This window comes from Parabacteroides sp. PM6-13 (assembly GCF_029892605.1).
In the GTDB taxonomy this organism is placed as follows: domain Bacteria; phylum Bacteroidota; class Bacteroidia; order Bacteroidales; family Tannerellaceae; genus QVMG01.
Genome location: NZ_JARXWF010000019.1, coordinates 1 through 55,177, shown reverse-complemented (window position 1 = coordinate 55,177; position 55,177 = coordinate 1). Strand labels below are relative to the sequence as shown.

The 55,177-nt window shown below is 43.8% G+C and carries 42 protein-coding genes and 1 tRNA gene; 20 read left to right on the top strand and 23 right to left on the bottom strand.

Translation table 11 applies throughout. The features are described from left to right. Window positions 1–237: 237 nt before the first annotated feature. The 8 genes from M2134_RS14740 to M2134_RS14705 form a co-directional block, all read right to left on the bottom strand. Window positions 238–705, bottom strand: a complete 468-nt coding sequence (locus M2134_RS14740) for a biopolymer transporter ExbD (protein WP_280751902.1) — start codon at window positions 703–705, stop codon at window positions 238–240. Further along, the gene (locus M2134_RS14735) at window positions 705–1,292 is read right to left on the bottom strand and encodes a biopolymer transporter ExbD (protein WP_280751901.1); all 588 of its coding nucleotides are present in this window, start codon (window positions 1,290–1,292) and stop codon (window positions 705–707) included. The genes M2134_RS14740 and M2134_RS14735 overlap by 1 nt, the downstream gene beginning before the upstream one ends. 24 nt (window positions 1,293–1,316) lie before the next feature. Next, window positions 1,317–1,790 carry a hypothetical protein gene (locus M2134_RS14730; RefSeq protein WP_280751900.1) on the bottom strand — a complete coding sequence of 158 codons (474 nt, stop codon included), beginning with the start codon at window positions 1,788–1,790 and terminating at the stop codon, window positions 1,317–1,319. 8 nt (window positions 1,791–1,798) lie between these two features. Further along, a complete protein-coding gene (locus tag M2134_RS14725) occupies window positions 1,799–2,527 on the bottom strand; it encodes a MotA/TolQ/ExbB proton channel family protein (protein WP_280751899.1) in 729 nt (242 codons plus the stop codon). A 111-nt stretch (window positions 2,528–2,638) separates the two neighbouring features. After that, window positions 2,639–2,726, bottom strand: a tRNA-Ser gene (locus M2134_RS14720). Window positions 2,727–2,880: 154 nt separating this feature from the next. Beyond that, entirely contained in the window at window positions 2,881–3,663 is a 783-nt protein-coding gene (locus tag M2134_RS14715) for a TatD family hydrolase (RefSeq protein ID WP_280751898.1), read from the bottom strand. Then, a complete protein-coding gene (locus M2134_RS14710; protein ID WP_280751897.1) occupies window positions 3,660–4,634 on the bottom strand; it encodes a polyprenyl synthetase family protein in 975 nt (324 codons plus the stop codon). The genes M2134_RS14715 and M2134_RS14710 overlap by 4 nt, the downstream gene beginning before the upstream one ends. A gap of 76 nt (window positions 4,635–4,710) precedes the next feature. Further along, entirely contained in the window at window positions 4,711–5,403 is a 693-nt protein-coding gene (locus M2134_RS14705; RefSeq protein WP_280751896.1) for an energy transducer TonB, read from the bottom strand. Between the two features lie 278 nt (window positions 5,404–5,681). Here M2134_RS14705 and porQ point away from each other — a divergent pair, with 278 nt between their 5' ends. Further along, window positions 5,682–6,680: a type IX secretion system protein PorQ gene (gene porQ, locus M2134_RS14700; protein WP_280751895.1), complete on the top strand. Its 999-nt coding sequence runs from the start codon at window positions 5,682–5,684 to the stop codon at window positions 6,678–6,680. Window positions 6,681–7,026: 346 nt separating this feature from the next. Here the strand turns inward: porQ and M2134_RS14695 are convergent, their stop codons facing one another. Further along, on the bottom strand, window positions 7,027–7,308 hold the full coding sequence (locus M2134_RS14695; protein WP_280751894.1) for a hypothetical protein: 282 nt from the start codon (window positions 7,306–7,308) through the stop codon (window positions 7,027–7,029). Window positions 7,309–7,638: 330 nt separating this feature from the next. Between M2134_RS14695 and M2134_RS14690 the strand changes: the two genes are divergently transcribed. The 10 genes from M2134_RS14690 (at window position 7,639) to M2134_RS14645 (ending at window position 26,563) form a co-directional block, all read left to right on the top strand. Further along, window positions 7,639–9,042, top strand: a complete 1,404-nt coding sequence (locus M2134_RS14690) for an amidophosphoribosyltransferase (protein ID WP_280751893.1) — start codon at window positions 7,639–7,641, stop codon at window positions 9,040–9,042. 84 nt (window positions 9,043–9,126) lie between these two features. Beyond that, the gene (gene pepT / locus M2134_RS14685) at window positions 9,127–10,344 is read left to right on the top strand and encodes a peptidase T (protein WP_280758213.1); all 1,218 of its coding nucleotides are present in this window, start codon (window positions 9,127–9,129) and stop codon (window positions 10,342–10,344) included. A gap of 18 nt (window positions 10,345–10,362) precedes the next feature. Then, complete coding sequence (gene gcvT, locus M2134_RS14680; protein ID WP_280751891.1) at window positions 10,363–11,457, top strand: glycine cleavage system aminomethyltransferase GcvT; 1,095 nt, start codon at window positions 10,363–10,365, stop codon at window positions 11,455–11,457. Between the two features lie 1,042 nt (window positions 11,458–12,499). Then, entirely contained in the window at window positions 12,500–14,965 is a 2,466-nt protein-coding gene (locus M2134_RS14675; protein WP_280751890.1) for a hypothetical protein, read from the top strand. A 1-nt stretch (window position 14,966) separates the two neighbouring features. Further along, the gene (locus tag M2134_RS14670) at window positions 14,967–17,321 is read left to right on the top strand and encodes a phosphoadenosine phosphosulfate reductase family protein (protein ID WP_280751889.1); all 2,355 of its coding nucleotides are present in this window, start codon (window positions 14,967–14,969) and stop codon (window positions 17,319–17,321) included. 12 nt (window positions 17,322–17,333) lie between these two features. Then, on the top strand, window positions 17,334–21,521 hold the full coding sequence (locus M2134_RS14665; protein ID WP_280751888.1) for a hypothetical protein: 4,188 nt from the start codon (window positions 17,334–17,336) through the stop codon (window positions 21,519–21,521). A gap of 5 nt (window positions 21,522–21,526) precedes the next feature. Next, window positions 21,527–23,809, top strand: a complete 2,283-nt coding sequence (gene pglZ, locus M2134_RS14660) for a BREX-4 system phosphatase PglZ (protein WP_280751887.1) — start codon at window positions 21,527–21,529, stop codon at window positions 23,807–23,809. Window positions 23,810–23,821: 12 nt separating this feature from the next. Then, window positions 23,822–25,261 carry a BREX system Lon protease-like protein BrxL gene (gene brxL, locus M2134_RS14655; protein WP_280751886.1) on the top strand — a complete coding sequence of 480 codons (1,440 nt, stop codon included), beginning with the start codon at window positions 23,822–23,824 and terminating at the stop codon, window positions 25,259–25,261. Beyond that, on the top strand, window positions 25,251–25,451 hold the full coding sequence (locus M2134_RS14650) for a hypothetical protein (RefSeq protein WP_280751885.1): 201 nt from the start codon (window positions 25,251–25,253) through the stop codon (window positions 25,449–25,451). The genes brxL and M2134_RS14650 overlap by 11 nt, the downstream gene beginning before the upstream one ends. 5 nt (window positions 25,452–25,456) lie before the next feature. Next, complete coding sequence (locus tag M2134_RS14645) at window positions 25,457–26,563, top strand: cysteine desulfurase family protein (protein ID WP_280751884.1); 1,107 nt, start codon at window positions 25,457–25,459, stop codon at window positions 26,561–26,563. 395 nt (window positions 26,564–26,958) lie between these two features. Here M2134_RS14645 and M2134_RS14640 read toward each other — a convergent pair whose 3' ends face one another. After that, window positions 26,959–29,445 (bottom strand): TonB-dependent receptor, encoded by a 2,487-nt coding sequence (locus M2134_RS14640; RefSeq protein ID WP_280751883.1) that lies wholly within the window; start codon window positions 29,443–29,445, stop codon window positions 26,959–26,961. Between the two features lie 293 nt (window positions 29,446–29,738). Here M2134_RS14640 and M2134_RS14635 point away from each other — a divergent pair, with 293 nt between their 5' ends. The 8 genes from M2134_RS14635 (at window position 29,739) to M2134_RS14600 (ending at window position 38,154) form a co-directional block, all read left to right on the top strand. Beyond that, the gene (locus tag M2134_RS14635) at window positions 29,739–31,124 is read left to right on the top strand and encodes a 1-acyl-sn-glycerol-3-phosphate acyltransferase (RefSeq protein ID WP_280751882.1); all 1,386 of its coding nucleotides are present in this window, start codon (window positions 29,739–29,741) and stop codon (window positions 31,122–31,124) included. A 9-nt stretch (window positions 31,125–31,133) separates the two neighbouring features. Continuing rightward, the gene (locus tag M2134_RS14630) at window positions 31,134–32,357 is read left to right on the top strand and encodes a beta-ketoacyl-[acyl-carrier-protein] synthase family protein (protein ID WP_280751881.1); all 1,224 of its coding nucleotides are present in this window, start codon (window positions 31,134–31,136) and stop codon (window positions 32,355–32,357) included. Window positions 32,358–32,379: 22 nt separating this feature from the next. Beyond that, window positions 32,380–32,622 (top strand): phosphopantetheine-binding protein, encoded by a 243-nt coding sequence (locus M2134_RS14625; protein ID WP_280751880.1) that lies wholly within the window; start codon window positions 32,380–32,382, stop codon window positions 32,620–32,622. Window positions 32,623–32,704: 82 nt separating this feature from the next. Beyond that, window positions 32,705–35,203, top strand: a complete 2,499-nt coding sequence (locus M2134_RS14620) for an MMPL family transporter (protein ID WP_280751879.1) — start codon at window positions 32,705–32,707, stop codon at window positions 35,201–35,203. Further along, window positions 35,173–36,663: an NAD(P)/FAD-dependent oxidoreductase gene (locus tag M2134_RS14615; RefSeq protein WP_280751878.1), complete on the top strand. Its 1,491-nt coding sequence runs from the start codon at window positions 35,173–35,175 to the stop codon at window positions 36,661–36,663. The genes M2134_RS14620 and M2134_RS14615 overlap by 31 nt, the downstream gene beginning before the upstream one ends. A 14-nt stretch (window positions 36,664–36,677) precedes the next feature. Beyond that, window positions 36,678–37,280 carry an outer membrane lipoprotein carrier protein LolA gene (locus M2134_RS14610; RefSeq protein ID WP_280751877.1) on the top strand — a complete coding sequence of 201 codons (603 nt, stop codon included), beginning with the start codon at window positions 36,678–36,680 and terminating at the stop codon, window positions 37,278–37,280. Between the two features lie 49 nt (window positions 37,281–37,329). Beyond that, window positions 37,330–37,773 carry a pseudouridylate synthase gene (locus M2134_RS14605; protein ID WP_280758212.1) on the top strand — a complete coding sequence of 148 codons (444 nt, stop codon included), beginning with the start codon at window positions 37,330–37,332 and terminating at the stop codon, window positions 37,771–37,773. Between the two features lie 6 nt (window positions 37,774–37,779). Then, window positions 37,780–38,154: a hypothetical protein gene (locus tag M2134_RS14600; protein ID WP_280751875.1), complete on the top strand. Its 375-nt coding sequence runs from the start codon at window positions 37,780–37,782 to the stop codon at window positions 38,152–38,154. Here the strand turns inward: M2134_RS14600 and M2134_RS14595 are convergent. The 12 genes from M2134_RS14595 to M2134_RS14540 form a co-directional block, all read right to left on the bottom strand. After that, the gene (locus tag M2134_RS14595) at window positions 38,131–38,664 is read right to left on the bottom strand and encodes a hypothetical protein (protein ID WP_280751874.1); all 534 of its coding nucleotides are present in this window, start codon (window positions 38,662–38,664) and stop codon (window positions 38,131–38,133) included. The two genes, M2134_RS14600 and M2134_RS14595, sit on opposite strands and share 24 nt — an antisense overlap. Window positions 38,665–38,668: 4 nt before the next feature. Then, window positions 38,669–41,563, bottom strand: a complete 2,895-nt coding sequence (locus M2134_RS14590) for a glycosyl hydrolase (RefSeq protein WP_280751873.1) — start codon at window positions 41,561–41,563, stop codon at window positions 38,669–38,671. A 273-nt stretch (window positions 41,564–41,836) separates the two neighbouring features. Next, complete coding sequence (locus M2134_RS14585; RefSeq protein ID WP_280751872.1) at window positions 41,837–43,468, bottom strand: AraC family transcriptional regulator; 1,632 nt, start codon at window positions 43,466–43,468, stop codon at window positions 41,837–41,839. A 159-nt stretch (window positions 43,469–43,627) separates the two neighbouring features. Further along, entirely contained in the window at window positions 43,628–45,505 is a 1,878-nt protein-coding gene (locus M2134_RS14580; protein ID WP_280751871.1) for an O-antigen ligase family protein, read from the bottom strand. Window positions 45,506–45,570: 65 nt separating this feature from the next. Continuing rightward, window positions 45,571–46,458 carry a signal peptidase I gene (gene lepB, locus M2134_RS14575; protein WP_280751870.1) on the bottom strand — a complete coding sequence of 296 codons (888 nt, stop codon included), beginning with the start codon at window positions 46,456–46,458 and terminating at the stop codon, window positions 45,571–45,573. A gap of 8 nt (window positions 46,459–46,466) precedes the next feature. Further along, on the bottom strand, window positions 46,467–48,341 hold the full coding sequence (locus M2134_RS14570) for a hypothetical protein (protein WP_280751869.1): 1,875 nt from the start codon (window positions 48,339–48,341) through the stop codon (window positions 46,467–46,469). An 84-nt stretch (window positions 48,342–48,425) separates the two neighbouring features. Continuing rightward, entirely contained in the window at window positions 48,426–49,505 is a 1,080-nt protein-coding gene (locus M2134_RS14565) for a 6-bladed beta-propeller (RefSeq protein ID WP_280751868.1), read from the bottom strand. Between the two features lie 70 nt (window positions 49,506–49,575). Further along, window positions 49,576–49,926, bottom strand: coding sequence for a hypothetical protein (locus M2134_RS14560; protein WP_280751867.1), 351 nt, complete (start codon window positions 49,924–49,926; stop codon window positions 49,576–49,578). Window positions 49,927–50,070: 144 nt separating this feature from the next. After that, a complete protein-coding gene (locus M2134_RS14555) occupies window positions 50,071–51,099 on the bottom strand; it encodes a BF3164 family lipoprotein (protein WP_280751866.1) in 1,029 nt (342 codons plus the stop codon). Window positions 51,100–51,179: 80 nt separating this feature from the next. Continuing rightward, window positions 51,180–51,449, bottom strand: coding sequence for an NVEALA domain-containing protein (locus tag M2134_RS14550; protein ID WP_280751865.1), 270 nt, complete (start codon window positions 51,447–51,449; stop codon window positions 51,180–51,182). A 598-nt stretch (window positions 51,450–52,047) separates the two neighbouring features. Beyond that, window positions 52,048–52,917 carry a DUF1573 domain-containing protein gene (locus tag M2134_RS14545; protein WP_280751864.1) on the bottom strand — a complete coding sequence of 290 codons (870 nt, stop codon included), beginning with the start codon at window positions 52,915–52,917 and terminating at the stop codon, window positions 52,048–52,050. A gap of 13 nt (window positions 52,918–52,930) precedes the next feature. After that, complete coding sequence (locus M2134_RS14540; protein ID WP_280751863.1) at window positions 52,931–53,152, bottom strand: NVEALA domain-containing protein; 222 nt, start codon at window positions 53,150–53,152, stop codon at window positions 52,931–52,933. A gap of 250 nt (window positions 53,153–53,402) precedes the next feature. On the opposite strand from M2134_RS14540, the gene M2134_RS14535 reads away from it, so the two are divergent. After that, on the top strand, window positions 53,403–54,416 hold the full coding sequence (locus M2134_RS14535) for a hypothetical protein (RefSeq protein WP_280751862.1): 1,014 nt from the start codon (window positions 53,403–53,405) through the stop codon (window positions 54,414–54,416). A gap of 59 nt (window positions 54,417–54,475) precedes the next feature. Here M2134_RS14535 and M2134_RS14530 read toward each other — a convergent pair. After that, window positions 54,476–55,177: BF3164 family lipoprotein (locus tag M2134_RS14530; protein WP_280758211.1), on the bottom strand; the 702-nt coding region annotated here is incomplete at its 5' end.

Genomic DNA, 55,177 nt, shown 5'->3' with positions numbered 1-55,177 from the left:
TAAAACTACACCAATATGGATTAAACTCCATAACTGAAGTGTCAAGGAAGGATTTTGTACAACCCAGAGTAAGCGCTGGGTCTCAAGAGACCGCGCTTACTCTACTTATTATCCAAGTATAAGTCCTTCCGGACTTTAGCACCTTCCAATCTTTCAAATTTTGTAAGGATTTGAATAAACAAAAGAAGGGCGAAACCAAACGGTTTCGCCCTTCTTCCTTATGTGTTATGTTTCCGATTAGGATCCGGCAGTACGAGCAGAATAGCTAATCTTCAATGCATACGCTTCACGAAGCGCCTGCTTCACGTCGGTGATAATACCCATCTTGGTTTCTTTATCCGCCTTGATAGATACCGTCATAAACGGTGCGTCTTCTTCTTTCATACTTGATTTCTCCTGCGCAATGTAGTCTTGAATCTCAGAGATTTCAGCGAAGTTGTCATTCAGCTGCAAACGAGTAGCAGTACCCATTTGTGCGCGGTGCTCAGTCGTCGGTTCTCCTACATACAGGAAGGTTACCAAAGACTTTTTCTCTAACTTCTGCAACTCAGTTGCCTGAGGTGCGCGGAAGACTACTTTCAATGTTACTTCACGCATAGAGGTTACCATCATGATAAAGAACAAGAAGGCGAATACCAAGTCAGGCAATGATGATGTATTCAATTCAGGCATCTCACGTCCGCCCGATTTATTAAATTTTCCCATTACTTCGTCCCTCCATAATTTTTAGGTTCTGCTTCAGATATCTTTTGCGGATAGATCTTACGCACAGCATCCTGTTGTTCTTCATCTAAATCAACATATACTTTCCCGAATTTCTTCTTGGATACATCGTCACGCAGTTCGTTGTAGGCTCTTGCCAATTCGTTCTGCACATTGATGTATGCCTGATATTCCGTACCACGGTCATTCTGCAAGGAGATCACGTGGTTTTTCGTTATCATCATGGTTCCGAAGAAAGGAATATCCTCTTCCAACTTTTCGGGTTTATGTTCGTCATTATATGGATTCTCAATGAACTCCTTTACCATATCTTTCAGCTGGGAGATATCAATATGCTCGTTGTTAGCCAAAATCTGGTTGCTGCTGTTGATCATCACAACCATTAGATTTCTTTTCTTGATATCCATATCTTCTTTCTCTTGGTCCTTCTGAGGTGGCTGCGGCAAGCGCCGTGCTAACCCTTGGTCCGTATCCATTGAGGTGGTAATAAGGAAGAAGATAAGCAACATGAAAGCAATGTCAGCAGAAGAAGAACCATTGATTCCTGGTGTCTTTCTTTTTTTTCCCATGTTCTCTTATTCTAAAGTCGTTTATTATTTGCCAAAAATTTTCTTCAAGCTTCCCCACACAATCGCAAGGATCAATAGGGCAACTAAAGCGTAGATAGAATAGATCCACATGTCTGTAACCTTCAGCCACATCGGAATATTGTATTTAGCTGTGTCTGCACTTACCAGAGGTAACGGAGTTCCGTCACCGATCATATAACATACGATCATCAAACCGGCAAATAATACCAAAGCACCCAATCCCAGCATAGCGCCTTTGGGATTTGTTTTGAACATGCTGATAAACTGCCAGAGGGCAAAAATAAGTGTACTAACGGCTGTAATGGCAAAGATGACATAGATCCAATTCAACAGCAAGCCTGTATAAATAGGTTCTTTCATCTCAGCAGCCGGGTCTACTATCCCTCCCAGGAAGAAGGCTAGCAGTACGGCTACACTGATCACTACTGAAACGATCAGTGTCCAACTGGATATTTTTCTAATTTTAGTAACTGCCATAATCGTAATTATTTTTTGAATTTAAGGTTGTATTTAATAACCATATCAAGCAATGTGATAGAAGCGTCTTCCATTTTGTTCAGGATGCCTTCTACTTTGCTTAACAAATAGTTATAGAATACCTGCAGGATCAAAGCAACCACAAGACCACCTACTGTTGTGATCAAAGCCACTTTCATACCACCGGCAACAACCGTCGGGCTGATATCACCTACTTGTTCGATTTTGTCGAACGCCATGATCATCCCTACTACTGTTCCCAAGAACCCTAATGACGGAGCCATAGCGATAAACAGGGTAACCCAAGAGAGGTTCTTTTCGAGCAGACCGCTCTGAACACCTCCGTAAGAAACAACTGATTTTTCAACTACATCAATACCTTGGTCGATTCTCATCAAGCCTTGATATGCGATAGAAGCGATCGGACCTCTTGTGTCGCGAGCGATTGATTTAGCGCCTTCTACGTCACCTTTGTCCAGTGCTTCTTCTAATTCTTGTAATAATTTGTCTGCGTTTGTGTCAGCCAGATTCAGATAGATAATTCTTTCCAAACAGAAGGCCAAACCTAAGATCAACGTGATAGCTACCAAACTCATAAAGTCGGCACCACCCTCGATAAATTTAGTTTTTAACGCTTGGTGCATACCACCTTCAACAACGGCTTCCTGCGCGAATGCGACTGTAGAGGTTCCAAGGGCGCACAAACCCAAGAATGCTTTTGCAAATAACTTTTTCATTGTGTGTTCAATTTTTAAGATTAATAATTCTCTTTTTATATTTTAAGTTTCTTATTGATTGATCCTTATCATGGTATATAAATAGCGTCATGGTATATTTCTCTCTTTTCGCGGAGAGAGCGGGATTCGAACCCGCGATACACTTTAGGCGTATACACGCTTTCCAGGCGTGCCTCTTCAACCACTCGAGCATCTCTCCAATGTCTCATATCCTTCTAAAACGAGCGCAAAATACGAAAAAAATCGCATTTGCAAATGTTTCAGCGCACAAATCTAAAGTTTTTGCGCGACATAAACATCGATTCCAAGCAATAAAATCGGATATTCTCGTAAAAAGTTACATCTATACATCCTTAATTAATATTTCTAAACAAATTTAATGCGTTTTTTTGAGTCTTTTTAATGACTTCTTCCAGTGTTATCCCATATACCGAGGCGATCTTATCAGCCGTTTTCCAAAGATAGAGCGGCTCGTTTCGTTTCCCCCGATAGGGCACCGGCGCAAGATAGGGAGCGTCTGTTTCGAGCAGAATATGGTCGATTGATGTCTGTATAATCACTTCGCTCAAGCGTGAATTTTTGAAGGTGATCACGCCGTTGATTCCGATCAGGAAGCCCGGCATTTTTTTTATCTCTTCCAACTCCTCCTCGTTTCCGCTGAAACTATGGAATACACCCGTTAGCTTGTTGGCTCCTACCTTATGGATGCTGTCGAACACCTCCGGAAAGGCATCCCGCGTATGAATCGCTACAGGCAGTCCTTTGTCGATGCTCCATCGCAATTGTTCTTCAAACACGATCTTTTGCTCCTTCAGCCAGCTCTTGTCCCAATACAGGTCGATGCCTATTTCGCCCACGCCGCAATAGGATCGCTTTGCCCATGCTGACTCTGTTTTCGCCAGGTTTTTGGCATAGTCGCCATCCACACTCGTTGGGTGTAGTCCCATCATCGGAAAGGCGAAGTCCGGATGTTGATCCGCCAGATCCAGCATCCGGTCGATCGTCTCCGTATCGACATTGGGTAATAATAGCGCCTCTATACCCGATTCCTTCGCCCGAATAATCGCCTCTTCGCGATCCGAATCGAACTCTTCCAGGTATAAATGGCAATGCGTATCGATCAATCCTTGGGTCATGATTGGCGGTAAAGTAATTGGTTGCACACCTCTATCAATACCTCCCGCCGCTCAGGTGCCACCTGCAGCGCGTCCAGATGGGCGATAGCCGCTTGGTAATACGTCTGCATTTTTGCCGTTACCAGTTGTTTTAAGTTTAACTCATTATATATATAGGTAAACAGCGCGATCTTTTCCTGCGCGTCATACTCCGTTCGAGCGATCCATTCCGTAAGCGTTTTCCGTTGATCCTCATTGGCGCGCTTCAAGGCGTTGATCAAGATAAAGGTCTTTTTGTTGCAGAGAATATCCCCGCCTATATTCTTGCCGAATGTTTTGGGGTCGCCATATACATCTAATAAATCGTCTTGTAATTGGAAAGCCAGGCCGATGTTCACGCCAAAGGCATAGAGGTGATCCGCGTCTTCTTTAGACGCGCCACCCAGTATAGCGCCTGTTTTCAAGCTGCAGGCCAACAATACGGCTGTTTTCAGGCGAATCATCTCCAGGTATTCCTCCTCTGTCACATCCATGCGCGATTCAAATTCCATATCATACTGCTGTCCGCCGCATATCTCCGCCGCTGTTTGTGTGAAAAGATCCAATACCTCTTTCAGGTGGGATGCCTCTGTTTCGGCTATCAGGCGGTAGGCTACAATCAGCATCGCGTCACCCGAGAGAATGGCGGCGTTCGCGTTCCATTTTTTGTGGACCGTCGGTTTGTTGCGTCGCACATCTGCTTCGTCCATCAGGTCGTCGTGCAATAGCGTGAAGTTATGAAATACCTCTATGCCTAACGCCGGATTGATGACCGTGTCCAGGTTGTCGCTGTACATGTTGCAGGCGATGAGTGCCAAGGCGGGCCGGATGCGTTTGCCGCCCAGTGAGAGGATATACTCGATGGGGTCATACAGGCTTTTGGGTGGATAGTCGAGGGATAATCGGCTGATTTCCGATTCGATTCGTTCGAGAATTTGCTGAAAGGATAACATGGTTTCTTGTTTTTTGTAAAATAAAAAAAGGCTGCGTACACAGCCTTTTTTTTCTATTCATTTGTATCGACCGTTCTTACTGTAAACGGAACTGGATTGGCATGGTGTATTTTACACGAACCGGTTTTCCGCGTTGCTCACCTGGTGACCATTTAGGCATGGTGCCGATCACGCGCAAGGCTTCTTTGTCCAAAGAAGGGTCCTGTCCACGAACGATCTCCGCGTCTACTACCGAACCGTCACGATTTACCACGAAGGAGATAACTACGCGACCCTGGATACCATTTTCCTGTGCGATTACCGGATACTTGATGGAGCTATTCACAAACTTCAAAAGTGCAGCATCACCACCAGGGAAAGAAGGCATCTTTTCTACTACGGTAAAGATCTGATTGTCTGATTCCTCTTCTTCTTCTACTACTGTCGGAGCAACATAGGTCTCAACCTGGGCAGCCGACTGGTCGTCTTCTGTAGATAAGATCTCTTGTTGTTCCAGTTCCACGTCGTCTTCTACCACGTTCAACAATTCAGGAGCAGCCTGTACTGGTGGGGGTGGGGGAGGGGGAGGTAGTTCCTCCGGACGTGTGATCTCTATTTCTTCTTCTGCAACGATGTCAGCGACACCTTCACTTGCAGTTGCTATCTGGATATCGCGGGTTCCCCATTCGAAACCTACGAACAGGCAAGCAAGCGCAACAACCAGCCCCATAAGGATGCTTAGTGTTTTACCGCCCTCCAGATCCGCTTTCGGTGATTTTTTTACTTCCATACTTTTACTTATGATTAATAATGTGTTTTTCTTCTTATGGATCTAATCCATTTACAAAAATAGTAATAAAATAGGATACTCCGAACTTTTCGAATAAAATCCAACTCTTTTTAGCATTTTTTTAAGCTATAAAGAAAAAAGAGGGTCTATATATACCTTTTTGCGGATTTTTCCGTTTCAGATAAGAAAGCCTCTTTGCTCTTCCTATTTTTGCGGCGGTAAAGAAAAGGCTTTTTTTTGAAAAACTATATCTTTGAATTCATTTTCTTGAAGAAAACATGAAAAAAATTATATATCTCCTGGGTATTATCCTTTTTTCGGTGGGGCTGCAGGCTCAAAACGGTAACGAGGTATTCGGCTTCCTGCGTTTCCCCGCGTCGGCTCGTATCAACGCGTTAGGCGGCCAATCGGTTTCCCTGGTCGAGCGCGATCCTTCGTTGGCTTTTCACAATCCGGGCTTACTGGGGGGCGAAATGGACGGGATGGTCAACCTGAATTATATGAATTATATTTCGGATATCAACCTCGGTAGCGCGCTCTATGCGAAGGCGCATAAAGAACGGGGTGCCTGGGCTATTGGCGCGTCGTTTCTGCACTACGGCGATATCCGTGAATACTCCGCGGAGAATATAGCCGGTGGCAGTGTGTCGGGTAGCGATATTAATTTGCAGGGCATCTATGCCTACGACCTCTCGGAGCGCTGGCGGGGTGGTCTTTCGTTGAAGCTGCTTTATTCTACCTTTGCCGAATATACGTCGCTCGGCTTGGCTGTCGATGCCGGTCTTACCTATTATAATTCTGAGAAAGAATTCTCGTTCGGCTTTGCCCTGAAGAATATCGGAGCCCAAGTGAAAGCCTATGAAGAGGAGCGGCAACCTATTCCCTGGGATATCCAGCTGGGTATCTCCAAAAAACTCCCTCATGCCCCTTTCCGTTTCTCCATAACCGGGCAATACCTGAACCGCTGGAAGTTTAAGTCTATCGATCAAACAACAGACGATGACGCGGATGATGGTTTTGGAAAGACTTTCTTTAAGCACCTGGTGTTCGGTGTCGATTTTATTCCCTCTGAAAATTTTTGGGTAGGTGTGGGGTATAACCCCAAGCGAGGCATGGATATGAAGTTGCAAAGTGGTAATACCTTAGGCGGTTTCTCGGCCGGTGCCGGCGTGAAGATCAGTCATTTCGATCTCGGTGTCTCGGTCGCTCAATACCATCCCTCCGCCATGGCACTGATGATAAGCCTTTCAACTACTCTTTCTGATTTCCGACCATAGGGGAGCTGAGACGCATAGTCTTATCGGATGTAATGTCCTTCGACATGGTTGTTTGTGATATATCGAACAAGATATTGATTCTCCTTGTTTTGAAAAAAAACATACCAAGTAGTGTTCTGATTTGGGCAGTATAGAATATAGCGTAAATCTTTCCCGTATTTAGAAAAATATGAAGGCGATATTCTTGATGGGCTCAAATGGATATTTTTGGAAATATACTGAACCATTGTGCTTACATACCGAATAGCGTTTTCTTGAAAACCAAAATAGTCAGAATCATACAGATAACGGCTCAATCCATCTAAATAATCTATAACAGCCGGATGGAAAGTAACTATAGGTTTTTCTACCATTTCCTAATTCTTTTCTCCATCTCTGTCATAAACGCTTCCGGTGTTAACGCCTCTGCTAAGGCTTCTTCAAAAGTCTGCGTTGCACACTTCTCAATATAGTGCTCATCTAATATTCTTTTCTTGTTTAGCCACTGTTGATAACCGGATTTTGATATCCCTCCGGAAATTCCGCCTGGCTCCTCGACTAAAAAATCCTCTGTTTGGTAGACGGGCACAGGCTCATTGAGGTTGTCCTGATTGTCGGCTTCGTTGTTTGTATTGTACGTTTGTTCCATAGTTATATGATTGATATCTTCACATACAAATATAGTGATTTTTTTTTCATAAGCGAAATATCATTTTGTCAAAATCGCCCGACTATTTTTCCAAAAACGTAGGGGTATTTAAAATTAGTCCTGCGAGTAACACTTTTTAACGTATCATATTGTAAAGCGAAATCGCCTTTTTGCTTACATTTTGTATTTTGACGTTTTTTGAATAGTGCCCACCATCGGTTCAATTTCTTGTTGGAATATATCTCGCAATCTATCGAAAGATTCCTCGTATCTGAAAATATTCTCTTACCTTTGCCCTCCTAATAATAATAGCTTAACAATAAAGACACAATGGGTGGTTTTTTTGGGACTATATCAAAATCGGCTTGTGCTACCGATCTTTTTTATGGCACGGATTACAATTCACATTTAGGTACCCGGCGAGGGGGGATGGCAACGCTTCATGAAGGCATCTTCAGACGCTCTATTCATAATCTTGAAAACTCCTACTTCCGTACTCGTTTCGAGGCAGACCTGGATAAATTCAAAGGAAACTCAGGGATAGGGATCATTAGTGATACGGATCCGCAACCGATATTCGTCAATTCCCATTTGGGGAAGTTCGCTATCGTGACGGTAGCCAAAGTGAATAACCTGGATGAACTGGAAAAAGAGTTGCTTGAGAAAGGCGCCCATTTCACTGAGCTTAGCTCCGGCTTGACCAATCAGACAGAGCTGATCGCTCTTCTGATCTCTCAGGGAAAAACGTTTACGGAAGGGATCGAGATCGTACAAGAAAAGATAAAAGGTTCCTGTTCGATGTTGATACTGACTGAAAACGGTCTGATTGCCGCTCGCGACAAATATGGGCGCACCCCGGTATTGATCGGTCGAAAAGAGGGAGCCTATGCCGCGTCGAGCGAGCCTTGCAGCTTCCCGAATCTGAACTTCGAACTGGAGTACAACGTAGGGCCGGGCGAAGCGGTGTTATTGACTGCTGACTCCATGACACAATTGAGAGCGCCCAATAAGAAGATGCAGGTTTGCTCTTTCCTTTGGGTCTATTATGGCTATCCGGTGTCTGACTATGAAGGGATCAACGTCGATGCGGCTCGCTATGCCAGTGGCTTGGCAATGGCTAAAAAGGACGATGTCGAGGCCGACTATGTAGCGGCTATTCCCGACTCCGGCATTGGCATGGGGCTCGGATATGCCGAAGGTAAAGGAATCCCTTACCGCCGCGCCATCATCAAATACACGCCGACCTGGCCACGTAGCTTTACGCCTGCCAACCAGTCGGTACGTGATCTGGTGGCAAAGATGAAACTGATACCCAACCGGGAACTCCTACGCAACAAGCGGGTTATCTTCTGTGACGACTCCATCGTGCGTGGTACCCAGTTGCGCGACAATGTGAATATCCTGTACGGATACGGCGCCAAAGAGGTGCATATGCGCCTGGGTTGTCCGCCGATCCTTCATTCTTGTCCGTTCCTCGGTTTCACGGCATCCAAATCGTCGATGGAGCTGATCGCACGTCGTATCATTCAGGAACTCGAAGGAGATGCCTCCAAAGATCTGGATAAGTATGCCACGACAGGGTCGGAGCAATACAATACCATGATCGATTGCATACGTCGGAAACTCAATATCACGACATTGAAGTTTAATACAATTGAAGACTTAATCGCCTCCATCGGACTGCCCAGAGAGTGTGTTTGCACGCATTGCTACGATGGAAGTAGCTATTTCTAATAATGGATAATTGATAATGGATGATTGATAATGAAGGATGTCGTATCAATTATCAATTATCAATTATCAATTTATCTTACATCTATGACTACTGTTAAACGCTTTCTAAACTACGTCTCTTACGATACAGAATCTAATGAAGAGACAGGAACAACACCCAGTACACCCGGACAAATGGTGTTTGCTGAAGCTTTGGCTAAAGAGCTTGAAGCCCTGGGGCTGGAAGAGGTAACACTCGATGAGAATGGTTACCTGATGGCCACCCTGCCGGCCAATACCGATAAAGAAATCCCGACAATAGGTTTTATCGCGCATATGGATACCAGCCCCGATATGTCGGGTGCGCAGGTGCAGCCCCGCATAGTCGCTTATCAGGGTGGTGATATTGTGCTCTCGGAAGCCGACGGTGTGGTGCTTTCTCCGAAGATGTTCCCGGAGATGTCGGACTATATCGGGCAGGATATCATCGTGACAAACGGACAAACCCTGTTGGGTGCTGACGATAAAGCGGGCATTGCTGCCATTGTTTCTGCTATGGAGTATCTGCTTGCCCATCCGGAAGTGACGCATGGCAAGATACGCATTGCCTTCACGCCTGATGAAGAGATCGGCCAGGGTGCTGATCATTTCGATGTGGAGAAGTTCGGTTGTGCCTGGGCCTATACGATCGATGGCGGACAGATCGGGGAACTGGAGTATGAAAACTTCAACGCCGCCGCTGCTAAAATAACCTTTAAAGGATTGAATGTGCATCCCGGAACGGCTAAAGATAAGATGATCAATGCCTCCCTGTTGGCAACTGAATTTGCCTCCTGGCTGCCGGTGACCGAACGACCGGAAACGACCAGCGGATACGAAGGTTTCTATCACCTGACGGCTATGTCAGGAACGGTGGAGGAGGCCAGCCTCTCTTATATTATCCGTGACCACAATCGGGAACTCTTTGAAAAGAAAAAAGAGAACATACAGCAATTGGTCAGTCGGATGAATGAGAAACACCCCGGAAGCACTTCCCTGGAAATGCGCGATCAATACTATAATATGAAAGAGATTGTCGCTCCGCAGCAACATATCATCGACCTGGCTTTCGAAGCGATGACAGCCGTGGGCGTGAAACCGATTGTGAAGCCGATCCGCGGAGGAACCGATGGAGCGCGTCTTTCTTTTATGGGACTTCCCTGCCCGAATATCTTTGCCGGTGGGCATAACTTCCACGGGCGCTACGAATACCTGCCGGTTCCTTCACTGGATAAGAGCAGACAAACAATTCAAAAAATAATCGAGCTACTGGCTCAACAATAATAAACAAAAAACATCAGTATGAAAACGACTCCATTTACCGATGTGCATATCGCATTAGGTGCTAAGATGCACGAGTTTGCCGGTTTCAATATGCCTATTGAATATACCGGTATCATTGACGAACACATGACGGTGGTAGAAGGCGCCGGCGTGTTCGATGTATCCCACATGGGCGAGTTCTGGGTAAAAGGCCCGAATGCCCTGGCTTTTTTGCAGAAAATCACCTCCAACGACGTAGCAGCCCTGGAACCGGGAAGGATACAGTATGCCTGTTTCCCGAACGAAACGGGTGGTATTGTCGACGACCTCTTGGTGTATTGCTACGATCCGGAGAAGTATCTGTTGGTAGTCAATGCTGGCAACCTGCAGAAAGACTGGGACTGGTGTGTTAGCCACAACACGGTAGGAGCCGAACTGGAAAACTCTTCCGACAACATCGGCCAATTGGCTATCCAGGGACCGAAGGCAACAGAAATCCTGCAACGCCTTACACCGGTTGATCTGTCGGCTATTCCTTACTACTCATTCGTGACAGGCGAATTTGCCGGATGTCCGAACGTGATCATTTCCAACACCGGATATACCGGAGCAGGTGGTTTTGAGCTCTATTTCTATCCGAGCGACGCGATGACAATCTGGAATGCCATCTTCGAAGCCGGCAAACCGGAAGGCATCAAACCGGTTGGTTTGGGTGCCCGCGACACTTTGCGCCTGGAAGCTGGTTTCTGCCTCTATGGCAACGATCTCAGCGAAACCACTTCACCTATTGAAGCAGGCTTAGGCTGGATCACTAAATTTGTAGAAGGCAAAGACTTTATCAACCGCGCCGAACTGGAACGTCAGAAGAAAGAGGGTGTTACCCGCAAGCTTTGCCCGTTCGAGATGATCGACAAAGGTATACCCCGTCACGGATATGAAATTGTTGATGCAGAAGGCAACGTGATCGGCGAAGTAACCTCTGGAACCATGTCCCCTTTCCTGAAAAAGGGAATCGGTATGGGTTATGTTAAACCGGAATATACCAAAGTAGGTACGGAATTCTTTATCCAGGTGCGCAACCGCAACCTGAAAGCGCAGGTCATCAAAGCACCTTTCCGCGCTAAACAGGTATAATTCTTTATCAACGATAAAACAAAAGAGATTGTCTCGATAACTGGGATAATCTCTTTTTGTTTTATTGTAAGTGGCTCCCGGAGGTCTGTGTAATGTTTCAACTCAAAGCCTTGTTCAAGCAGAGGCTTTAGTACAGGTTTCTCTTCGGCAAGGAACTTCTCCTTACGCGAGTAATCCTTCTGCTGTTGACGTGTCTGGTTATGTTTGAGAATTTTCTTGGCTATGGCTTTCAGTTCTTCTCTAAGAACTTTCGCTTTGCCTTTGCGTCTATTATGCTTCCGAAGGGTGGCATCACATTGTCAAGAGCATTGTTTTTCATCCGGTAGATAAACCAAATGCCTTTACTACTTTGCTTGGCAATCCACTTATGTTCAATCCTGCATCCCGGTACATACTTTACTTATGGGGTCGCAACGACTATAGGCACCGAAAAACATCGTCACAAACTGAGGTCACAGATATGAATCGCTTGTAATAACGATCCGATCCATGCTTATGCACCAAGGAATCAAATTTATTTTTAGGCAGTAAAACTCTCGTTTGTTTGGAAATCGGCTAACCGACTAATTTTTTACTGTCTTTACACATATCGTTTATTTTTTTTGGTACAACAATTCTACGACATTAGGAGCGAATCCGAAAGGAGGTAGCCCCTTTATTCAAAAGTTTAGCCGGTTAGTAGTGGGTGAAAATAATAATATATTAAACAACAATGACATACATGGAATATTTATGGTTTCGTCTATTTCGGATTGTCAAAATTCAAAAGTCTCATTAATTTTTTATAACTTTGCGCGTAAAGCAAAAAAAAGTGTTCATGTATAGCAAATCGAATAAACCGTTTGAAAGTTGTTCTTGCTGAAAAAGGAAGTGGGTAAGTGGCTAGCTGAAGTGCTTGGAAAAGGCAATGTTTCCGTGTCAAAATAGTGTACTAACGGATGCAACCAGATGTTATACATTCCTTCATATAGCTAAACCTTGGGGTTGACATAGTTTAATGCGACTGAATTAGAATAATAAAAAAACAGCTTTAACAAATACGATGGAAATACCATTTAAAAGAGTCGTTTGGAATGAACATGAGGCTGCACTTCTTGTCGATACATTCGAAAAAGTGCGGAATGGTGTCGCCTCTCGCGACAAAGCTATTATTTATCTATCTAAGAGGTTGCGTAACAGGATGGTATTAGATGGTATTGCTATAAATGAGAAATATCGTAATGTTGCAGGAATGGACTTGCAGCTATTGACGCTTGAAAGAAGTGTTGACAGCAATGGTGACTTAGTAGAGGACAACAAGTTGTCTCAGACTTTCCGTATAATCTATTTACTTAGCAAGAACTCAAGAGATGTTTATAACGCAATCTTATCTGAAGCTAATTTGCTGTATCCAAATGTCTGTAGTGAGAGTGAAAGCACGAATGCTGAGCATCCTTATGAATGGCTTGCGGCAGAGCTAACAGGTTCTTTTGTAAGTGAAGCAAAGGATGCAAAGTACAAAGCACACTCATCGTTCGACTGGAACAAGTGCGAAGCTGCTTTGCTTGTAGATGGTTACTATCAAATATCGAAACGAATTATTGTGCGTGAAGATGTCGTTTCTATGTTTATTGAACGATGCAGCAACTGTTCACCAGTTGCCAATCGATGCGTTTTACCCTCAATAGAGGATGTTACTAACGCGTATTGTGATATAGAACTTCTGACAGAAAGAAAACGGAGTGTGATTAATGATGAATTGCAAAAAGCTTTCAATGTGTATCACAATGACAACGCTAGATTCAACGAAGTCCTAAATAAAGCAAAGCAGCTTTATCCGCTAGAAAGAAGTTCCTGTTTTAGGACAAGTGCTGTATCAGCCACATCATCGGAGCAGACCAATTTTGTTCCCAAGCGATATGACGAACAAACAATAAAAGAAATCGAAAAAGGATTCGTAGGGAAATCGGCTATTGCAGAAACGGTAACAGAAAATTCACTATCGAAGTTCACTCCAGACACTCTTTCAAAAAACAGCAGTAACTATGTGTTAGTGCAACAACCAACTATTGAGAAAGAGCCTCTGATACCAACTACCGCTGTTTGTAAAACCACGTGCAAGAATATAGATGAGGAATTGTTGGAAATACTCGCTAAGAATTTCTCTAAAGGATATAGGCTTAACTCTTCAATTGCACGCAAACGTTTTGCCAAAGATTATGCAAAAGAGTATGGCAAGGACATAGAGATATCTGACGAGCAGATGGACTTGAAAATATCCGGATTTGGCATTGTGTATAATGGTATGGTGTATGTACCTAGTAGTATGATAGATGAAGCCACCAAACAATCTCTGTTTAATTATATTGAAAATCAGTTTGCTAATGGTATTGCATGTATTTATTACAATGTGCTTTTCGAGCATTTTAGACAGCAGTTTTTAGAGCAGACAATGATTGATGGTGAGATGCTGCGCTACTATCTTGAATACTATAATGTTGAAAACACGTATCACTTTAACGAACCGTATTTCTCAAAAGAAACATCTGCAAATATTGACATCAATGAGGAGGTAGTAGATTTTGTGAAGGAACAGGGGGGCTGTGTGACTGAAGAAGAGATAGCTGTAGCATTTGCACATTTACCAAGAGAAAAAGTAATTGAGGCATTTTCTGGCAATTATAAGACACTTGTGCGGTCAAGTCTGAGAACCCGATTCCACATTGATAACTTCCAGCTTGAAGATATCGACAAAATAGCAATTGTTGACTTTCTCTCGAAAGAGATTGCCTCCATGCAGTATGTTGCATTCTCTGAACTCTTTGACAAGATGAGAATAGTTGCCCCACGCATAATAGAGAACAATATACAATTTACACAGACAGGTATTCGTACTGCCCTCTCTAGTCTATTGGCAGATAAATTCCACTTCATTGGTGGGTTTATCAGTAATCATGATAATCCTGTTAGTGCTCAGGATGTTTTCATCAGTATGGGCAGAGGGCGAGAGTCGTTTAATATAGAGGATGTGGAAGTGATGGCAAACGATTTCAATGTGCCTATTAACTTCGAAGCTTTGGCTGAAAATAATGTCCGCATATCAGAGACGATATTTGTTAGCAAAGACCACATTGCCTTCGATACCGAATTGGTTGATACGGCTATAGCTACATTTTGCATAGATGAGTTTGTTGGTATCACGGAAGTAAATACTTTCGCTGCATTTCCAGAATGTGGTTATCGTTGGACGCCCTATCTATTGGAAAGTTATATATATTCCTATAGTAGAATGTTCACCCTGAAACACAAGGCTTTCAATAAAACCTCCGTTACAGGTGCCATTGTTCGCAATACATCACATTTCAAAGATTATTTAGATATAATGGCAGCGGCATTAGCCAATGCAGGTATCACGCTCAATAAGCAATCATCATTGGAGTTCCTTGCTCAAAATGGATACATTGAGAGAAGAAGATTGAACACAATTGATGATGTAATTAGAAGAGCAGAAACGTTGAAAAATAATTAATATGTACTCATATACTTATGATAAAGAAACTGGTGGTATCTTGCTGAACAGCTTTCCACAAGCATTCAGCAAGGAGCCACGTCCTGTGTACTCAAAAGAGTTGGACATATATGGCTTTGACTCTTACTGGAATTATGAACAAAATGATGATAAGCCTTATATGTGGGCTGAAGCAAATAATTTCTATTATCGTGGTAAACTTGTAGCACAAGTTAAAGGTGGAACCTTTTTTACTAAGCCAGAGATTATCATCATTGATGAACCAGAGGCAAACAGTCTACCTCTCAAGGCTGTTGATTTAGACTTAATGGTACTAAAGAACAAAGCTTTGATGGAAAGCCTTACGGCAACAACCATTAAAGATGTATTCAACACCTTTTCTAAATATGAAAATAAAGTAGACATTTTCCATGTGTCTTTTAGCGGAGGTAAAGACAGTGTGGTAACTCTTGATATCGTACAAAGAGCTCTGCCGCACAATAAATTTGTTGTTATTTTTGGAGACACTGGTATGGAGCTTCCTGAAACTCATCAAATTGTCGAATATACAATGGATTACTGCAAAAAGAATGGTATAGAGTTCTATGTCGCAAAATCACACTTAACACCGTCGGAATCTTGGCGTATGTTCGGACCACCTACATCCACTGTTCGATGGTGCTGTAGTGTTCATAAAACAACGCCTCAGTTACTGTTACTGAAAGACATCTTGGACAAAGATAATTTTACAGAAATGGCATTTGTCGGTGTAAGAGCTGATGAAAGTGTTAGGCGTCGCAGTTATGACTATATCTCTTACGGAACAAAACATTGTGGCCAATTTAGCTGTAATCCAATTCTATATTGGAACTCTGCCGAAGTTTACTTATATATATATGCAAACAAAGATAGGTTACGTCTAAACGAAGTGTACAAAAGAGGCAACACAAGAGCAGGATGCTTGGTTTGTCCTATGTCGACAAATAGAAATGACTATCTTAATTACAGATGTAATCCTAACCAAACAAAGATATTGACAGACATGATTTTTGATTTAAACTGCAGCGAAAAAGACAACACTCCTGAAAAAATCAGTTATGTCGAAAATAATGGTTGGAAGGCAAGAAAAAATGGACGCGACCTTAAAATCGCTTTGAAGGATTATGATGAGTCTGTTATAGGTAAAGAACTATCTATAACTTTCAAGAATCACGACAACTCTTGGAGGCAGTGGCTTAAAACACTAGGACAAGTTCTGCCAACGGATAATCAGAACGAGGTGCGAATCATGATTAAAGACGAAGTGAAGGGCCTGAAAATTATTGAATTAGAAAATCAATATATAACAATAATAGCCTCAAATGACCCAACTACAATAAATGTACTGTTCTTGAAGAATCTTAGAAAAATTTTAAGAAAAAGTCATTACTGTGTAGCATGTAAAGTGTGTCAGGCAAACTGTAAATTCGGTAATTTATCATTTGATGATAATGGAAAAATAGCAATTTCTGACAACTGTATTAAATGTGGTCAGTGCTTAGATATTAATACAGGTTGTTTGGTGTATAAGTCATTATGGCTATCTAAAGGACTAGGTAATATGGATAAGAAAAGAACATTGGACTGCTATGCTGCGCATGGTCCCAAAATTGAGTGGTTCCAGGAATTTGTAAAGTTGGGAGACGATTTTAGTAAGAACAATAGCTTGGGTAGTGCCCAAAAGCCAATGTTTAATCGTTTCTTGAAAGATGCTGGCATCATAGATGAGAAATGTAACAGAACAAATCTTGGTGAAAAACTAGTTAATAGCGAACTGCAAGATTTGTCTATTTGGGCATTAATGCTTGTCAATTTGAGCTATACCCCTCAGGTCGGATGGTTTGTAAAATCGTTTAATTTTGACTCTTTGATTTCTAGAAATGAGATAGTTGCGTTGTTGTCCAACATGCCAGAAATTAAAGATAGTGCCCTAAAAGCTATTCCACCGACATTAAAGAGAATATCTTCATTACCATTGGGTAAGTTGGGATTTGGTACAAATGATAAAGCAACTAAAGAACTTGGAGGCTTGTCGTTTTATCGTACTGCATGGCAAGATGTTGATGCAAAAGTAATCTTATATTCTTTGTATAAGTTTGCGGAAGCATGTGGTGACTACTATCAGTTCACACTCACACGTTTAATGGACACCACAGTAGAGAGCGATGGGGTGAGCCCCGTACAGATATTTGGCTTAGACAAGGATGTTATGACTGGTATATTGAAAGGGCTTGCAACTAATTATCCCGATTATATCTCTGTATCCTTTACTCTTGACCTTGATAATATAAATTTGCGACAAGAAAAGACTTCGGCAGACGTACTTGATTTGTTCTAACATAACAACACCATGGATACTAAGTATAAAGACTATTTTGACATCGATCCGGATTATTTTCCCGCGGTCAACCCGGATGTGATAAAAAGCAATCCCGAACTTTGGAAGAAGTTTTATCCTCATGAGACCTTTATCAAACTAATAAATGATATCGTTAGTGTGCTCAATTGTCAACAAAAACAGAATATTTGGGTTGAGGGTGCATATGGTACGGGTAAATCACATGCTGTGCTCACACTGAAACGTCTCCTTGACTCTACAGAACAAGAAACAAAAGAATATTTTGAAACCTTTAAACTTGACCAGGATTTAATGAAAAAATTCCTGTATGTGAAGCGTGAAGGTAAAATTCTTACTATCCACCGCTATGCATCGTCTAGCATTAAGGGAGACAACGACCTTTTTATTGCAATTCAAGAGAGCATTGAACAGGCTCTTTACGATGCAGGTATAGACAATGCCGCACATGGCGCAATGAAGGATGCTGTTGTCAAATATCTAAGCGATGATATCAATAAGCAGTATTTCAATGAACTTATAAAAGGCCCCTATAGCAGTCTGTTTGGAGGCAATGATGCGGACAAAATAGTAAAAGACATTCAGGTATTTACAGAGGATGCCCTCCGCGAACTCATGCGCAAAATTTTTAAAGTTGCCAATGAACGACAGATAAAAGCTTTTACATTGGATGACAGTGGGTTATGTGAATGGATTCGTGAGGTCATTGAGCAGAACAATCTTAACGCAATCGTATTCATCTGGGACGAATTTACAGAATACTTCCAGAACAACATGACTTCGCTTACTGGTTTCCAGACAATATTGGAACTGAGTGCGACTGCGCGTTTTTACTTTATACCTGTGACCCATAAGAGTGAGGCTCTCTTCAACGCTGCAGACAGGATGAAAAACAAAATTCTTGATCGTTTTGTGCGTCCTCGCTGTGTCATAGAGCTCCCTGAAAATATGGCTTTTCAGTTGATGGGAGCCGCAATGCAAAAGAGTCCAGACCCTGTGGTTAATAAAGAATGGACAGAAGAAATTCTGCCCGACCTTTGTAATCGCACGGTAAGCTCTCGTAAGATTGTTGGTGAACAAACAAAGCTCAATGATGAGCAGATGAAGGGGATTTTGCCAATTCACCCTTATGCCGCAAGCCTTCTAAAGCATATATCAACTTCTTTTGACTCCAATCAGCGTTCAATGTTCGACTTTATCAAGAACGATCGCGGAGATAATACAAAAGCTTTTCAGTGGTTTATCAAGAATTGCAGCCCTCTTGATGATAATCCGTTATTGACCATTGATATGCTTTGGAATTTCTTCTATGATATGGGTAAAGAGTCATTAGCACTTAGCATACGCCAAATTCTCGACAACTACCCACGCCTTAGTCGTGCCAAATTGCTTGAAGATGAAAAACGAATCTTAAAGGCAGTGCTCTTGTTTCAAGCCATCTCTTTTGAGGTTCGTGACAGCGTGGATTTATTCCTCGCTAATGAGAAAAACCTAAATAGTGCCTTTGAGGGCTCTGATCTTGAAGCTAAAGCATCTCATATTGCTGAAAAATTGGTTGAGGATAGAATTCTCTTTAAAAAGATTATTGGCAAAAGCGAAGTGTACTCTGTGCTTGTCGGGGAAGTAGCTGATGGGCAAATAGATAAATACAAAAAGAAATATGAGACTAAAACAACAACATCGCTTATTACGGAAGGATGTTTGGATGAGGCAATAGAATTGCCTGCAGCTTTAAGACTGCGTTATAAATTGACATACGCGAGTTTAACAGACTTTGAACAAAGTGCGAAGAGATGGATCAATGAAGCACAAAAGGATCAAAAACATCTATATGCAGTCGTGACTTTTGCAAAAGATGCTTCAGAACGTATGATACTGTCTCAAAAGATCAAAACAAAGCTGGCTGAGAATCCAGATACGTCAGTAGTGTTTATTGATTGTAGTAAAACTGTACTTGGCGAAGAAAAGTTTGACGAATGGGTAGAGTATAAAGCTAAAGCCGATTTTCATTCAGGTAAGGATAAAGACCAATCCACTCAGAACACCAATTATGCTAACGATGTGCTTAAGACATGGCGTAATAACATAAAAGGTGGAGAGTTTGTTTATTATTCAAAAGAACGACTTAATGGGGAAACTTTGGCAACAGAGGAAGCCTTAATGGACGAGTTACGCGCTTACAATAGGAAAGTTTTCAGCAACGCTCTTGAGTGTTATAATGTTATTGCAAACATGTGGACACTTAATGCGGCTCGGCAGGGAGCAGAATGTGGATTGAAAGAAGAAATTGTCGGTACCTTTCGTTCAGCTAACCAGAATACCAAGTTAGAGGTCGCTCTTGCCGGAGCCTGGGGCATAAGCGATTACTGGATTTCCAGCCCCTCACTCAATATCTCTATCATAAAAGCCAAGCTAGAGGATTTGATGAAGACCGAGTTGCAGAAAGACGGAAGAGTCTCTATAAAGACTATCTTCGATACGCTTTCTATAGCTCCTTATGGATTCATGCCTTGTAATCTATCAGCCTTTATCCTTGGATTTCTATTGAAAGAATACTGTGGCGGTAAGTATACGTGGAGTGATGGAACTACAAGTGATGAACTCACGTTGGATAAAATGAAGGAGATGATCCATGAGATACTCCAGCAAGAAAAGACCCCGAACCCACGCTATCGTGACAAGTACATTGTTACCATGCCACAAGAAGTGAAGGCGTTTATCGATGCTACATCAAAAGCTTTTGGTATATCCAAATCACAATGCACCTCTGTAGAAGCAGCGAGAGAACGAGTTCGTGCAAAGATGCGTGATCTCTCTTTTCCAATATGGTTACTCAACTATATTATTGAGGGAGAATCTCTATATACCGACACCGAAGTGGTTAAACGTCTTATAGAGCTCTATGGTTTCCTAGCCAACAATGTTAAGGATGAAACAGGCATGTCGGAGAATGATATAGCTATAGAAATCGGTAAAATTTGCATGAAGCATGAGACTGCTATTGCTGACCTTGAAAAACTATTTACATCCGATAAGTGTCTGGAGGGTGTAAAGGCTTTTCTTGATGTTTATGCAAATGGTGAGTTAATCAGATTGGCACAGTCTGTCAATGATGGCAATCAGTATGTAAATGTGCTTAGAAGCAAGTTCTCTGTTGATGCTGCAAATTGGGTATGGCGTAAAGAAACAGCTCAAGATGTGATAGATAGTGTTATTCTTGAGTATCGTATAATTGAAGAGAGCAATAGGTGGGTTGACACAAGCAAATCTTACAAGGAAGCACTTCGCGGATGGAGTAGCAAAGCTAACAATATGCGCTTAGCCTACAGTGCTATCAAAAACGATATTGACGACCTTGATGTGTTCTTAGACAATATAAATGAGATTTGCGAGACTGGCCAACTTCAGGAGCAGCATAAGGAAGCGTTCTTGAAGAACATGAGTGACTATGGAGAAAAATTCGTTGATTTTTACAATAATCGTCAAAAAGAAGTCTTCAAGAAAGTCTGCGACTTTGAGTTGACAGGTCTTAGCGATGCTGATAAAGATAAAGTTTTTGGCGCTATGCCTATGGGCTGTTTTACCAAGGATAAAGTCGGTTATATCTCAATGGTGACAAAGATGGTAGAGGAGCAAAAGAAGGGGCTGAGTTCTATGAAACTCAAGAACCTTTGGTTGGAAAAGACCAATACATCTAATCCTTACCAATGGTCTGAACAATACAACATGCCTATCCTTGCAATGTTAAATGAGGACGAATATAGCATATGTCGTAAAGTGTTCTATACCATTAATTCCAAGAATGCTGATGCAAAGGATATATCTGATGCTATTACATATCTTGAGAATGCAAAATTCTTTGATTCATTGAATAATTCAGAACAACGCGACAAAATGTTTGTTAAAAATATCATTCAAGATAATGCAGTTATGTTGGCAGACATTAATGAAGTAAAGAACTATTTGCGTAGTCATGTGACCGACTCACCATATGAATGGCTCAGCTCACCTGCTGTAAAATCAACATTGAACAAAATGGCAGAGGCGAAGTATTGCAAAGAAGGATATGTAATAGCTTTCCGAAAGATTGACCAGATGAGTGCAGAAGACGTGAAACAATATCTTAAAGACCTCATTAAAAACAACAAAAACGTGGGTGTAGAAATCATCAAAAACAATTAAGTCCTATGACACTAGATGAAGTATACGCTAGAATAGACAAGTATTTGAGTAATGCCAGTCACCTGCCAATTTTGGTTGATGTGACAGACAGTCCTCAGCTTTCTAAATTGATAATGCACTATAATGTAGGGAATACCTTTCTGCAAGCAAATAAATTTGCCATACTTGATGGATTCCCTTTGATGGAGCAACTGAAAAATAGAATTCAGAACGAGCAAGGAGTTGTTTTTTTGACAGAAATATCAACCTACCTAAAACTTCAGGGAGAAGATGAACTCAAATCTCAGTTGAAAGCACTTTTAGACATTCAACTTAAAGGAAAATTGGTAATCGTCACAAACGCATGTCAAAAATATCTGATGAGATTTGACCGCAGACTGTTTGATTCTAACAGAATTATCTTTGTAGGAGACTCTGACGATGCAGTACCCGTAAAGGTTTTCTTTATATCTAAACGTATCCCACTCAATTACGATCAGATAGAGATTCCTTGTGTTCAGTCGTTAGAACAACTACCAATTATGTTGGAAAGACATCAAAATGAAGATGTGTTCGTTTTTACAGAGTTAACAAAGAAGGATATACCAAATACCTTGTTAGATATTCGTGTAGTAACTTCATCACATGATGCACTAGTCAATTTCTATCCAGAAATTAAGAGTTTGAACAAGACATACGGAACGGAAGTACAATGGACAGAACTTTTGCGTATTCTCCAAAACGGAGAATATCAATGGACAGATATTGTGAATGCTCCACATATCTTAGATTCCATTATTTCAAATGAGACATTGAATAATGTTGCAACCAATAATTTCAAAAGATGGATTGATTTTCTCATTAAGAAATTATACGGAGCGAAAGAGAATGCATATCTCTCAGCTGTTATTGCAAAGGCAGAGAATTTGGACGATTTTAAGAATTTGATATATGATTTCTTATTAGAGATTGACATAAATGACACGCTGTTTAGAACTTACTATAGAGAACGAAAGGCTTTACTGAGTCACTATGAAGAGGACGCTAATGCTTTGATCTCCTATTGCAAGAAGGTGACACTCAAAGGAACTATGGCCATATACTACTTGACCGACAACTCTAAATTAGAAAAAGAAACAATTATAAAGTGTATCGAAAGTTTTGCGAAAGAGCATAGTCGAGAAGAGTTAAATGCTGCACTGCGTCAAATCTATCCGGCTCTTTACGAATATCTCTCACATTATAATTATGGTCAATTTAGTGAATATTTTGATTTATACAAATATTCGAAAGTGGCGAATATGCTGTGCGACCGTTTCGTCGAACTTGCAGAAAAAGAAGTTGAGGAACGACGTTTCTTAGATATGCCTCATAGAGCTAAATTGATTGATAAGATGGATAAGAAGAACTCTCATTTGTATTTTGTGGATGCAATGGGAGTGGAATTTCTTGCTTACATTCAGGAGCAATGCTATAGACATAACTTGGATTTTTCAGCAAAGATAGGCTATTGCAATCTGCCATCCATCACTTCGCAAAACAAGGAGTTTGTGGCCGACTTCAAAACTTATACAAGTATTAAGAGTCTTGATGAATTAAAACATGATGGTCAATTTGACTACAACTACGAAAAGGTAAAACAACCAATTCACTTGGCAGAAGAACTTGCCATCATCGACCAAATAATTGCTAGAGTTGATAGTGATTTACAACAGGGAGACCTTGAGAAAGCAGTATTAATTGCAGATCATGGCGCTAGTCGTATGGCTGTGATAGCCGAATCCGAGAATCAATGGGAAATGTCTGAGAAGGGACAACATTCAGGACGTTGTTGTCCTACTTCCGATATTGACATAAAACCAGATTGTGCAACAGAAGAAAACGGGTTCTATTGTCTTCTTAACTATGATAGGTTCAAAGGTAGTCGTAAAGCTAATGTTGAAGTTCATGGTGGAGCTTCATTAGAAGAAGTACTTGTGCCAATTATAGAAATAACGAAGAGAACACAAAAAATAGAATGCAATCTAGACAACAGCTCAAAGGTTGTAACGTCTAGTTTTAAAAAGATAGCTAAAATCAGAATCTACATAAGTAAGACACTATCTGATGTCTCGATATTGGTAGATGATAAATACTATTATGCCGCACAATTAGTCAATGGACAGCAGTATCTTTATGAGGTAGAGCTACCTGATGTAAAGAAAGCTGGTATTCATACTTTTGACGTCCTTATAGGTGATTCTATAATAGCTAAAGAATTGTCTTTTGAGATGAAAAAAGAAGGTGCTAACGAACGAAAGTTTTTTTAATGAAATCAAATTATGCAAGATAAATTAAGAGAATACTTTGAAGACATGGTTGTATATAAGGATTTGAAAGAAAGTAATTTCTTTAAATCCTTAAGTCTTCCTGCTTTTCTTCGCGATTGGCTTCTCAAAATGTTTGAAGATGAAGATGGACATTTTGATGTGACGGAAATGACTGACTTTATTCATCAGTATATTCCCAATAGAGCACAATGGACTGGAATCAAGAATCGAATTGTAAAGGAGGATGAGACAGTAAAGCTTCTTACTCGTATATCAATAGATATTGACATCAAAACACAGATCGTTACATTCTCTCTACCCGACTTTGGTCTGACCAATAAAGAAACTCTTATTGAAGATAGAGTGTGGGATGATTGTAAGGACGAATTGATAAAAGCCAAAGAAAATTGGGGAATTATTGAGTTGGGTTATCGTTATCCGGAAGGCAAAACTCCTGGTAAAATAAAGCTGGTATCTTTCGCCAATTTCTGTCCATATGAAATAGATCTTGATTTCTACAAAGATGTCCGCAAGAATTTTTCTGTACAAGAGTGGATTGATGTTATTCTTGGTGCAATTGATTATAATGCTGCTGGGTATGAGACCGAGACTCAAAAAAATGCTATGCTAACAAGATTGTTGCCATTCGTTGAAAAACGAGTAAACCTTATCGAACTTGCACCAAAAGGAACAGGAAAGTCCTATGTCTTTGGTGGCATAAGTCGTTACGGATATCTATGTGGTGGAAAGATGACTCGTGCAAAATTATTCTATGATTTAGCACGCAGAGAAGATGGCTTGGTATTTTACCACGACTACGTCGCTTTTGATGAAATTTCTAAAGTGGAATTTGATAACCCAAATGAAATGGTACAAACTCTTCTTGGATATATGGAACAGGGTACAGTGAAAATTGGAGACAAAAATGATGTGGCAGAAGCTGGAGTTGTAATGTTAGGTAACATTGACCAGGAAGATATGGATGAATGGAAGAACATGTTTGCTGGACTTCCATCATTTCTGAAAAATAACAGTGCTCTTATTGACCGTATTCATGGTTTTGTTAAAGGATGGGACATTCCCCGAATGAATGAGGGATTAAAGATATGTGGTTGGGCATTAAATAGTGAATATTTTACTTCTATTATGCATATGCTTCGTGATGATGTTTCTTATCGTGCAATTGTTGACCGTTTGATAGACTATCCTGCGGATTCTGATACGAGAAATACAGAGGCTGTAAAGCGAATAGCTACAGCATACTTAAAACTATTGTTCCCTCATGTCAGAAACATTGAAGATGTAAAACCGCGTGAATTTAATCAATACTGTTTGCGTCCTGCTGTCAGAATGCGTGAGATTGTTTTAAGACAAATGGGTATGCTTGATATTGAATATAAAGGAAAAGAAATGCCCAAATTTTCCATAAATCCGATTGGAAATGAGAGCTAAGGGATGTATAGCATGCGGTGTAAAACCGTTAGATAAAGACGCCATTGCTATTAATAAAAAACTACTTGGTGAAGATGTTGAAAATTATTATTGTATGGACTGTTTAGCAGATTACTTAGCTTGCACTGTACAAGATATTCTCGACAAAATAGAAGAGTTTAAAGAAGAAGGTTGTAAATTTTTTAGTTGAAAATAATGAAGAGACTCATTTATGCAGATAATGCGGCTACGACCAAGATGAGTCAAGCGGCGTGTGAGGCAATGATGCGATTTCAATTGACTGATTTTGCCAATGCATCACAGCCTTATTCTTTTGCTCGTAGTGCCAAGAAGGCATTAAAAGAGGCGCGAGAAACTATCGCAAGATGTATCAGTGCTTCTCCAGATGAAATTTTTTTTACCTCATGCGGAACAGAGAGTAATAATTGGATTATTAAAGGATGTAAGTGTAACAAAATATATACGTCATTAATAGAGCATCATGCTATATTAAACACTTGTGTGGAAGTTGCATCGGCAGGGAAAGAGGTAATCTATCTACCTGTCAATAATACAGGTATGGTTGAACTTCAAACTCTAGATAGTGTACTTGTCGAAAATTCATTGGTTTCTATCATGATGGCAAATAACGAGATTGGAACAATACAGCCAATAAAGCAGCTTGCACGAATTGCACACAATCATCATTCCTTATTCCACACAGATGCCGTTCAAGCTGTCGGACATGTTCCTGTTAATGTACGAGATTTAGATGTGGACTTTCTGTCAGCTTCTGCTCACAAATTTAATGGTCCAAAGGGTATTGGCTTCTTGTATATAAGAGATGGAATAAAAATAGATCCTCTAATATCTGGAGGTACACAAGAAAATTCTTTACGAGCAGGTACAGAAAACATTGCATCAATAGTGGCGATGGCAATAGCGTTAGAAGAGAATACTTCTCAGTTGGAAGAAAATATGAAATATGTTCAAGGATTAGAAGATGCTCTAATGCATCAATTATTATCATTGAACATTAAGTTTCATAAGAATGGTGCTGAGGTAAAAGCTCCAGGAAATATAAGTTTATCGTTTAATGGATATAGTGGAGAATCTTTGTTACATCGTTTAGACTTACTTGGTATATGTGTATCAACAGGTTCTGCATGTGATAGTAAGCACACTCATATTTCTCACGTGCTAAAAGCTATAGGTTTGGATGAGTCTTTGGCAAAAGGTACTATACGCATATCCTTAGGTAAGGGCAATACCCAGGAAGATGTAAATAGAATTGCAGAAGTACTAGCTCGCATTGTCAAATAGGAAAATTCTGTATTTGGTAGAAATTTTTGTAAAATAGAAATGAGAATGCAGGTGTGATTAACGATAAATCACCAAAGAGATTCTATCTCATATAGATGCTTTGAAATTTATTTTGTCAATGAAGCTTTTGGGCTGCGTAAATTCTAACGATATTGATAGGTGGGACAGTCGTGATCAAAGATGTAATAAGAGCCAGGTTAGTAAGGAATTTTATCAAAAACGAGAGCTCGTATTCTTAACTAACGCCAACATGCTTTGAAAACAAATTAAATCGCCGTATCTCGAATGGAACGTACGGTGGAGTAAGAGGTAGAAAATGAAAGTCGGAAGAAAACTACTTCATTTTCTTCCGACTTTTTATTTTATTATAAGTGGTTTTGATAGCGTTTCCCCCTCTATTGTGCCGATCCTTCTCCCGATCCGCCGGCACTTCCGCCACCTTTTTGGTCGTCGTTGCTGATACCGCGGCGTACCTTCTTGATCTGTTCCTTCAAAGATCCAAAACGGTAAGAGGCACTGATGCTGAATGAACGGGCAATCCGGTAGTTGGTATTGCGGGATTCAAAGGTGCTGTCGATCGATGTGTTTTTCATATCAATGGTTTTCCAGAAGGGATTCTGCGCGCTAACCGACACCGTCAACTTCTTTTTCAGGAAGTCTTTGCTGGCGCTGAAAGCAACATAATAATAACCGCTTCCTTCACCTTGCAAGCTTACCCAGGGTGAGCTGTAGTATCCGTTTACATTGATCCGGAAATCCTTGGGCAGTGTAACCTGTCCGCCTCCTGATACATTGCCTGAAAAGCCGTTATTGCTTAGTCGCTTATTCTGGTCATTACCGATTCCTACACTTTCCATATCGACATAATTAAGCCCGGCATTTACATAAATGCGTAACAGAGCGATCGGATTCCAACTGGCATAGACATATCCTCCGGTGCGACTCTGGTGGCCGATATTGTCGTAGGTCGTAATCAATCGTTTGCTGTTTTCCGGATCTACGATGGTATAGCTCTCGATCGAATTGTTGACAAAGGAGTGACTAAAGCTGGCATTCATATTAAATTTTTGCGCAAAATAGCTGTAGTTCAGGTTGATACTATGACTTTTTTCTGAATCCAGGTTGGGATTACCATAGCTGATATGTTCCGGGTTACTATCGTTGACATAGGGGTTGAGATACCAGATGCCCGGGCGGTAGATGCGCATATTGTATCCCAGGCGCAACTGTTGTGTCATACCCAGTTGATAGGACAGGGTCGCATTAGGCACGATATCGAAGTAATGGGTGTCGAAATTCCTTGTCGGATCCTTCTTATATGCGACATCTAACGCCGTACCTTCGGCACGTATTCCCGCCTTGATACCCACCTTTTTGATGCGCATGGTGTATCCCAGGTATCCCGAATAGATATGTTGTGTATGGCGGAAGTCACTATTGGCAGCTTCGGTAGAGACTTTATTGATAATGCGATCTGTCTCACTACGGCTCTGGCGGTTGATGTATTTAACGCCCCCTTCGAAGGTATGTCCCTTAAATAATGGGGTGGTATAATCGATCTGTCCGGTATGCTCCGTGGTGGAGGCATCGTTCAGGATAGACATGGGATACATATTGGTCATATCGTAATTGTTTACGTTGCGCAATTCCGTATAGCTTTCGCTGTCGTAAGGCGAATCGCTGAATCGGTAAGAGAGGGTAAACAGTTCGTCCTTCTTGCGGGTAGAACGCTGATAGTCGACACTGAGGTCTGTCGATCCTTGTTTGAATCGTGTTTCGGAATAGCGTTCGTAGTCGTATACGGGATTGCCTGATTTATTGAACAGGTTATATTGCGATTCCGAAATATTCTTCATATTGACATCGAAGATATTCGCGCTTACACTGACCAGGTTCAGGGAGTCGATCTCATAGCTGGCCTCCAGATAACCATACATAAAAGGGCCTTTGTTTTTATTCCGTCCTTTTCCCAATAGTTGGTATTTGTCATCATTCACCAGGTTGAGCTGTTCCGATTCGTTTTCGCTCCAAGGTGAGTTTTGTTGTGAATAATTGAAGTTCGCCGTGATCCCCAGGTTGCCTACTTTGGCCGATGCATAGCCACCGCCCCCAAAGCTGCCCTGGTCGCTTGCGTTGACACGTACCGTTCCGGTGATACCTTGCAAGCGGCTGTTCTTATAGGTGATGATATTGATAATCCCACCAACCCCTTCCGCGTCGTATTTCGCTCCCGGATCGGTAATCACCTCAATATCTTTCACCGAACTTGCTGGTATGCTTTTCAGTACCTCTGAAGGATTATTGCTAAGCAGGTTAGAAGGCTTTCCATCCATATAGATCTTGAAGTTACTACTTCCTTTCAACTGAATCTTATCGTCTCCGTCAATGGTGATCATGGGTACCTTGCGTAACATATCCAATGTATTATTTACCTTCGACTCCGGGTCCTCCTCCATACTGTAGGTGATCTTGTCGATGTCGACCTTCACCAGCGGCTTTTGGGCCGTTACGGTTACCTGCTCCAATTGCTGGGTATTTTCCGTCATGTAGACGATGCCCAGGTTTTTTGTCTTGTCGGTGGGCATGAGCGTAAATTTTTTCTCTGCCGGTAGTTTTCCAACAAATTGAATAGTTACCACATAATCGCCCGGCGCATTCAGGATCGCTTCGAACTTCCCGTCATCATCGGTTGCCAACATTTTCACTGCTTGTTGAGGAGCAGCAGCAAGGGCAAATTTCATGGTCGCATAGGGTACACTTTCGTTGGAAAGCGAGTCCATCACCTGTCCTTTCACCGTAAAGGACGAAACACTTGCGGGCTGGGCTAACAAAGAGGTGGCGCAGCATAAGGCAAGTAACAAAGTCATCAATTTCTTTTTCATCTGAATAAATAGTGTGTCGTGTAACTTGTACGAAATAATCGTAGGCGCAAAAGTAGTTGAAAAACATAACCCCTACATATTTCGTATAATAAATAAGCCTAAAAAATGTTCCTATCTATTTTTATTAACAATAAAGAAAACGCCCATTAAAATCATAAACGAGGCATTATGAGGGAAACAGAAAAATACTACTTTTGCATTTCTGAATGAATGAGAAATAAAGGTCTGTTGAACGGTGGATTTGTGGGTGTGTGAATCCGGGCAACAGGAAGTGGAAGAATACGATACGAATTATGACAGAGACAAATAAGCAAACGAAGAAAAACAGAGGAAGCGATCGTCCGGGGGTGGGTTATAAGTCCTTTAAGGCCTATGTACGTTTTATTTTTTCGGGGTTGTACAACCGGAGAACCTATGTGGTCGACCGCGCGAATTTACCGGAGGAAGGGCCGCTGATGATTGTGTCAAACCATCAGAACAGCCTGAACGATGCCTTGGCATTGGTGATGGCTGTTGGTGAGAGAGGCGGCAAAAAGGTACGCGCCATTACCCGGGCCGATGCCTTCAAACCGCCGGTGGCGAAACTGTTTCGCTGGATCGGGTTGATGCCTGCCTTTCGTTTGCAATACGACGGTGCGGAGACGCTTTCCAACAATACCCATTCGTTTAGCGAGGCCTCCGAAGAGATCCTCAACGATGGCACGGTAATTATCTACCCCGAAGCCGGGCACCAGGATAAACATTGGCTGGGAACGTTCACCTACGGCTATTTGAAAATCCTTTTCGATGCTGCCGAAGCCAGTCATTTTGAGAAAGAGATCTATTTGTTGCCCTCCTGCAACCATTACGAAGATTACCTGGGCGTGCAGACCGATATGATGATCCGTTTTGGTAAACCGATTGCCTTATCTCCCTTTTATGAATTGTATCAGACAAAACCCCGCACGGCTCAACGGCAGATAAACGCCCTGGTGCGCGAGCAGATTTCCGATATGATGCTGGATATAACCGATCTGGGCAATTACGAGGCGATCGACTTTCTACGCAATACCTACGGCATAGATTATGCGCGTCGTAAAGGGTTGGATCCCGATAAATTGCCGGAGAAGCTTGCTGCCGATAAGTTGTTATTCAAAGAACTAAACGAGAAGAAAGCAGCGGGTGAGAAAGCGGTGGAGGATGTATATCGCGATGCCACTCGCCTGGATAAAGAGATACGCAGACTGAAGATTGCCGATTCGTTTTTCGACAACAAACCCATGCTTGGGAAAATCCTATTGAAGATTGTCCTGCTGGTGGCTTTGCTTCAACCATTTCTTTTGGCCGCAATGCTTAATTTGTTCGTCGTTTTTACACCGGAACTTATTAATAAAAAAATAAAAGATTTTATGTTTCACGGAACTATACGGGTGATATTTAATGTGTTAGTTGGGGTTCCGGTTACTTGTTTGGTGCTTTTGATCAGTGTCTGGACTATCTCCAGATCATTTTTACTGGCTTTGATATCTATTGCGATCTTACCGATTCTGTTTATCTTTGCCCACTATTATACGAAAGCATTAGTAAAGTGCATGAAAGAGATCCGATTCAGGATTCTGTCGGCAAAAGGGGAGTTGAGCGAACTCGTTACTGTCCGACAACGTATGTATGAAACAATTCACAAACTGTTGCAACAATAAAATAAGGTAATGAAGAGAAGAGTTGTACTGACCGGGATGGGTATTTATTCTTGTTTAGGAAAAGACCTGGAAGAGGTGCGCCAATCCCTGTATGATGGCCGTTCAGGCATTATATTTGATCCGTCACGAAAAGAATTAGGGTTCCGTTCGGCCTTGACGGCTTATCTGGAAGTGCCCAATCTGAAAGGTGTATTAAGCCGTAATCAACGTGTTTATATGCCGGAAGAGGCGAATTATGCCTATGTGGCTACCAAAGAGGCCTTAGATCATGCCGGGATCGATGAAGATTTTCTCAACCGGAACGAGGTCGGACTATTATACGGCAATGACAGCACAGCGGAAGCGGTGATGAAGAGTGTCGACACGATGCGCGAGAAGAAAGACACCACGATGATCGGTTCGGGAGCCATTTTCCAGTCGATGAACTCGACGGTGACGATGAACCTCTCCTGTATCTTCAAACTGAAAGGCATCAACCTCACGATATCAGGTGCTTGTGCCAGCGGATCGCATGCGATCGGCCTGGGCGCCTTGTTGATCCAATGGGGATTGCAGGACTGTGTAGTCTGCGGAGGCGCGCAGGAGGTCAATCCGTATTCCATCGGCAGCTTCGACGGTATCAGTGCCTTTTCGGTACGCGAAAGCGATCCGACAAAAGCATCGCGCCCATTCGACAGAGACCGCGACGGCTTGGTTCCCGGAGGAGGAGCAGCCACGGTGATCATCGAAAGCTACGAATCGGCGGTGAAACGCGGAGCGCCTATCCTGGCAGAGATTTGCGGATATGGCTTCTCTTCGAACGGCGATCATATATCGGTGCCTAATGTCGACGGACCGGCACGCTCCCTGATGATGGCGTTGCGCGAGTCGGGCATGGATATCCGCGATATCGGTTATATCAATGCGCATGCAACCTCAACGCCGGTTGGCGATAAAAACGAGGCAAAGGCGATCGATAGTGTGTTTGGCGACTACAAACCGGAGGTGACTTCTACCAAATCGCAGACCGGACACGAGATGTGGATGGCGGGAGCCAGCGAGGTGATCTATTCCATGCTGATGATGCAAAACGGCTTTATCGCACCGAATTTGAATTTCGAAAACCCCGACGAGGACTCAGCCAAGCTGAATATTCCCGACAAACGGGTAGAGAAAAACTTCGATGTGTTCCTTTCCAATTCGTTTGGATTCGGAGGAACCAACTCGACACTGATTGTAAAGAATCTGAAGTAATACATATAAATGAATGGTTAAAATGGAAAAACAAGAGATTATTAATAAGGCAAATGAGGCGATGGCCGAGGAGTTCGAGATCGAATTGGGTGATATCACGCCCGATGCCATTATCAAAGATACATTGGATATCGACAGTTTAGGACTGGTTGATCTGGTGGCCCTGATCGAAAGCCTGTTTGGTGTGAAGATCCAAAATACGGAGATCGCATCCATTCAGACGTTCCAGGATCTGTATGATTATATCGAATCAAAAATGAATTAATTTTTATCGAATATAAAAACAGAGAGAGACACAGAGACAAAGCGTCTTCTGTGTCTCTGTGTTTTAACTAATTGTGAGCGATATGGAAAAGATAACGATTCAGATCTACCGCTATTTCCGGAATCATCGAGGGGTATTCTACGCGATTATGCTCTCTACGCTGTTGGTCTTCGGCTATTTCAGCTCGAAGATAGCGTTTGAAGAGGATATATCCAGTCTGCTTCCCGCCATACAGGAGAATGGAGCGGAGAAACTGGCCTTTTCGGAATTGAAGGTAAAAGATAAGATCTACCTGCAGTTTGCGGCGGCCAACGACACCGTCACGCCCGAACAACTGGCGGCGGCCTGCGATGAGTTTACCGCCCTCCTGTTGGAGAAAGACAGCGCGCAGCTGTTGATCGGCAGCATCTTTTCCGAGATAGAGCGCTCGGTGTTGCAAAATGCCATCGGTTATCTGTATGCCAACGCGCCGATCTTCCTGACCGAAGAGCAGTATCCGCTACTGGATTCCTTGATGCAACCGGAGGCGTTAGACAGGCAGATGACTGAGAACTACTCCTTACTGACCTCCATGGCGGGACGTGCCTACCGCAGTATGATTACCCAGGACCCGATCGGATTGCGCAATATCTTTATCTCTGGCGTCGCCGGAGGCGGGCTTGGTGGCAACTATACCCTCTACAACAGTCACCTGTTCTCGCCCGATACCACGGTTGCTTTGGCATTTTTGGCACCGAAGTTCAAGTCGTTGGACTCCAAGTCGGCTACCCGGTTGGTCGATCTGTTAGACAAAGAGGTGGCGGCTTATAAAACATTGAATCCCGAGATAGAGATCCTATTCCACGGAGCACCCGTACAGAGTGTCTCCAACTCGCGACGCATCAAGCAGGATCTTCTCCTGACAGTAAGCATCTCACTGGCTATTATATTTGTGCTTCTATTGGTTTGTTTTAAGAACAAACGCACGTTGTTCTACCTGGTTGCTCCGGTTGTCTATGGTATTTTGTTCTCTTTGGCCGTGATATACCTCACGAAAGGGAGTATGTCGCTTATGGTACTCGGTATTGGAGCCATCGTGATGGGCGTAGCCTTCAGCTATTGCTTGCACATGATCTGCCACCATAAGTATGTAGACGATCCGGAAAAGATACTTGAAGACCAGACCGTGCCGCTGTTTATTGCCGCTTTGACTACCATCGGCGCCTTTGCGGGGCTGTTATTGACCGAGTCGGAGATGCTGCATGACTTTGGCTGGTTTGCTTCATTGGGCATCTTTGGCACCTTGGTGTTTGCACTGATCTTCCTACCTCAGTTCCTGAGTACCAAGAATAACAAACGTTCAGAAAAGGCTTTTGCCACTTTGCAGAAGATCAATTCCTATCCGCTCGACAAGCCTTGGCTGGTGGGTGCCTTAGTCATTATAAGTATCGTCTGCTATTTTGCTTCGGGAAAGGTGGAGTTCGATTCGAATCTCCGCAACCTGGGGTACGATAATCAGCAGATAGCCCGTTCCAAACAGTTACTGGCTTCCAAGACTACGCAGAGTTACGACTCGTTTTATTTTGCCACCGTGGCGGATGACCTGGAGTCGACCCTGTCGCTGACGCAGCAACTCGCTGCCGGATTGGACGAGATAGAGGCGGCAGGTGATATCAACGGTTATACCTCTTCGCTTGCCTTCTTTGTGCCCGAAGCGGAACAACGCGAGCGAATCGCCCGCTGGAAGGCCTATTGGACGGAGGAGAAAAAGGCAGAAACACGCCAGCGTATCGTGGAAACCGGCAAGAAATACCGTTTCTCGGAAAACACCTTTGCCCCCTTCTACCAAATGTTAGAGAAGGAATACCAACCGGCATCCCTCTATGAGGCCAACGTATTGCCGGAAGCCATTATGTGTAACCTGATCGAACACTCGGAAGGACGCTATGTGATGTTTACACCGGTGCGTATGCATAAGGATGATCTCTGGAAGGTGGGCGAGCAACTGACCGACAAAGGTGTTTCTTTTATCGTGCTCGATCCGATGTATTATGCCAGCGATATGGTGAAAATGGTGCATAATGACTTCAACACCATCCTGGCGATCTCTTCCCTTTTCATTCTGATTGTCCTGTTGATCTCCTACCGAAGTGTTGTATTGACCCTCCTGGCTTTCCTGCCGATGGGGCTGAGTTGGTATATCGTGTTGGGATGTATGGCCATATTCGGTTTGAAATTCAATCTGATCAATATCATTATATCCTCCTTTATCTTCGGAATCGGGGTGGATTATAGTATCTATATGATGGACGGCCTATTGGAAAAGACCCGGGGAAGCAAGCGCGACCTGTTGGCTTATCATAAGACAGCGATCTTTTTCTCCGCTGTGATCCTGATTATTGTGATCTGTTCCTTGCTCTTTGCCGTACACCCGGCGATCCAATCGATCGGCATTGTCACGCTGATTGGCATGAGTGCTACGATCCTGATCACCTACTCGATGCAGCCGTTCTTCTACCATCTGTTGATTACTAAGCGGATTGCCAAAGGCAAAAAGCCTATCTTAGAGAAATGGATCCGAATCAATTCGACCGAAAAATGAAGCAGGATGTTGTCATAATCGGATGCGGCCTGGCCGGGCTTCAATGTGGATATATCCTGTCGAAGCGAGGATATAGGGTTTGTTTGTTGGAACAACACAGCCAGATTGGTGGCTGTCTGCAGACTTTTCGTCGGCAGGATGCCCTATTTGATACCGGTTTTCATTTCGTAGGCGGACTGGACGAGGGGCAACCCCTGCACCGCTTGTTCCGTTTTTTCGATCTCTTAGACCTGCCCTGGCAGCAGTTAGATGAGGAGGGATTTGCCGAAGTGCATCTGAATGGGACAACTTACCGCTTGCCTTCGGGGTATGAGCGCTACGTTGACTACCTCTCCACGGCGTTTCCCCACCAGAAAGATCAACTGAAAAGGTACGTCGATCTGCTCCAACAGGTAGAGTCAACCCTTTTTCAAAGCCTGACAGGCGATGGCAATAGTGTGGAATACTTCAACCGCTCTGCCTGGGATTTCCTGGAAGAGACAATCGACGATCCTCTTTTACGCAATCTGCTCTCGGCCACCTCTCTGACGATGGAGCTCGACAAAGAGCATCTGCCACTTTATGTGTTTGCCCAGATCAACAACTCGTTTATCCGTAGCTCCTGGCGATTGCAAGGGGGCGGTTCATTGATTGCCGACCGGCTGGCGGAGACTATTCGTCAAAACGGCGGAACCATCCTGACAAATGCCCGGGTAACCGCCCTGACAGAGACCGACGGAAGGATCACAAGTGTGACCTATAACGACACGGAACGGCTGGAGGCCGACTGGTTTATCTCCACCCTTCACCCGGATCAGACGCTTTCTATCATTCTGGAGACGCGATTGATACGCAAGATCTACCGCAAACGTATTGCCTCTTTAGCCAATACGTTCGGGATGTTTACCGTGCATCTGCGCCTGAAAAAAGGAATACTTCCTTATCAGAACAGGAACCTTTTTCTCTATTCCGGCCAGGAGGTATGGGATTATTCACCGGAGCATACGGCGCCCCCTGTGATGGTTAGCTATTATGCACCGGAAGAGGGAGCTTTTGCCGAACAGATCGATCTATTGACTCCGGTCCGTTGGGAGGAGGTAGCCCGTTGGGAAGAGACGACAATCGGCCGAAGAGGCGAAGACTACAAAGCCTTTAAGAAACAGAAATCGGAAGCCTGTATAATAGTTGCCAACGCCCATATACCGGGTTTGTGTGCGGCGATCGAGAAGGTGTACACCAGTTCGCCATTGACCTACCGCGATTATACCGGCATCCCCCAGGGATCGGCTTTCGGAATACAGAAAGACTGCAACAATGTGATGGGCACATTGATCCCCGTTCAAACGCAGATTCCCAATTTGTTATTGTCCGGACAAAACTTAAATTTGCATGGTGTATTGGGCGTTTCCATGACCTCACTCTTCACCTGCGCGCGGATTGTCGGCATGGAAGCATTAAAGAATGAATTAATAACCGAGTAAAATAGAGATAGATTATGAAGAAAATATTGATAAGCCTTACGTTGATGTTTGCCACGGCTACGGCCTTTGCGCAAAACGGCACAGCCATCTTGGATAAGATTAAAGAAGCGAACAAATCGCTGACCACTATCACAAGCGATTTCAAGCAGACCATGCATCTGACCTTTATGGACGAAGATGTATTGTCGAACGGCAAGTTCTACTACCGGAAACCGGATCGTTTGTTGCTCAAATACAGTCAGCCTGAGGGCGAAATGATGCTGATCAAAGGTGATGAGATCACGATGGTCATGATGGATCAACACACAAAGGTATCGGCTAAGTCCGATCCGGCTATCGAACTAATCCACACCATCTTCTCCTCCTGCCTGGAAGGTGATGCCCGGAAGATCAAGGATGCAACGGTTGATGCCGTCGAGAAAGCCGATTATTACGAGGTGATCATCACCATTAAAGGCGATAGAGCCCAAAATATGAAGGGGGTAAAGGTGCATTATGATAAAAAAGAGATGGCGCTCTCCCTGCTTCGTACGGAAGATCCGGACGGAGGATATACGGTGTATGAGTTGGTAGGCAAGAAGCTGAATCAGCCGATTGCAGAAGAGGTGTTTCAATAAATTATGAATTATGGCGAAGCGGAAATCGCTTAGCCGAAGGCGCAGAGCAATGAAGAATGAAGAATTAAATATAGATGCACGTGAGCTGTTGCCACAAAAGGGGCGGTTCGTGATGGTCGATCGCCTGATCCGGTGCGACGAAGAGGTCACCCTTTCGACCCTATCTATCCGGGAAGATAATATTTTCATCGACAACGGCCGCTTTCTCGAAGCCGGCATCCTCGAACACATGGCACAAACGGCTGCTGCCCGCAATGGCTATATAGATAAATATGTTCAAAAGGGCGAAGTGAAACTCGGCTTTATCGGCGAGATCAAAAACGTATCGATCGAGCGCTGTCCGGCGGTAGGCGAGACACTGACCACCTCGGTAACCATCGTCAGCGAGATCTTTTCTACGCTCCTGATCCATATCGACGTGACATCGGCCGGCGAACCGATTGCCTCCGGAGATATGAAGATCGCCATGACCACCATCGTCTCACAAGAATAAACAACCATGCAACTACTTCATACCTTTTTCCAGATCACAGAAAAGACTTCCCTCGCGGAAGAAACAAGATACCGTATCCATCTGAATGCTGAGCATCCGATCTACGCGGATCATTTTCCCGGAAACCCCATCACGCCGGGTGTCTGCATGATTCAAATAATCAAAGAGCTGGCGAGCGAAACCCTCGGTGGCAATCTGTTTATCCGCAAGATTGTGCGCGTTCGCTACCACCAGGTGATCGACCCGGTAGCTACACCCGATGTGGAGCTCTCCATACAGATACTGCCACAGGAAGAGAATGAATACAAAGTAACAGCTCTCTTCTCCGCCAACGAACAAAAGTGCGCGCAGTTTAATTTACTTATTCAGCCCCTTCCCTGATTTCATCGCCTTCAGGACATTTCTGCGCACCGTGCGCATAGAGGGCAGCAGTATATCCGGTTCCATGATGTCGAGCATCGAACGAAGCTCACCGAGCAGTTCGGGTATCTGACGGCATAGTTCGTAGGCGAGCTTCATGCAAAGCGATTGCACGCCTGGAAGCTCATCCTTGGAGATCATACGCTCCAGGCAAAAATCCAAGAAATCGATGCGGGGCGGATGGGCAAGAGGCTGCTTGAATAACAGAAGCAGGAAGAGCCTTCGTTTGCCCGGATGCGTACAGACAAGCACTTCATCGATCAGTTCATTTTGTCGGGGAAACAGCCATGCGTTATCTTCCGGACTAACATGCGAAAAGACCCAGGCGGCCTGATAGGCTACTGTGTCATTTGCATCATACAGAAGCTGGTATAATTCTTCTTTTTTCTGCTCGCTGTCATGCGTCAGATGAACGATATCGACGATATCGTTCATCCCTATCCGCTGTGAAAGCCTGGAACGGAAGTCCATGATCTTATGGCTTTGTTTGTGGTGTTATGGTTACAGGACCGAGGAGCCCGGAGCTTTTCGGTGCCCAGTTTTTGGCGGTGAATTTGCCGTCCGCTCCTGTGTTCTCTCTTAGGCGGGCGTTGAAATTCGTGTTATAGAATATACGCCATTCGATGCCCTTTTTGTCCATATCGGCAATCCGGTTCGCCATTAGGTTGGATACCTTTACGCTTAATTTATCATCTCCCTTCAATAGCTCTGCCGGGATCTCGATTTGGAACGGCGCTCTGATAAGGGTGGCGATATGGTTGTCGTTGAGGTAGATGGCAACACTTTCGTCTACATCCCCCAGGTCCAACAGCCAGGCGTCGCATGTAGCCTCCAATGCCGGAAGGGTAGTGGAGTAGGTGGCCGTACCCGAGAAGGCAGCGTATTCCGCTCCGTATTCAGTCCATGAGCCCAGGGTTTCCACTGTTTTCTTGGCAGGAAGTGTCGGGCCTCCTTTTACGAATTCAACTGTCCAGTTGCCGGTCAGCGCAATCGCTTCGCCTGCCGGTTGATAGAAAAGATAGAGGTCACCGGCGAGTTTATTCCGATAGGTCTCCACGACAAACGATTCGCCGGGCTGTAGTCGGAGATAAAATTCCGTTTTTCCATCCTTCTGTCGGGTTTGGGCATACCCGTCTGTTCCCCGCATCAGGTTATAGAGCGCTGCTGAGGCATAGTCGGCGTTGAGCGCGATCCATCCTTCGTATTCATTTTCGGTCGGATTGATGACATAATAATAGAAATTGCCATCCTCTTTCAAGCGTCGGATGCACATAAGACCTGAGGCATACATGCTTTCGGGAGCCACACCAGCGCTTTTGACCAGATCGGCAATATGATCCGAAGCCATGATCTTTCCCTTCCCGAAAGAGGCGGAAGAGATATTATGCTTGTTTTGGAAAGCGATAGTCGCTATGCCTTCCTGCAGTTTCTTCTGCTTCTCTTCCAGGTTGGCAAGCCCCGGTACCTCCGAAGGAAGGCCTTTATAGAAGAGGATGGTCGCACCATTTTTGGCGAGTTCCGTCAGCTTCTCGAATGTTTCGAGCGGGATGTAATGCGTTTCGGGTATCAGGATGGTTTTGTAGGTATTACCTCCGGTATGGATTCCGGCCCGGTCGGCTGTCGTGTTCTGAAGCTGCTTGTCGGTGATGGCATCCCAGGAATAGCCGTTTTCTGTTAGGAAGTCGCCACATGCTTTGAGCGACACCTCATTGAAGAAACGTCCGGAATGGAAGTGCTGAAGCGTTGACCGTCCTCTTTCCGACCAAAGATCGGCGATGGAGAAGTACAACAGGATATCGTTCGACGGTTTGCCGGCTTGCAGGAAGCTCTGTGCCCGGGCAACATATTCGTTCAACGTGCCGAAATCATCCCATATGCTGTTGTTGGGCGTCAGGTCTACGGCTGCATAGAAGAGCCAGCCCGGCCATGGTGCCTCTTGGGGTGTATAGGGTGTTCCGTGGTAGAAGATATGGTTGACTCCCGCCAGGAAGAATTTGTCGATCGCCCATTTCATATCGCCCAGGGTCGACTGGAAATGCTCATTCAGCCAGGTGACCGATTCGCAGGATATAAGGTTTTTCCCGGTGACATGCGCCGCGGAAGGAGCCGACTTCAGGTCGACGATGTTGCCACCCTCGATCTCCGGCACATCGCTTGCGGCGTACAGATCGAGTACGTTGGCCGGTGAACCATGCGCCTGGTTGCGGATGCCTTTCCCTTGTCGGGCAGCCCATTTTTGCCACTCTTTGGTATATCGTTCGAGCAATAACTCACTGATGGTTGCGCGGTAGTCATACATCACCCGGTTGTTTGTCTCTTCATTGTCTTTCCCTAATAGGGCAGGGATGAATTGACGCAGGTCGTAGCCGTTCAGTTGTTCGAACTCCTCCAGGAATTTAGGTGTCCAGTTGGATTCGCCTACCGCGTCATCGACTTCGTATGAGTCATTGAAAAAATAGCGGAGGTAGCTGAGGTCATGTCCCTGGAAAGCCTTTTCGAATGGCTCCATGTATTTATGAAGCGCTTCCGCCGAGAAATGGTCGATCACATGTCCTTCTCCTCCGGGAGCAGCCCGTTCTACCATTTTACCGTGATAGCCCTGGAACAGGGCGCATACCACCCAGTCGCCAGCCGGAGCCTCCCATGTGAGCACGCCCTCTTTCACCTGATCAGTGAGGTCGATGGTTTCGGTATAGCCGTTGTCGCCCTTCTTATTGGCAGTCACCAGGATGAGGGGCAATTCTTCGGGATAGCGCACCTGGTCGAAAGCATATTCCTGCAGGTTTTCATTGGCGGTTACCGGCTTTTTGATCTCGTCAATCGATGGCCGCACTCGTCCCTGTACGCGGAGGATTGGCTCCTGTTGGTATTGTATCGCCTGCTTCCACTGGCTGCCTCCCTTCACTTCGTATGTTTGGGAAGCCATGTATTTCGATTCGATCTCCCGGTCGACCCACGGACCACCAAAAGGCCAGCCCGGCGCGTTGGCCAGGTCGACACCCAGATCCAGTCTTTTCGCCTCTTGCAGGGTGTAGGTGAATTTCTCCATCCACTCCGGAGATAGATAAGGAATATCTTGCGCTTCGGCACCACGTACGCCGTATATCGGAGTGATCTCGACACCACCCAAGCCGGCTTTCTGATAGGTGTCGAGCATATAGGTCAACCCCTTTTCGCTGACCGCGCTACCCTGCCACCACCAGCGGGTCCAAGGTTTCGTCTCTTGGGTGATCTCCGGCCATCGGATCTCTCCCGTCTCTTTAGCCTGATTGGCGGGTGCCGCCGTGCATTGCAGCATAAACAAAGCCATACCTAAGATGCAAAATGCGGAAAGCGTAAGGCCTATTGCCTTTTTCAAAAGTCTTTTCATGTTGTTCTATGTTGTATTATTAGGGTTCTACAAAAATAGTTTTTTTATCAACCGCTTTGCCCTGACTATACGTATTTACAGGAGAATGAACGATTTTACACGTAAAAACCTTTTTTGGGGAGGGCTGATTTTGTCTTTATTATTGGCGAGGGCTTGGCTTTTAAGGCAGGGGCAAGGTCTTTAAGGTCCTTAAAGTCTTTAAAGTCCTAAATGACCTTAGAGTCTTTAAAGTCCTTAGAGACCTTAAAGTCATTAAAGTCCTTAAAGAGAAAATTAGTTCCTCTGCATTCTCTCTTCCATGGCGAGTTTTCGGTACTCCGTGGGAGAGAGTTTGTATTGTTCGCGGAAGTTGCGGTAGAAGGTAGCTTTTGAACCGAATCCCGAATCGGTAGCGATATCGTCGATCGTCAGGCTCTCTTCGTTTGTCAATAACCGGCGGGCATGCCTGATGCGGAGCCGATTGATATATTCCCCAAAAGAACAGTCGGTATTCTCCTTCACGGCATCGTAGAGGTATTTCTCATTGGTACCCAATAGGGTGGCAATCTTTTTACGGTTGATATCCGCTTGTGTGTAAAGCCGTTCACTCTCCATCAGCTCTTTTAGGGAGAGATACAATTGGGTGCTTTTGCTACTTTCGCTTTCGGGTTGAGAAGCCAGGATGGTCAGTTCCTTTTCCTCTACCTTGGAGGTGAGCATGTCCTGATGCTTTATTTGCAGATAGAGTTCGCGGTTTTTGGCTTTGAGCTTACGCGAATAGAGATATATCTGCGAACCGATAATGACAAGCAGTATACAGGCGATTGTCAGCCCAGCCAGGATGATGCGCAGGTTGGTGATAGAGGCTTTTTTGCGCTCCAACTCGAGGTTTTGCTCGTTTACCTTCTCTTGCCGGTAGCTCTCGTATTCATAGCGTTGTTCGATTTTCTTTATCTCCGCCTGGCGGTTGCGTTTTTGTAGCGAATCGTTGACAGCGCTCCATTTCTGCAATGCATTGTATGCTGCCAGGTAGTTTCCCTCGGCCTCATAGACCTTTCCCAATACCTTCAGGGCGACATCAAACGTATGGTTCGGACCAATGTGTTTGTCGATCAGCGTGGTGGTTTGTAGTGCCAGTTGTTTGGCTCGGCTGTAGTCGCCTTGTTTTAGGTAGTTCTCTGCCAGATGGCTATATAGGAATATGGCAGTCCGTGGACTATTGATGGCTTGCACCGTCTCGATGGCTTTTTGAAAAGAACGATTAGCCTCTTGATAGTCACCTTGGTTTTGATACCAGTCTCCTATGTTGGTATAGATATGATAGAGGGTACTCTGTTTTTTTATGTCGATAGGAGGTGTCTCTAACAGGGTGGCAGCCTCCCGGAAAGAGGCCAGTTTCTTCGGGGAATCGATGCCGTAGAGTCCCGCTTTGTTATTGAGAACCGTCGCCATCCGCATGGTGTCGCCTATCTGTTGAAAGAGAGCGTAGGCATGGTCGTAAGCCGTTTCCGCTGCCAGGCTGTCATTTGTTTTTTTGCTGGCGTCGGCTACATGGAGAGAGAACCCGGCTTCCGGGAAGATCAAATTTGTTTCTTGTGCGTACTCAACCGCCTCCGAAGCATATTGCCTCATCATCGGATAGTCGTTTATATAGAAATAGGCGTTGCAGATATCCTCGTAGATCTTGAAAATGGCGCCTGGGTTGTTTAATTCTTTTTGTAGGGAGAGTGCCAACAGGTAGTTGTCGAGTGCCTGGTAATAAACCCCCGATTTATAAAAAGTAAGCCCTGTCTTATAGGCGTCTTCTGCTATACTGTCGATACGCAAGGAGTCTTTCGGGGAAAGATTGCCGGCAGCGTAAACCCCTACCGTCATAAAAATAGCCAGCAGGAAAACCAACCCTTTATGTTTGTCGGATGTATTCATGCTTCAAATATAGCCTTTTTTATTTAGTGGCGATTTCGTTTTGGGATACAGATAAGCATATTTTACACACTGTTTTTTGAAAATGCTCAACTATCATTTTGTCAAAATCCCGCTTCGCTCCAATTGCTTTACGCCTTCGGCTAAGCGATCTTCGATTCATCATTCATCATTCATCATTTCTTCCACCTCCTCCCGCATCTCCCGAATCGCGGTTGTCATCACCTTCGGTTCTTTCAGGAGAACCGAGTCGGCGGCAGCCTGCCGTTTCTCCGGTTGCAGAAACCAGGGTTCATTATACAACTTGACCAAGAGGTAATAGGGATAGATCCGATCCGGCAAGATATCCAGGGCATGCAGATAGATCGCTTCCGCCTCTTCGTATTTCTGTTGTGCCTGTTTGTTCTTTGCCTTCATATAATGAATCATGGGATCCGCGCTCAAGCGGGTCGCCAGTTTAAACATCCAGTTCGCCTCGATATAATCGTTGGTTTTATGCAGGCATTGCCCATATTCAAACAGGAACTCCGGTTTGTGTTTTAGTTGCTGATACAACGCTTTATACCCCGGAAGAGCCGCCTCGTAGGCTTTCGTCTGGTAGAACATCCGCACGTTACTCCACTGGCGGTAGGTATCACCCGCCTCCCTTTGGTGCCAATAGAGCATACAGGAGGTGGCTAATATCGTGAAAAAGAAAAATTTATTTACCATATTGATACTACCGGGCACATCCTCTTCTTCATCGCTATCCCACGACTCTGTCTCCAACCTCCTACTCCCCGGCACCTGCGTCAAGGCCGAGAGAAACACCAATACGATCCAAAACGAGGGCAGTTGAAGCGGATAGGAGGAGAAAGCAAAGATGCCTAACGCCATCATGCCACCCACCACACCATACCGGCGGTTCCTGATGCCGGCATAGACAGAGAATCCCATCCACCCCAGGAAGGCGATCAATGTCGGTAGCCCCGATTCGGAAGCAATCTGCAGGTATTCGTTAAAGGCATATTCCGGGCATCCGGCTACCCGTTTCTCCTGATCGGTTGCCTTGCCCGATGCAAAATAGGCCGCCTGTGCCTCGGCATAAGCCGCCGGGAAACCTCCCAGGGCGTGGCCGATCAGCGGCGATTCCACAATGGTGCGCGCCGTGATTTTCCACATCAGTAGTCTGCCGTCGGCCGACTCTTTTTTCAGCGAATAGAGACCGACGCCCCCGGCGACACACAAGAGTAATATCCCGGCAAGAACGGCATATCGCCAACGACTATACTTTTGCCATATCGCTTTTGTTCTTCCCCATCCGATGGTATACCGCCACCACACCCAGGCGCCCGACACTGCCGCCGCGATCCAAGCCGAACGGCTCATGCCCGCGGGCAGTACCACCACGATCGCGACCACGCAAACCCAGGCAAAGTAATGGATGATTCTCAACATGGATTTGAAATCCTTTGTAGCCAATACTACCCCTATGCAGACAGGGAATAGTGTTGCCAGATAGCCGGAATAGGGTCCCGGGTTATAGAAGGTGCCGGTCAGGCGGAACATCGCGTGGGCGGAGGAGGCATACCCATATAACTGCCGCATGCCGATCAAGGCCTCACCGAGGGCGGTCGCCATCAACAAGAGTATAAAGACCGGCGCCAGGCGGGGGTAGCATTGCAGGATATAACGAAGAAGAAACCATAACAGCAATACTTGTATGACAAAGAAAATTTTCTCCGGCTCGGGATTCCAAATCCAGCGATAGGTGAGTAGAAAAACACTGCCTACCAGCCATAGACATATATCCGCGGCATGCGGATCGAACACCGCCCTTTTGGGAAACAGCAATGAAAGCGCCACGCAGCCCGCCAAGAGAGGTATGGTCTGATGAAACCAGCCCACCTTCCCCATCACCATCCCATTCACCATCGTCGCATCCGTCCGGAATACACCCAAGAGAATCAATGCCGCACAGACAGCAAAGACGATATGAAAACATATCGAACGCATAGGCACCGAGACACAGAGATCTTTTATTTTTTCTTTATTATTCATTGCTTTACGCCTTCGCTCTCCACCACCCCCTCCTCAGGCAGTCGGGAAATATCAATTATCAATTATCAATTATCAATTATTCTAAGCGTTCTCTTCCACCTCATCTTCCCCGTATACGGATCTTTGGCTTTCCAGATGATCCAGGCCTTGCCTACTATATATTCTTCGGGCAATAGTCCCCAGTAGCGCGAATCCTGCGAGTTCTCCCCCTTATCGCCTGCCATAAAATAATAGTTCTTTTGGAACGTATAACTCTCGAGCGGGCTATTATTCAGGAAGACGGTGGAGTCCCGGTAGGCAACCTCCCCCTTCTGCTCCCAGGCAATCAGTTTGTGGTAGAGCAGATAATGGGTCCGGTCCATCGTGATCCGGTCGCCCTTCCGCGGGATATAGAGCGGCCCAAAGTCGCGTATATTCCATCCCATCACCGAATCAAACGGAAAAGCATGATACACACCGGGAGCATAATCCGCCTCGACTGTTCGGGAGATACGCGCTTGCGACATCTCGTTGCCCACCTTTCCGGCTTCGCCATTGAGTAGGTAGAAGCCGTTGCGGATCGCGATCGTATCACCCGGCAGCCCAATGCAGCGCTTGATATAATATTTCATAATATGCATCTCCACCTTCCCCCAGTGGTTGGGATGCGGAAAGTTAAACACCACCACATCGTTATGCCGTATCCGTCGTATGCCCGGCAGGCGGTAGATCTCCACCTGCTCCTCTTTAAGTGTCTCGAAGATATTAAACAACCGTGCCCCGGGAATTCCTTTCCATACCAACACATTATCCCCCGCCTCCAATGCCGGCTCCATCGAATCGCTCGGTATTTTAAACGAGGTAAACACAAACACCTGCAAAAAGAGCCAGCCAAGCCCCGCCATCATCAACCAGAAGACCACGTCAACCAGGATATGCGCTGCTTTGCGAAGGATGGGTTTGAGTGTTTTCATTGTTTTATTTAATACCAATACTGTTTCCCATTCTCATAAGTAAATATCCGTTCCTCTTTTCCTTCCGAGAGGTTACGCAACCACAACAAAGCACCCTTCGGCACATCATCGAAGCGAATCGAATAATCCGTTGCCGTCTTTCTTCCAAGGGATGACCAGTCATGCTGATCAAAATACAATAATTCATATACCATACCCGGATAAATCCCATTCGTATCATTCCTCGGCAGGTAGTCGATTCGGCTAACCGAGACCTCCCGTCCAAAGTCAAACCCGACCCACGACTCAACGGCGGCAAACGAAAGCATGTCATTGTCGTTTATGTCCGACAGGTTTTCATTCGATAAAGTAACTGTATCTCCTATGACCTCCCCCCGGATCTCCTTTTCGTCCGCGTCATAAAAATGAATCTCTGCCAGATCGGCGGGCCACCCATTATTGATAAAGCGATAATAACGGAACGGCCGATCCGGATCCGTCTCAATAGTCACCTTATCACAGTAGGTACGCTTCTCAACCGTGTGAAGTATGACCGAATCGCTGAATGCCCGGTTTCCGGAAGCCTCGAAACGCCCGTTCACGAACAGTTTGCTCCACCATATCTTATAATTATCCAATTTGCATTTTCTTGTCAATTCTACCTGTTGTGTATTTTCCTTGTCAGGGTCGAAGTAAACACAATCCCCATTGGCACGCAAATAAAAGGGGTTCGAGATAAACACCTGCTGATTGTCGTTGTAATAGAACGGGATATAGACGATCCCCACTCCCATATCCTCAAAATGCGCCTTGCCCCTTTTTACCTCTGTGACGGCCACAGGCTTCCATCCACGATCGAAAACAGCTAAATACAGGTGTTTCACCTTCTCTTTCCGGGCATTGACGGAAAAAGAAAGATCGGCTGTCCGGGTGTGTTTGGAAGTAACATCTTTATACAACGGATGGTGGATATAGGGATGATTCTTCGGGAGAGAATATTTGGATCGATCGGCAGCAAACGTCCGCCGGAAAACTTTGGGTGCATACAGATGGATTTCGCCGGGAATCGATCCATGGGTACTTCGGGGATCAATGATGGAAATCTCGCTGTGTCCGTTATGCGTATGGCCGTAAGCAGGAAGCACATCCTTAGCAGCAGGTATGCCACACATTCGCCAGAAAAAGGTCTCTGCCAATACGGCGGCCATGCAATCGAATTCAAATTCTTCGCCGTTGGGAAGTTCAAACTTTCGGAAAATATAGGTTTCCAACATTTCCTCAGTCAGGCAGTCTTTCAGGAATTTATAGATGCCATAAGCATCTTTCTGCACATTCGCAAAATGATCTGCCACGTCGGCTAATTCCATTTTATGTCTTTCCGGCAGAGAGTCTTTCCAATGCATCAGGGGTTCATTTTCCACCCGATAAGGCAATATATATTCACAGAAATCTTCAAAAGAAAGATCACGCAACCAATAGCGGTTTTCCCATTGGGCAAAGGATTGTTCGATAGTATGGATCAGAAAGTCGGCAGTAATAACTTCGATATCCCGAATCCCTTCCAATTCACAATTGAAAGGGATATAGTTGCCCGGTAAGGAGTAGAGAACCAGTCGTATCTCTAAAGGTAAATCAGGGTGGAGTCGGTCTATCTGACGCCGGTATTCTTCCACACATTCCCCTCCATAACTATAATGCCAGGGCATATTTTCGATCAGAAAAACTGCCGCTTTGTATTTCAGAGAATCCGCTTCGTTGGCAGAGTAATGAGCCAACACCTTCTCCAGTTCAGGGCGGTTGGAACCGGCGGATTGGAGGGCATACTCCAAGGGGAAAGGGGAACGCTGGCAGGAGATCAGAAGAAGAAATACAATGAGGAAATGCTGTTTCATGAATTGTTTCATATTGCTTTGGATTCCATCACCAAAAGGTCTTTTTTTCGATATGGTATTGTTATATTATTAGCGATGAGATATATTGAATGATTTTTATATCAGATCAAAATTTACCGTATAAAAGATTACCGTTACTGCCCCGGTATTTTCGTTATATTTCACTGTTATAAACTTGTCATCATAAGTACCCAGTGGAAGCGAGATGCTATCGTCATCCATACTTATCAAAATAGATTTTCCTGTTTCTTTATTATAATAAAAAGAATAATTCTTGTCTTTGTGAAAGTCAAGTTGTAGAACATCTTTGGTTTGGAGGAAATTCAGAAAGCAAACATACCCCTTCTCTAACATTGATTCTCTCATTTTCAGTGGATGTATGTTTTGTACACTTTCACAGAATTCTTTGGAAGGCCAGGCATTTCCAAAATCTATTTGGTAAGCTAAGGAGGATTCTTCTCCTTTTAGGGCGTAAATACTATTACTTAATGTCGGAAGAAAGAACATATAATCGCCAAATTGTTGCAATGGGTATCGTGTTTCAAAAGACATTCCCAAAGTTGAAGGATCTGAAGGAAAAAAGCTCTTCAAATAATTACCATTAATATCCATTTCTTTTAAAAGAAAATCGCTGTCCGGGGATGGTATGTTACCGTTATCTGCAAGAATATGAGTCTCTTGATTCAAAGAAAATTTAGAAGCAAAGAAGTCGTACTTGAATTCCCGAATGAATTCACCTTTAGGAGAATAAACGATGAATTTCTTTTGACTTGCATCCATAATAATAATATTTCCGGTTTTTTTCTCTACATCAAAATCATCAGGACGGGAAAATTCTCCGGGTCCTTGTCCTTTTTTGTCGATCACATGAAGCAGTAAGCCCTCTTGGCTGTAGACAAATAATGCATTTGCTTTTAGTTTGTCTAACAAATAAATTTTTTTATTATCTGCAATTACTTTACTTACTTGACCAATTGGGTGTTCATCATTGTCTTCCAAACGCAAAACTCTCATAAAGTTATTTGTCTTCGGAAACTTCACTCCCTTATACTCATTCGCTAAATCAACTTTTATCACTTTGGTGTCTAATGGAACATTGATTTGTTCTTTCTTCTCTTTTTTTACACATGATACACAAAGAATACACATTGAAATTAATACAGCTAGATGTTTCATAATGATTTGGATAATGGTCTCAAAATGTTTAAAACATTTTGAGACCATGGTGTATGTTAATCCTTTTTAATTATAGGTCACAATTAAATTTGCCTCCTGAAGTACATAAGTGTTCAGTACTACTAACAATTGTTATTCGAAAGCATTGGTCGATATGGCGGATCAGGTAGTCCGCCGTGATCACCTGGGCATCATATACTTTGCGGAGGCTTTGGGTAGAGAAATCGTTTGCTGCCTGGATAATGCTGTCGGGTATATGTTCATTATCCTTTTTCATCCACCGCATTGCCTCTTTGATCTTCTCCAGCTCCTCCCCGCTATAGCTGAAGTAATAGGGCATATTCTCGATCAAAAAAACCGCAGCCCGCAGCTTGAGGCTATCGGAAGGGGAAGCAGAGTAATGGGTTAATACTTTTTCCAACTCGGGGTGGTTGGAGCCGGAAGCATTTAAAGCAAATTTTAAGGGCGTAGAGGGTTGCTGGCAGGCGCACAAGTCACACAAAATGAATATGATTAATATTATATTTCTCATCTTTTGCTCAAGAGTCCAAAAAGAGATAATCACTTATTGGTCATCTAAAAGTTTATATGTATATATTTTTTCATCATAACGCGATAGACCGTATAATAAATTTTGCTCTTCATTAATCGATATTGAAGACAGATATTCGGGGACAATATATCTGATTAGTGCTTTTTTGTTCCAATCAAACACATGTATTTCACTTTCTTTTTTTACCGTGAAAATTTCATCATACGATTGGTTTTGAAAAAGTGCATAGATATAGCTATTTGTTGCAGTGACGTCTACATAGTAAACCCAAAAAGGAAGCTCTGATTCATAAATATCGACAATGTTTGATAGCTGGGGAATATGCCCTAAAATAGCAAAAGATAGTCGCTCGTTGTTTGTCAAATTTAAAAAATTGACTTCGTTAATGGAGAACATGGTAGCAATCATTTGGGTGCCATCTGGCTTAATGCACCATTTGCTTCTATAGTATTCCATAGGATTTTCCACGGAGGGGGTGTACAGAATTTCTTGCTTGTTGATTCTGTCAGCTTGAGGATTAATCCATAATAATTCGAAATTATCAGAAACCAAACGTTCTGAAATCAGCAAGCTGTCATTTATCAAAAAACAATTAAGAGAATGAGACACATTCTTTACCAGTTTGTTGAAGTAACATTGTTGTGCTTCTAATGATTTCTGAATGTCAATTTCACATAATCGCATTTTTGAAACATCATTGATCCATAAACGATTTTGAGCAAAATCGACTTTTGCCACCACGCAATTAATGAGCTCGTTAGGCCCTTGTCCTTTCGTTCCAAATGAACCTAAGAAATTTTCATCATAATCATATATGTAAAAATAGTTCTCTTTTAGTGTGGAGATTATAACAAAATAGTTCTTCAAGGCTACAATGCTGGATTGAGCATATTCCTCACTCAGGAACTCTTCAGCAACAAGATTTATTTCTTTTTCAAACTTATCAATTTGGATAACCTTTTTCGAAAAATATTGCGTATCCCTTTTGTTACAAGAAACTATACTTAAGAATATGAGTGTGACTATGATATTTTTTTTCATATTATTTTGATTTGTATTAAATAGCGAGAGTATATTCTACATGGAATTTCTGACTCTCGCTATTGTAAAAATAATATTTATTAGCTATAACATTTACTTTTTCCCGTATCACCCGCACGATTTTCTTCCCATACACACGGTACCCCACACCGATAGACTCCATAACCTTCTTTCAGTTGGCTCCAACAGTCCCATCTATAACTTTCACCCCCTTCTCCTCCTGCCAACGCCTCCACATTAGCTAGTCCAAGTTCCGACAAAGCGACTTTATTCTCGCTCTGATACACATTCCACCCTGCAGCAACCGCAATTGATGCAACCATTACAAATCCAATTATTTTCTTTTTCATAATCTTAATTATTAAGATGTTAATTAATTTTATTTAATCCTTATCCACAATCTCACCTACTTTCCTTCTGCGGATTATGGGTTACGTCGTAAACACATGCCTTACTCACTTATTAGAAAGTGGACAAGGTTTGTATATAGGACGCCTGACTTTTGTCCTTTCAGCATTTCTAAGTATCTTTTCATAAGATAGGATGCGCCTCAACATAACTCAAGCAAGCTTGGTTCTGTGTTCTGCTTTCACTATCTTTGCTCATAATGAGCGACCTCCTTTCTTATTAAAAGGGCAGGTTGTGGGGGATTGCTGTTAAGATGTCAAACTGTAGAGCAATCTCCCTCTCTTTTTTACCTGTCCTCTAATTATACTTTAATTTATTCACTCTATACTTTGTGTGCCTTTGTGTTACTTCGTGGTGAATAATACTACAAAGAGTTTTTTTACCGCGAAGTATCTCTAAGTCACACTAAGTTTCTTTTGCATTAACGTTCTTCCGGTCTCTTTTCTTCTTTGTGCGCCTTTGCGTTACTTAGTGGTGAATAATGCTACAACGAGTTTTTTACCACCAAGTAGCTCTAAGGCGCACCAAGTTTCTTTTGCGTTAAAACACTTCTCCACTTATCGTTAGCTTTATCCATTTCTCCGTATTACACTTAACGGTAATGGTTTCGCTAAAGAAGCCCGTATCCTTGGGGGTATAAACCACCTTTACCTGCAATGTCTCTCCGGGTTGTGCCGGGTGTCGATCAAAACTGGCTGAGGCACATCCACAGGTGGTGGCCGTATCCATGATCACCAATGGCTTCTCTCCGGTATTCCGGAGGGTAAAGACCGCCGTCTTGCTTTCGCTCTTCGCAAAAGATCCCAGGTTGATTTTTGTTTGCTCCGCCTCGGCGGTGGTACGGATCGGTTGCTTCGTTGTAGAGGGGGTGCCAGTGCCTGTGATCTGCTTTAGGTAAAGATCTTTTACCGCCAGGTTATGGACCGGGTTGCCGATGGTCACCACCCTATTGTCGCTATCCAATAGAAACGTCTGGAAGGTGATATCAGACGGGAAGCCGTTGAGTTTATTCATTTGGTCTTCACGATCCATACAAACCGGATAATCAAAGTTATCCTTTTTCAAAAGATAGCGAATCTCCTTCTGATCCGAAGACTGAAAGAAAAAGAGAAAAGGCACATTTCCCTCTGTAATAGAATCCACCTGTGCCATCAACTCTTTCCATTTTACTAATTGCAGTTTACAACTGGTGCAATCTAACGAATCCACATAGATCAACACCTTATAGTCCGCTTCGGGAATATCCCACTCCACCCGGTCGGTCGCAAAGCGAAAAAACGCCATTTCATCGGGAAAAAGGATCTCTTTCCCCTGCCATTCGGACACCAGGCGGGTGATCCGCTGCTTGTCCGATTCCTGGCAGGAGAGAAAGAGAAGGAGAAAGGGTAGAATAAAAAAATATCTTTTCATCAGGAGGGATGGATTACTTTAATCTGTAATTCTCAATTTTTATCTCATACTTCTCCCCCCTACAGTCAATTGTTCCTCTGCCATAACAAATAACATGGATCATCTCTTCTCCTTGGGCAAGGGCTTCTACATTCGACAAAAAAAGATCACTTTCCTTTTTATTTTGTTTTTGATAAAAATAAAACAAAGAAAAAAGGAAACAGACAGCTAGCAGTAACATGACTTTTTTATTCATAATTTATTTGATTTAATTAGGGACAAATATAGATACCAAGCGGGAAATTTGCAATAGAAAAAATGCTCACCGATGAGGTTTTGGGCTACCTAACCCTAATCTAACCCTAATCTAATCTTTACGGGAAAAGATTAAGACAAATTAACAATCAATATAAGCATCCTCCCATTCCGCAAAAGAGAAAAAAAGATATGATCGGGGAGGAAATTGATTGTTTTTGTACCTTTGCGGAAAGAAAACAAAGTTTATTATGCATAGTAAAGACTTCAGGTACATTTTATTTTTCATTACGACCGTTTTGTTCCTATTGGGAATATATTACCTATATAAAAAGGAAAGACAACTATACAGATCTTCTTTTCAACAAAAACTGGCGGCTGTGGTCGTAGCGGATATAGAGAAAAGATTGGTCGCAGCGGGTGAGCCTTATGTCTTATACTCCAAACCTGGAGAAAAATCAGAAAAAACGTTGATTCTTTCTGAAGATACGATTTACATTGATAAATCGTCAGTGGCAAACACATTGGTTTTTGCAGAAAGGCAGTTAGATGCATTTCAAACCATTTTATATGCCAAAGGGAACTTTATAAATCCCCAATCGTTGGATTCTCTTTTTTACGCATCTTTAAATCCGGACAAATCCGGTATAAAAACCGGCATACGTTATACCGACCGGAAAACGGAGACAATAACCGATAGTAAACCCAATGATCCCATTTATGAAAAAGGTAATGCCACGGATATACTCTTGTTGGGGTTAAATGGAGAAATAAGTGTTCAGGGGTTTTATCTACCGACTAACAAGTATTTGCCGGAACGTTCTCCATGGATTTTTATTTCCTTATTTATCTTCTATTTGGTTTTTTGTCTTTTCTTTATTCTTTCATTACGAAAGAATAAAAAGGTGGAAATAGAAAGACAACAAGTCCTCCCCCTGCCGAAAAAAGACGAAACCGACAAAGAGGAATCACCTATCAAAGTGACTGAAACCATTCTATACGACACGAATAAAGGCATACTTTATTGTAATTCCCAGAAAACAACTCTGACTAAACAAATGAATCTTTTTTTATCTCATTTTCTTCAGGCGCCTGATTATTTCTTAAGCACACAGGAGATAAATGAGTTATTGTGGGGAGAAGAACTGCCTCTTAGTAAAAATAAACGAACTCAAGCTGTGCTTGTTTTAAATAATCGATTGAAGTCTACCGGCCTAAAAGTGAAAAATTACCAACGAAAGGGATACGTACTTATCATTCCTTAATTTTTTCGTTACAATAGAAGAGAATATAGTCCTTCCCCCCCTTTCCTTTGCGCCTTCGATTACAACCCTGGCAGGTGAAACTGAATGATGGGGTCGTCGCTGTTGACATCGGTGGCGGTGAGGAGGCCCCGGGCTTCGTCGACATGGAAGCCTTCGATGGGGTGGTCGAGGGTGTATTTGCGCAAAGGGCGTCCCGTCAGGTCGAAGACATAGATCCTGCGGCAACCGCTTTCGGGCTCTTCCTCGCGTTGGTAGGCGGCCATCTTCTCGTCGAAGGTGATGCCGCTGAAGGAGGCATAGATATGCTGGTCGGTCACCTGCAAGTCGCTAAAGCCCATAATACCCTGCGGAATGGCGCGTCCCCCGCTGATATGTATCTGCGGATCACCCTGCTTACCTTTGATGATGGCTTGTGTCTCCCCGGTGGCGGAATAGATCTCGATCACCTCGCCCAGCTGGGTCGCCATGACCACCAGCCCTTGCGGGTGGTAGCCCATAAAGCTGCGCCACCCTTGTGCCAGGGCGGGCCGTGCCAGGGCGGTGTAGGGGTCGTGCGCAGGGATCGTGCCGTAAGAGGCCTGGTAGGCTCCTGTCCGGTCGATCCGGTGGAAACGGTGTTCGCCGGTATAGTCGGGAATATAAAAGCCCGTTTCCATCGGCAGAAAGTCGAGGGTGCGGATCAGTGCTTTATCGATGGCGATCGCCTCCTCCCGATGGGCTATGCCTTCGGTGGCATCGATCCGCCAGCGGGTGATCTCCAT

Coding starts and splice junctions, on each gene's coding strand:
- brxL (WP_280751886.1), top strand. CDS start 23,822: ATGCAAGATAAATTAAGAGAATACTTTGAAGACATGGTTGTATATAAG.
- M2134_RS14555 (WP_280751866.1), bottom strand. CDS start 51,099: ATGAAAAAAAATATCATAGTCACACTCATATTCTTAAGTATAGTTTCT.
- porQ (WP_280751895.1), top strand. CDS start 5,682: ATGAAAAAAATTATATATCTCCTGGGTATTATCCTTTTTTCGGTGGGG.
- M2134_RS14645 (WP_280751884.1), top strand. CDS start 25,457: ATGAAGAGACTCATTTATGCAGATAATGCGGCTACGACCAAGATGAGT.
- M2134_RS14640 (WP_280751883.1), bottom strand. CDS start 29,445: ATGAAAAAGAAATTGATGACTTTGTTACTTGCCTTATGCTGCGCCACC.
- M2134_RS14650 (WP_280751885.1), top strand. CDS start 25,251: ATGAGAGCTAAGGGATGTATAGCATGCGGTGTAAAACCGTTAGATAAA.
- M2134_RS14695 (WP_280751894.1), bottom strand. CDS start 7,308: ATGGAACAAACGTACAATACAAACAACGAAGCCGACAATCAGGACAAC.
- M2134_RS14600 (WP_280751875.1), top strand. CDS start 37,780: ATGCAACTACTTCATACCTTTTTCCAGATCACAGAAAAGACTTCCCTC.
- M2134_RS14585 (WP_280751872.1), bottom strand. CDS start 43,468: ATGAATACATCCGACAAACATAAAGGGTTGGTTTTCCTGCTGGCTATT.
- M2134_RS14540 (WP_280751863.1), bottom strand. CDS start 53,152: ATGAATAAAAAAGTCATGTTACTGCTAGCTGTCTGTTTCCTTTTTTCT.
- M2134_RS14715 (WP_280751898.1), bottom strand. CDS start 3,663: ATGACCCAAGGATTGATCGATACGCATTGCCATTTATACCTGGAAGAG.
- gcvT (WP_280751891.1), top strand. CDS start 10,363: ATGAAAACGACTCCATTTACCGATGTGCATATCGCATTAGGTGCTAAG.
- M2134_RS14590 (WP_280751873.1), bottom strand. CDS start 41,563: ATGAAAAGACTTTTGAAAAAGGCAATAGGCCTTACGCTTTCCGCATTT.
- M2134_RS14735 (WP_280751901.1), bottom strand. CDS start 1,292: ATGGGAAAAAAAAGAAAGACACCAGGAATCAATGGTTCTTCTTCTGCT.
- M2134_RS14565 (WP_280751868.1), bottom strand. CDS start 49,505: ATGAAACATCTAGCTGTATTAATTTCAATGTGTATTCTTTGTGTATCA.
- M2134_RS14670 (WP_280751889.1), top strand. CDS start 14,967: ATGTACTCATATACTTATGATAAAGAAACTGGTGGTATCTTGCTGAAC.
- pepT (WP_280758213.1), top strand. CDS start 9,127: ATGACTACTGTTAAACGCTTTCTAAACTACGTCTCTTACGATACAGAA.
- M2134_RS14665 (WP_280751888.1), top strand. CDS start 17,334: ATGGATACTAAGTATAAAGACTATTTTGACATCGATCCGGATTATTTT.
- M2134_RS14690 (WP_280751893.1), top strand. CDS start 7,639: ATGGGTGGTTTTTTTGGGACTATATCAAAATCGGCTTGTGCTACCGAT.
- M2134_RS14625 (WP_280751880.1), top strand. CDS start 32,380: ATGGAAAAACAAGAGATTATTAATAAGGCAAATGAGGCGATGGCCGAG.
- pglZ (WP_280751887.1), top strand. CDS start 21,527: ATGACACTAGATGAAGTATACGCTAGAATAGACAAGTATTTGAGTAAT.
- M2134_RS14710 (WP_280751897.1), bottom strand. CDS start 4,634: ATGTTATCCTTTCAGCAAATTCTCGAACGAATCGAATCGGAAATCAGC.
- M2134_RS14595 (WP_280751874.1), bottom strand. CDS start 38,664: ATGGACTTCCGTTCCAGGCTTTCACAGCGGATAGGGATGAACGATATC.
- M2134_RS14675 (WP_280751890.1), top strand. CDS start 12,500: ATGGAAATACCATTTAAAAGAGTCGTTTGGAATGAACATGAGGCTGCA.
- M2134_RS14740 (WP_280751902.1), bottom strand. CDS start 705: ATGGGAAAATTTAATAAATCGGGCGGACGTGAGATGCCTGAATTGAAT.
- lepB (WP_280751870.1), bottom strand. CDS start 46,458: ATGAAAACACTCAAACCCATCCTTCGCAAAGCAGCGCATATCCTGGTT.
- M2134_RS14705 (WP_280751896.1), bottom strand. CDS start 5,403: ATGGAAGTAAAAAAATCACCGAAAGCGGATCTGGAGGGCGGTAAAACA.
- M2134_RS14635 (WP_280751882.1), top strand. CDS start 29,739: ATGACAGAGACAAATAAGCAAACGAAGAAAAACAGAGGAAGCGATCGT.
- M2134_RS14620 (WP_280751879.1), top strand. CDS start 32,705: ATGGAAAAGATAACGATTCAGATCTACCGCTATTTCCGGAATCATCGA.
- M2134_RS14730 (WP_280751900.1), bottom strand. CDS start 1,790: ATGGCAGTTACTAAAATTAGAAAAATATCCAGTTGGACACTGATCGTT.
- M2134_RS14605 (WP_280758212.1), top strand. CDS start 37,330: ATGAAGAATGAAGAATTAAATATAGATGCACGTGAGCTGTTGCCACAA.
- M2134_RS14545 (WP_280751864.1), bottom strand. CDS start 52,917: ATGAAAAGATATTTTTTTATTCTACCCTTTCTCCTTCTCTTTCTCTCC.
- M2134_RS14615 (WP_280751878.1), top strand. CDS start 35,173: ATGGATCCGAATCAATTCGACCGAAAAATGAAGCAGGATGTTGTCATA.
- M2134_RS14550 (WP_280751865.1), bottom strand. CDS start 51,449: ATGAAAAAGAAAATAATTGGATTTGTAATGGTTGCATCAATTGCGGTT.
- M2134_RS14630 (WP_280751881.1), top strand. CDS start 31,134: ATGAAGAGAAGAGTTGTACTGACCGGGATGGGTATTTATTCTTGTTTA.
- M2134_RS14570 (WP_280751869.1), bottom strand. CDS start 48,341: ATGAAACAATTCATGAAACAGCATTTCCTCATTGTATTTCTTCTTCTG.
- M2134_RS14580 (WP_280751871.1), bottom strand. CDS start 45,505: ATGAATAATAAAGAAAAAATAAAAGATCTCTGTGTCTCGGTGCCTATG.
- M2134_RS14610 (WP_280751877.1), top strand. CDS start 36,678: ATGAAGAAAATATTGATAAGCCTTACGTTGATGTTTGCCACGGCTACG.
- M2134_RS14725 (WP_280751899.1), bottom strand. CDS start 2,527: ATGAAAAAGTTATTTGCAAAAGCATTCTTGGGTTTGTGCGCCCTTGGA.
- M2134_RS14535 (WP_280751862.1), top strand. CDS start 53,403: ATGCATAGTAAAGACTTCAGGTACATTTTATTTTTCATTACGACCGTT.